We start from the raw sequence: 51,807 nt of genomic DNA, 5'->3' as shown, positions 1-51,807 counted from the left end.
CTTTCATCTTGCCAGAAATGGCCGCTCCTTTCTCATCTATTTTGCGCTTCTCGCAATAAAATTACTCTCCGGTGTTTCGTTTTGCAAGAACCTCAATTAGTAAAAAATACTTAGTTCCGTTTACTAGGTCTGCTGATATCAAATTATTTCAATAGTGGTGCAGTCAGGTGATCAGACAGATCACTGATATGCGCCACTTTCTTATTTAATTACTTATTTAATTACTTATTTAATTACTTATTTAATTACTTATTTAATTACTTATTCAATTACCTCATTGATTTTTACCGACCATCATGATCATTTTAAAATGCTGCTCATTACTTTTATTATCTAAATAAAAACTTAAATCACTCTTATGATCACGAACAGCAATGAGCTTCATCAACAATCTTCATAGCAGGTAAGACATCATTTTTTCGCTATATCTTGAAAAACATACTATTGCTCCTGCACACTAAGCTCGCTTTTACTGATTCTGTCCCAGTTTATTTGCAGACTGTCGCAAGCCTGTAGCGATCGCTCCAGCATTTCTCTAAAGTCACAACATGCCATATAAAACATTATCTTTGCTACCAAGCTAATCAGCCAATATCAGTTAGTAGAAATAAGATAACTTAGAGAGAAATTCATCATGAACCCGAACACACTTCAAACAAGTAAAGAGCTTGCTACTAGTTTTTTACGCTGGCTCAGCAAGGCTTTTGACAAAACTGCCGCTTGGGTAACGCAATTATCCTGGTGGAAGTTTTTCTTATTCGCCATCGTCACAATGATCGCGGGTGCGATCCTTCAAGATAATCTTTTTAGTTCTGAAGAGAGTGTTGTCGTCACGAAGAAAAAAGCAGCGAAAAAAGCGAGTAAATCCAAAGCAATTAGCGACGGCGATACCAATATTGAGATTGATGGAACTGGTATCCATATCCGCAAAAACAAAACCGATGGTGACGGCAAACAAATTGAGATCGATGAGAATGGCATTCGCGTTTTAAACGGCAATAGCAGCACACCAACAGAACCTGCTGCGCCGGTCGCACCAGCAGAAAGTGCCGCCTCTGCTGCCTCAGCCGTTGCGCCTGCTGCACCTGTAACACCAGTCATCAGTAAAAATGGGCAAGATGATATCCATATCAAGCTCCCTCCAGAGGTTGCACAGGAAATCAGCAATGATATTGAAGATGCCGTTGCCGACGCTGCTGATGAAGAGGTAAAGAGTTACCAGAAAAAATCATCCAAATGGTTTATCAACTTTGTGATGTTATTGATTTTCGGCCTGCTCGGTATGAAAGCGTTAATGGGTGGGAAAGTCCGAGCGGAAGAAAAGGCCAAACAAGCCAATGCCTCTGCTGAGCGTGAATCATTGCTGCGTCAGGTCAGCGAGGCACAGATGCAAATGATGCAAGCGCAAGTCGAACCGCACTTCTTATTTAACACGCTGGCATCGGTAGAATATTTGATTGAAACCGACCCGCCTCGCGCAGCAGCGATGCAACGCAGCTTGATCTCTTACCTGCGCGCCGTCTTGCCACAAATGCGCGAAAACGCCGCAACAACCAATTTGGGACGCGAGGCGGATATGGTCAGGTCTTATCTGGATCTATTAAAAATGCGAATGGAAGAACGATTAGAGGTTGACTTCATCATGCCAGAAGGATTGCGCAGTGCCTCTTTCCCGCCGATGATGTTGCAGTCGCTGGTTGAGAATGCGATTAAGCATGGATTAGAGGTAAAAGCCGAAGGTGGCACGATTCGCTTCCATGCAGAAGTAGCACACAACAAATTGCGGGTATCGGTATCAGATAACGGATTGGGCTTTGGTGCAATGCCGAGTAACGGCACTGGCTTAGGTTTGCAAAATATTCGTGAGCGTCTGAAACTTATTTACAAAGAAAAAGGGCAAATGATCATTACACCTAATCAACCTACAGGCGTTTGCGTTACTATAGAAATCCCTTATGAGTTAGCCAACTAAACGGAATTGACGAACTATGCCAACCGATATGCCAACCGCCATAATCGCCGATGATGAAAGACTGATGCGCGACCAGTTAAGGTCACGCCTGGAACAAGTCTGGCCAGAATTGCAGATTCTCGATGAAGCCAAAAATGGCGAAGAAGCTGTGCAGTTAGTCGAAACATTACAGCCTGACTTTGCCTTTCTCGATATTCGCATGCCTGCCAAAACAGGCTTAGAAGCTGCTAAAGAAATTGGCAACAAAGCGCATATCGTATTTATCACTGCCTATGATCAATATGCGATAGAGGCGTTTGATCATGGCGCAGTCGATTATGTGCTGAAGCCAGCAGATGTAGAGCGGCTGACACGCACCGTAGAGAGGTTAAAAGCGCGACTACATAGCCAAGCCGAGCCTAATGATATGAGTAATATGCTGGCACAATTAGCCAAGCAGATGGGAATCGGCAAACAGAGTTATTTGCAATGGATACAAGCATCTATTGGACAAGAATTACGTTTGATCCCGGTCGAAGAAATTTTGTTTTTTCAATCAGATGAAAAATACACCCGGGTACAAACAGTAAGCTACGAGGCATTGATCCGGAAGCCCGTGCGCGATCTGGCGGAAGAGCTGGACCCTGCCCTGTTTTGGCAAATTCATCGGGCAACGCTGGTCAATGCCAAAGCGATTTCTGGCGTAGTGCGCGACATGCGGGGACGGCATCTAGTGCAAGTCAAAGGACTAACAGAGAAGCTGGAAGTCAGTCGTAGCTTTGTGCATCTGTTTAAACAAATGTAAGCGAATAGCGGCGATCAGATCAGCACACAGTAAGCAGTTGAAAAAAGCCTGATAAACATGATGTTTATCAGGCTTTTTAATATACTGCCCCTATGTATATTAAATCGTCCAGAGGAAATATGGACGATAAGGCATATTTACCAAAAAACAGGGGGAGTATTTATAATATGTGCCGTCCGACCCACCATGCAATCGCGGCGACAAAGGCAGAGGCAGGTATAGTCAAAATCCAGGCCCAGACAATATTACTAGCAACACCCCAACGCACTGCAGACATCTTTTGGGCAGAACCCACGCCCACAATCGCGCCAGTAACAGTGTGTGTTGTGGAGACAGGAATGCCCATGGCGGTGGCAAAAAATAAGGTCGCAGCGCCTGCTGTCTCTGCACAAAAACCGCCTACAGGTTTTAACTTTGTAATTTTTTGTCCCATAGTTTTAACAATGCGCCATCCGCCAAACAAAGTCCCCATACCGATCGCGGTATAACAACAGATAATCACCCAGAGCGGTGGCGAAGTATCTGCTTGTGCAGAATAACCGGCAGAGATCAGCAACATCCAGATGATACCCATGGTTTTTTGAGCGTCGTTACCGCCATGTCCCAGGCTAAACATGGAAGCGGATAAAAGCTGCAAACGACGAAACCATTTATCAACCTTCATCGGCGTCGATTTAACGAACAACCATGACACCAATAACATCATTAAAGAACCAAGGAAAAACCCCAACAGAGGCGACACAACGATAAATACGATCGTCTTGATCAAGCCAGCAGAAATCAATGCGCCAGTGCCTGCTTTAGCTACCGCCGCACCAACCATACCACCAATTAATGCATGCGATGACGACGATGGAATACCAAAATACCAGGTCACAAAATTCCAAAAAATCGCCCCGACTAATGCGCCAAAAATCACATAGTGATCAACTACACTGGGATCGATCGTACCTTTACCGATCGTGGTTGCAACAGTCAATGGAAAAACTACAATGGCGAGCACATTAAAAAATGCCGCCATCGCGACAGCTTGCTGAGGCTTTAATACGCCGGTAGAAACAACGGTAGCAATAGCATTCGCTGCATCATGAAAGCCATTCATAAAATCAAATAACAGAGCTAGCACCACCAGAAATATGATGAGATACAGGCTCATATGGAAGGTTTGCATGGGAATCACTTCTCTTTTAAGCACTCTCAGAGCTGAGAGTTAATACTAAATAAAACGACAGGCAAGTTAAATGCTTAGATACTGCCGATACACATACTTGTAGCATCTGAACTAGCAGAGCAATGTCTTGCCAGTTTCATCGTTACGCGTTTTCGACAATAATGCCTTCAATAATATTGGCGACGTCTTCGCAACGATCTGTCACGGTTTCCAGAATCTCATAAATCGCTTTCAATTTAATCAGATTACGGACATCCGGTTCATCGCGAAATAATTTAGACATCGCGGCACGCATAACGTGATCTGCATCGGATTCTAAGCGATCAATCTCTTCACAGATCAACAAAATCTCGCGGGAGTTTTTCATGTTATTTAAGAGTCCGACCGCAGCCTTTACCTTTTCTGCGCAGGCCAGACATAACTCAGCCAAACGTTTAGCCTCTGGCGTAATCTCACGAACATCGTACAAAGAGATTGTTTGCCCAGCATCCTCCAGCAAATCCAAAATATCATCCATGCGGGTAATCAGCTGATGAATATCGTCACGATCCAAGGGTGTGATAAAGGTTTTGTGTAATAACTCAATCGTGTTGTAGGTAACTGTATCGGCCTGTTTTTCTATGCCTTCAATTGCATGTACACGGTGCTCAAGGTCATCAAAATTGGTCATCAAGGCGACCATTTCTTTGGCACCTTTAACGCATAATTCTGCATGCTGGTTAAAGAGCTCAAAAAATTTACCTTCAGTGGGCATCAATCGTCCAAACATATTGTTCTCGCTAGAAGTAAAAATACTGAAATCGCTCCAGATCAAAAAGAAGCATCTGATTAATCTGGATACTGCTAAATAGTCGTACGACTATTCGTTGTCACCGTAAATAGACAGTGAGCCTGTGTAATTATCGAACTTGGTGTATTCACCCAAAAAGGTTAAACGAACGCTACCAATAGGACCATTTCGCTGCTTACCAATAATGATTTCGGCGGTACCTTTATCTGGAGAGTCCGGGTTATAAACCTGATCACGGTAGATAAATAGAATGACGTCAGCATCTTGCTCAATCGCGCCAGACTCTCGCAAATCGGACATTACCGGACGTTTATTCGGCCTTTGCTCCAACGAACGATTGAGCTGAGAGAGTGCGATTACTGGGCACTGCAACTCTTTTGCTAAACCTTTTAAGCTGCGGGAAATTTCGGATATTTCTGTAGCACGGTTTTCACCTGCAGTGTTACCTGACATCAGTTGCAAGTAATCGATGATAATTAACCCCAATTTGCCACATTGACGTGATAAACGACGCGAGCGAGCGCGCAATTCAATTGAACTCAGCGCAGGCGTCTCATCAATATATAACTGCGCGTCGTTCATTTTTTGAATCGCATGGGTCAGGCGCGGCCAATCTTCATCCACCAATCTACCTGTACGCAATCGATGCTGATCCAAGCGACCAACCGAGCCAAGCATACGCATGGCTAATTGAGCCCCACCCATTTCCATCGAAAATACAGCTACTGGCAAACCACTTTCAATTGCGACGTTTTCACCGATATTGATCGAGAACGCCGTTTTACCCATTGATGGGCGACCTGCAACAATGATCAAATCGCCGGGTTGCAAACCGGAAGTCATTCGATCCAGATCCGTAAAGCCCGTTGGCACGCCGGTGATGTCACTAGTGTGATCGCGGTTATACAACTCATCAATTCGCTCAACCACTTGTGTCAGCAAAGGTTGAATAGCAGTGAAGCCTTGAGCGCCACGGGAGCCCTCCTCCGCGATCGCAAAGATTTTTGACTCTGCCTCATCCAGCATTTGCTTTACTTCTTTGCCTTGCGGATTAAAGGCATTACCAGCGATTTCGTCAGATACTGAAATCAATTTGCGCAAGACACCTCGGTCACGCACAATTTCGGCATAACGACGAATATTTGCGGCGGAGGGGGTATTTTGTGCCAGCGCATTTAAATACGTCAAACCACCAGCGTCGTCTGCTTTATTCAGGCCAGTCAGTGCCTCGTAAACGGTAATAACGTCGGCTGGCTTAGTCGCGTTAATCAGCTTAACAATTGCCTGAAAAATAATCCTATGGTCATATCGGTAAAAATCATCCTCGCGGATAAAGTCGGCGATTCTATCCCACGCAGCATTATCTAATAGTAAGCCACCCAAAACAGATTGCTCGGCTTCGATGGAATGTGGTGGGACTCGAATGGAATCTAATTGCGGATCGGAAGGTGCTTTCATGGCGCGCATTATACCTTTTTATTCAATATCGAAATCAACAGAACATGCCTTAATGAAATACATAAATCTGACCATTTATTACTAAGATAACAGGCACAGCCGCTATTAAAAAATAGTAAATACCATTTATGCTGCAAGCTTTAAAATACCAAATTAATTAAATCAATACCTGACTGCCAAGACTAATTGATCGCTCAATCTTAGCGACGTAAACGTTAAAAAGCCGGGCGAACCCGGCTTTTTTAAATACTATGCGACTAAAACTTAAGCGTGCTCGCCCAAGATAGCAACGGTCACATCAACAACTACGTCTGTGTGCAAAGCAACGGCAACAGAATGATCGCCAACGATCTTCAACGGACCTTGTGGCAAACGAATCTGCGCTTTTTCAACAGCAAAACCTTGCTTGGTCAATGCTTCAGCGATGTCGAAGTTGGTTACGGAACCAAACAAACGACCATCAACACCAGACTTTTGCGAGATTTGTACAGTCAAACCAGACAATTTTTCGCCTTGAGCTTGTGCTGCAGCCAAACGTGCTGCTGCTGCTTTTTCCAACTCTGCGCGTTTTGCTTCGAATTCAGCAATCGCTGAAGTTGTAGCACGGCGAGCCATACGTTGTGGGATCAAGAAGTTACGTGCGTAACCGTCTTTAACTTTAACTACATCGCCCAGATTGCCGAGATTAACGACTTTATCAATCAGAATAACTTGCATATTTTTCTCCTAGTACCTTGTCGTCAATTACGCTGTGTGCAAATCAGTGTACGGCAGCAACGCTAAGTAGCGTGCGCGTTTGATCGCTGTGTCGACTTGACGTTGGTACAAAGCTTTAGTACCTGTCAAACGTGCTGGCATGATTTTGCCGTTTTCTTGCACGAAATCTTTCAATGTATCGACGTCTTTGTAGTCAACTTGCGCTACATGTGCGGCTGTAAAGCGGCAGAATTTTTTACGCTTGAACAATGGATTTTGTTGTGGGCGCTTATTTTTCAGTTTGCTTTTGTCAAATTTTTTACCGAATGCCATTTGTGGCTCCTAATCTAGTAAATTTGTCTCGAATTCAGTAATGTGAAATACGAGACTTTTGCTGTTACGGTTCTTGCGCGACAAAAAACCTGTGAATTGCATTACAACACCTAACTCTATTTCCATAAATCGCTTTGAAATTTCTCCTGCGGCTAGCGCATTGATTTCAAAGTCGACTACACGTTGGGCATTTGCTTGCGTTTGCTTAGAGCTATGTATCAGTACCGCAGAGGCTATCGGAATTCCGGCTGGTGTAAAACGCAGCGCCGATTTTTCTACAATGCTGGCAACGACTTTAAGCTGATTCACTGATTTATGTAGCGTCCTCTAACGTGTCAATTATGCTGCTGGCGCTTCTACGCGTTGCGTTTTAGCAGCATCTTCTTTCTGAACAGATTTCATCATTGGAGATGGCGCTGTTTCAGCTTTCTTCATTTTGACTGTGAGGTGGCGCAGAACTGCATCATTGAATTTGAATGCGGTTTCCAACTCAATCAGAGTCTCAGCATCGCACTCAATGTTCATGCAAACATAATGTGCTTTTGCCAGTTTTTGAATCATGTATGCCAATTGACGACGGCCCCAATCTTCAATACGGTGTACTTGACCACTACGTGCAACAACTGTGGCTTTGTAACGCTCGATCATTGCAGGCACTTGCTCGCTTTGATCCGGATGTACGATAAATACGATTTCATAATGACGCATATATTCTCCTTGTGGACAATTTAATAGCCCGCCTCGGCGTCAAGACGAGTGCGGGAAGAGGAAAGCCCACAACTATACTGCACTTTGATAATTTACTCAATAGTTTCAATAGCTTATTACATTTACTGCTACCAATTTATGTGCAACACACCCATTGAGAGGACTTAAAAAAATTTTGAGATGAAAAAGATTTTAGGTTTATACTGTACAAAAATACAGGCTGCATATAAACCCAGTCTCACAACTACACGATTGGAATTCGATCATGCTAAAACTCACCGCTCGCCAAGAACAGATTTTAAATTTAATTAAGGACGCGATCCAAAATACTGGATTTCCGCCAACAAGAGCAGAAATTGCAAATGAATTAGGTTTTCGCTCCACCAATGCAGCGGAAGAGCATTTGCAAGCACTAGCGCGCAAAGGAGTTATTGAAATTGCTCCGGGTACCTCACGCGGCATACGATTGCTTGATTCCATACTAAGCAATGGAAGCACCAAGGCTAGGCCTAACTATATTGCTCAATTAGCGCTACCCCATCCATCACTAATGCAACTTAGTTTGCCGCTAGTTGGCAGAGTAGCGGCAGGATCTCCCATTCTTGCGCAAGAGCATGTGGACACAACCTATCAAGTTGATCCAGCCTTATTTTCAGCTATTCCAGACTACCTGCTCAAAGTGCGTGGTATGTCTATGCGTGACGCCGGTATTTTTGATGGTGATTTGCTTGCAGTAAAAAAATCTAACGAAGCAAAAAATGGACAAATCGTGATTGCCCGTATGGGGGATGATGTTACGGTTAAACGCTATAAAAAATCAGGGAATATGATCGAGCTATTAGCAGAAAATCCTGATTATCCCAATATCAAGATTAATGAACTTGACGAAGACTTTTCACTTGAAGGTTTAGCCGTTGGGCTGGTCAGAGCCTGGACTTAAGTTATGTATTACTAGGTATTGGCAGTATCAGTAAATAAAATAAAAAATTTCATCTGTCACGTCCCAACTCAATCAATATACTCCCCACAATCTTTTTGAAAAACATGATTTTACTCAATTATTGCATGGACAATTAAAATATACTCACCCATAGTATGAACGTACTCCGATTAAATGAATAAAATTTCATGTTTATCGAGCCTACTTTCATCGTCTCGACAAAAGTTAAATTGTCGGTCAATTTAATTTACTATTTTGGTAATAATTTATAAATTAGATAACCCAGAAAATCGATTATGAAAAAAATGGCCGCTAGATAACTAGTGACCATTTTACTTTCTTCAGTTTTAATCAGAGAAAACTATCTGATGAAAACCAAATTTCAGATCAGGCTCAATGCTTTACAACACCACCAACATCGACGCCACCTTCAACTTTAGTGGCCGTAGCAGCTACTAAAACTTCTTCATCAGTCAAAGCAACTGGCTGACGCTCTAAAGCAATTTCTAACACTTTATCTATCCAACGCACTGGAATGATCTCCAGCTTATTTTTGACGTTATCAGGAATCTCAGTTAAATCTTTAGCATTCTCTTCAGGAATTAAAACCGTCTTAATTCCGCCTCGATGCGCTGCCAATAATTTCTCTTTTAGACCACCGATAGGCAATACTTCACCACGCAAGGTAATCTCACCAGTCATCGCTACATCTGCACGTACCGGTATCCCGGTAAAAACAGATACCAGAGCTGTCGTCATAGCAATACCAGCGGAAGGACCATCTTTTGGCGTTGCCCCCTCTGGAACGTGAATATGAATATCACTTTTTTCAAACACATCTGGCTTAATACCCAAGCGCTTCGCACGACTGCGAACTACAGTGCGAGCAGCTTCAATCGACTCCTTCATCACATCACCTAAAGTACCGGTACGTATCACGCCACCCTTACCAGGCATTGCAACTGCTTCAATTGTCAATAAATCGCCGCCGACTTCAGTCCACGCAAGACCAACGACTTGTCCAACCTGGTTATCTTTGACCGCCACACCAAAATCGTAACGACGAACACCCAAAAACTTATCCAGATTTTTTGATGTAATCGTTGCTTTCTTCTCACTCTTTTTAAGTAAGAGCATCTTAACGACTTTGCGACAAATTTTTGATAACTCACGCTCTAAGGAACGTACCCCTGCTTCTCTAGTGTAATAACGAATAATGTCTCGAATAGCACTTTCAGCAACACTGATTTCACCATCCTTCAAACCATTATTTTTAATTTGTTTAGGAAGTAAGTAACGCTGGGCAATGCTAGCTTTTTCGTCTTCGGTATAACCCGACAAACGAATAACCTCCATACGATCCAACAAAGCTGGCGGAATGTTGTATGAATTAGAGGTCGCTACAAACATAACATCTGATAAATCGAAATCAACTTCGATGTAATGATCAGAAAAAGTATGGTTTTGTTCAGGATCTAGCACCTCAAGCAACGCAGAAGACGGGTCGCCACGGAAATCCGCCCCCATTTTATCTACTTCATCCAGTAAAAATAATGGATTACGTACTCCTACTTTCGATAAGCTTTGCAATATCTTACCGGGCATAGAACCAATATAAGTGCGTCGATGACCGCGAATCTCTGCCTCGTCACGAACACCGCCCAACGCCATACGTACAAACTTACGATTAGTAGCACGTGCAATAGATTGACCAAGAGAGGTCTTACCTACACCTGGAGGGCCGACCAAACACAATATTGGCGCTTTCAGTTTGTCAACGCGCTGTTGTACGGCAAGATATTCCAGAATACGCTCTTTGACCTTATCTAAACCAAAATGATCATCTTCCAATACTTTTTCAGCGTTAGTTAAGTCATTGTTTACCTTAGATTTTTTCTTCCAAGGTAAATTAACGATCGTGTCTATATAGTTGCGAACAACAGTTGCCTCAGCAGACATAGGAGACATCATTTTGAGCTTTTTCAACTCATTCATCGCTTTGTTATGCGCTTCTTTCGGCATCTTTGCTGCCAGAATTTTCTTTTCTAACTCATCGATGTCAGCACCTTCATCACCTTCACCGAGTTCTTTTTGAATCGCTTTTACTTGCTCATTCAAATAGTATTCACGCTGAGATTTTTCCATCTGACGCTTAACACGGCCACGGATACGCTTTTCTACTTGCAGAATGTCAAGCTCACCCTCCAATTGACCAAGCAAATGTTCTAAACGTTTGGCAACGCTAAAAATTTCCAGAATGACTTGCTTTTGCTCTAGCTTCAAAGGCAAATGTGCAGCAATTGTATCGGCCAACCGACCCGCATCATCAATTCCTGAAAGTGATGCCAAAATTTCAGGTGGGATTTTTTTATTCAGTTTTACATATTGATCAAATTGCTGAACGATTGCACGGCGCATTGCCTCTACTTCAGAGTCATCACCCTCTTCCGGCGCAACAGGAGTGAGCTCTGCTGTGAAGTGAGACTCTGTTTCAGTAATCTTGTGAATACGTGCACGCTGTGCACCCTCGACCAGCACCTTAACAGTGCCGTCTGGCAATTTCAACATTTGTAAAATATTGGCAATGCAGCCGATTTCGTAAATATCGTCAGCAGATGGCTCATCTTTTGCTGCAGCTTTTTGTGCCGCCAACATGATGCTCTTACCCTGCTCCATTGCTGCTTCCAAAGCTTTAATGGACTTTGGACGCCCCACAAATAAAGGAATAACCATGTGTGGAAACACAACCACATCGCGCAGTGGCAACAAAGGCAATTCGGTTTGTTCAGTAATTATAGAAGTTGTCATGGCGCACCTTATTCAAAATTTCTAGTATATAGATTGGCGCACTAGGCTAAATCTCAAGCCCGTCATCCGAAAAACAATAAAAAAAGCCACTCAGAGAGAAACTCCGGGTAGCTTTTCGATTGAAGCTCAATTTTATTGTGTAATTAATTGTACTGCTTATTCCAAATATCGTGGATCAATTATGACATTCACCCACAATTTTAAAGGATTAAGATTTTATACCTGACACCTTCGGTTGCTCGTCGTAAATCAGCAAAGGTTTTGCGCCATTGGTAATAGTATTTTCATCAATAACCACTTTAGAAACATTTTGCTCGCTAGGCAAATCATACATGACATCTAGCAACGCGTGCTCAAGAATAGATCTTAAGCCTCGTGCACCTGTTTTACGTGCGATTGCTTTTTTTGCAATTGCTTGCAAAGCTGCGGGCCTGATTTCAAGCTCAGCACCCTCCATTTCAAGCAATTTAGAATATTGCTTGATCAGCGCATTCTTCGGCTCGACCAAGATTTGAATTAATGCCGTCTCATCAAGCTCGTTGAGAGTTGCAATTACAGGCAAACGACCAACAAGCTCAGGGATCAAACCAAAACGAATCAAATCTTGCGGTTCTGCATCTTGCATAACTTGGCTAGCACTCTTCTCTGCCTGACTTTTCACGCTAGCAGAAAATCCTATGCCGCTGCGTTCAGAGCGGTCAGAAATAATCTTAGCCAAACCATCAAATGCACCGCCGCAAATAAACATAATATTTGTTGTGTCAATCTGAATGAAATCTTGATTAGGATGTTTTCGCCCTCCCTGCGGTGGTACGGATGCCATAGTACCTTCAATCAATTTCAATAATGCTTGCTGTACGCCTTCTCCAGAGACATCGCGGGTAATTGAGGGATTATCTGACTTACGAGATATTTTATCGATTTCATCAATATAGACGATCCCTTTTTGTGCTCGCTCAACTTCATAGTTACAGTTTTGAAGCAGCTTTTGAATAATATTTTCAACGTCTTCACCTACATAGCCAGCCTCAGTCAAAGTTGTCGCATCAGCAATTACAAACGGCACATTGAGCATACGTGCTAAGGTTTGTGCAAGTAAGGTCTTACCTGACCCAGTTGGGCCGACCAAAAGGATATTGCTCTTAGATAGCTCAATATCATCTTTTTTACCAAGATGCTTTAAGCGCTTGTAATGATTATAAACAGCAACAGCAAGAATACGTTTTGCTGTTACTTGACCAATTACGTATTGATCAAGCAAAGCTGTAATTTCTAAAGGTGTTGGCAGATCAGTTTTTGCACTGGAAATGGATTCCAGGTTGCTGACTTCGTCACGAATAATATCGTTACACAGATCAATGCATTCATCGCAAATGAAAACAGACGGACCTGCAATTAGTTTTTTAACCTCGTGTTGGCTTTTGCCACAAAAAGAACAATATAAAAGCTTTTCGCCAGTGGAGGATTTTTTATCAGGCATAGTACGTATATCTTTAACAGGAATTAAGCAAAAATTAAGCGAGAATAATTTTGATATTAACCGTAAATCCGATATATGTCATTGAAGAAGGACACGAAAATACGAAGATAACAAATCAATATAAAACCCGCTAGCAATTTAATTATAGAGCACAATAAAAAACGTCCGCACTTAATAAGCACGGACGTCTTCTAATTACTCAATATTTTTAGTATATCAGGCGCGATGCGTTAACACTTTATCGATTAAACCATATTCAGCAGCAGATTCGGCCGACATAAAGTTGTCACGATCAGTATCTTTCGCAATTTGCTCAACTGTCTGACCAGTTTTGTCAGCTAGGATTCCATTCAAACGTTCACGCAGGTACAAAATTTCACGCGCCTGTATTTCTATGTCAGAGGCTTGACCTTGAGCACCACCCAAAGGTTGGTGAATCATAATACGAGAATTTGGCAGTGAGAAACGTTTGCCTTTCGCACCAGCAGCCAATAAAAATGCACCCATTGACGCGGCCAAACCTGTACACAAAGTAGATACATCAGGCTTAATAAATTGCATGGTATCGTAAATCGCCATACCAGCTGATACAGAGCCACCCGGAGAATTAATGTAAAGCGAAATATCCTTATCAGGATTTTCACTTTCCAAAAACAATAACTGAGCTACGATTAAATTTGCAGCTTGATCATTTACTGGCCCAACTAAAAAAATCACACGCTCTTTTAACAAGCGAGAGTAAATGTCGTAAGCACGTTCGCCACGACCGCTTTGCTCTATGACCATAGGCACCATACCGAGCATGTTGGTATCTAATGCTGAACTACGAATAATGCCTGTCATTGGATTTTCCTTTAGTTATTACGCGTTGTTACCCATTAATTCGTCAAAAGGTAACACCTTGTCAGTGACTTTTGACTTACCTAAGACATAGTTAACGACGTTTTCTTCTAATACAAGGGCTTCAACTTCAGCTAAGCGATTACGGTCACTAAAATAATATTTAACGACCTGCTGAGGATCTTCATAGCTCTGAGCGAAATCTTCGACTTGCGCTTTAATTTGCTCAGCAGTTGCTTGCAAATTATTAGCCTTTACTAACTCAGCCAATATCAATCCTAAACGAACACGGCGTTCCGCTTGCACCGTAAACAATTCTGGTGGGAATGGAACATCTGCAACATTCATACCGCGCTGAGCCATGTCTTGACGAGTCATCTCTGCCAAGCGTTGACCGTCTTGCTCTACCAAGGATTTTGGCACATCAAATTCTACGGCTTTAACTAAAGCATCCATTACACTATCTTTAGTTTTAGCTTTAACGCGACCTTTAACTTCACGTTCAAGATTTTCTTTGATATCAGCGCGCATTTTGACTAAATCACCATCGTCTACACCTAGACTTTTTGCAAATTCAGCGTCAACCTCAGGAAGATGTGCCCACTCTAATTTTTTCAGAGTGACAGTAAACTCTGCAGTTTTACCAGCTACATCTTTACCGTGATAATCCGCCGGAAACGATAGCGGGAAAGTTTTGCTTTCACCAGATCTCAAGCCTAAAGTCGCAGCTTCAAACTCAGGCAACATACGACCCTCACCCAAAACAAAAGCAAAATCTTCAGCTTTGCCGCCAGCAAACTCTACGCCATCAATTTTGCCGACGAAGTCCAAGGTAGCACGATCACCATTTTTTGCTGATAAGTCGCCACCGTCTCCATGAGCACCTTGTTCACCTTTGACATGAAAGTGAACGCGTTGCTTGCGTAAAATGTCGATAGTTTTATCAATTTCCGCGTCAGATACTTCAGCTTTAACTTGCTCTACTTCTGCAGAAGACAAATCACCAACTACAACTTCTGGATATATTTCAAAAGTTGCGTCGAAAGCTAAACTACCTTCGGCTACGCCTTCACCAGATTTTGGTTCAATGCGTGGATAACCAGCAACGCGCAATTTATTCTCGTTAGCAGCGGCATTAAATGCCTGGCCAACTTTATCATTTAAGACTTCATTTTCGACTTGATAACCGTGCTGCGCGGCGACCATTTTCATCGGCACTTTTCCAGGGCGGAAGCCAGGGGCTTTCGCTGTGCGTGCGCGCAATTTCAAACGCTTTTCCACTTCAGATTGCACATCGGCGATCGGAAAAGAAATAGTAAGGCGGCGTTCCAATTTATCTAAAGTTTCGACTGCAGTTGCCATGAAAATCGTCCAAATAAAAAAAATTCTGTGGTGCGAGGAGGGGGACTCGAACCCCCACACCATTACTGGCGTCAGGACCTAAACCTGGTGCGTCTACCAATTTCGCCATCCTCGCGGGATGAGAACACTTGCCAAAATTAAAAACTGGCACAAAAGCAAAGGGCGACCCAAAATTCAAGTGTCGCCCAAAACTGTTGCATGTGGCATTTCAACTCCAGCCGCATATTCTACTGGATTTTAATCGGATGTGGCTCTTTTTTAGAGTTTGATTTGCAATTATCTAGTCAGGCTCACTATATAAATAGTAGCAAGCCCGACTCGCACCCACAAACGGAGCCTATCAAACAGGTCTTTTCACCCTAAACCAAGCAGCATATAAAGCAGGTAAAAACAGCAAAGTTAAAGCTGTCGCAATGATCAACCCACCCATGATCGCGACCGCCATTGGCCCCCAAAAAACTGATCGGGACAATGGAATCATTGCTAAAACTGCTGCGGCGGCTGTCAAAATAATTGGACGGAAACGCCTCACAGCCGACTCCACAATCGCGTCCCAAGCGGGAGCACCTGCTTGAATATCTTGCTCAATCTGATCAATCAAAATAATCGAATTGCGAATAATCATTCCAAACAAGGCAATCACTCCTAGCTGCGCAACAAAGCCGAACGGTCTATGCAACAGTAATAAAGCCATCGCTGCACCAGCAATACCAAGTGGCCCAGTCAAAAATACCAATAAAGAACGTGAGAAGCTATGCAATTGCAACATCAATAAAGTAAAAATAATGAATATCACTAAAGGTACATTTGCCGATATTGATTCTTGCGCTTTCCCACTATCTGCCGCTGCACCAGCCAATTCAATTTTGTAGCCAGGTAATAACTCAGAGCGAATTTTCTCTAACTTAGGCGAAATCTGGCTGGAAACCGTCGGACCCTGTATGCCATCGACAACGTCACACTGAACCGTAACTGCCCACTCCCGTCCCTCGCGCCAGACTACACCAGGCTCCCAAACCAGATTAATTCTTGCTACTTGAGATAAGGGAACAGACTTACCACTCGCCGTAGGAATATTTGCATCGCCTAACGCATTGATAGTAGATCGCTCATCAACAGGTTGCCGAACCACGATATCAATGAGCTTATTGCCATCCCTAAATTGTCCAACAGTTGAACCTGTCAAAATAGTATTCGCCGCCCGCATTACTGATTGTGAAGTAACACCTAAGGCACGCAATTTATCTTGATCCAAATCGATACGCACAACCTTCACTGACTCATTCCAATTATCATTGACGCCAATAGCATTAGGATTGGCGCGCATGACATCTTTAACCCGATCTGCCACCTCACGAACCTTGGCGACTTCTAAACCTGTCACGCGGAACTGCACAGGATAAGGAACAGGTGGACCACTAGGTAACACCTTAACGCGTCCACGTACTTCAGGAAAATCAACTTTAAACACGTTGACGATTTTTAAACGTAGCGCGTTTCTAGCCTCAAGATCTTTTGGCAGCACAACGATTTGCGCCACATTCGTCTGAGGGAAGATTTGATCTAACGGCAAATAAAAACGTGGACTGCCAGTACCAACATAGCTGGTCACGCTCTCAACACCTTCTTGTTTTTGAATGAACTGCTCAAACTTTTTAGCCTGCGCCTCGGTCGCCGCGAAGGAACTTCCTTCTGGCAACCACAACTCCACCATCAGTTCAGGGCGACTAGAATCAGGGAAAAATTGCTGCTCAATAAATTTAAAACCGAAAATACCTAAGCCAAAGACACCAAGCGTAATGAGGATGGTGGTTTTTCGCCATTCGACACACCAGGTAACCAGCTTACGGAAACGTGAATAAAATGGTGTGTCAAATAATTCATGATGACCGTCAGCATTAGAGGATGGCTTCACCTTGAGTAGCAAGTAACCAAGGTAAGGAGTAAATAATACCGCCGCCAACCAAGAGATAATCAAAGCTAACGTGTTTACTGAGAACATCGAAAATGTGTATTCCCCCGCGGCCGATTTAGCTAAACCAATCGGCAAAAATCCCGCCGCCGTAATCAGGGTTCCGGTCAACATCGGCATCGCAGTTGAAGTGTAAGCAAAAGTCGCGGCATCAAAACGAGAGAAGCCCTCCTCCATTTTGCGCACCATCATCTCAACAGCAATAATGGCGTCGTCGACTAACAGTCCGAGTGCAATAATCAGGGCGCCTAGAGAAATTTTATGCAGGTCAATATCAAATATCCGCATAAACAAAAACGTTACTGCCAGCACCAAAGGAATAGTCAAGCCGACGACTAAGCCAGGCCACACGTCCAACCGGAATGGTTTTGTATGCAAACCCAAAGCGAGAAAACTCACCGCCAAGACAATAACCACGGCCTCAATTAAAGTATGGACAAACTCGCCAACAGAAGACGCAACCATTTTAGGTTGATCAGAAACGCGCTCAATCTGAATACCAACAGGTAATTTACTCTTAACCTCGGCTGTCGCTTTTTCGAGATTTTTACCTAAGTCAATAATATTCCCGCCCCGCTCCATGGAAATACCAAGACCAATTACTTCTTTACCGTTGAAGCGCATTTTGTCCTGTGGAGGATTTTTGTACTCTCGCTTAACTGTCGCAAAATCACCTAAACGAAAAGTGGTTCCATTGGCGCGTAATTGCAGATTTTCCAGATCTTTTACTGTCATTAACGCACCAGAAATCCTGACCTGCAAATTATCTGCTGCGGTCGTTAGAATACCTGTGGCATTAATCGTGTTTTGGGAATTAATTTGACTAACAATCGTGTCAAAAGAAACTCCTAACTGAGAAAACTTTTTTTGAGAAAATTCAATATTGATTTTCTCATCCTGCACGCCAAACAACTCAACCTTGGCAACTGTCGGTATGCGCAAAAATTGCTGACGTACAAAGTCCGCATATTCTTTGACCTGCTCATAGGTAAATCCATCGCCAGACAGAGCAAAGATAGATCCGTAGGTATCACCAAATTCATCATTAAAAAATGGGCCGAGCACACCAGATGGCAAAGTGCTGCTGATATCTCCAATTTTTTTTCGGACTTGATACCAGGATTGTGCGGTTTCTTTTGGCGGGGTCGATTCGCGTAATTGCAAAATGATGAGGGTCTCACCAGGCTTAGAGTAGCTGCGTATTTTGTCTATATAAGGCGTCTCTTGTAGTTTCTTCTCAAGTTTATCGGTTACTTGTTCCGCCATCTGCAAAGCAGTTGCACCAGGCCAAACGGCCCTAACCACCATATTACGGAAAGTGAATGGAGGATCTTCATCTTGTCCCAACCGTCCATAGCTCAAAATGCCGCCTAATAACAGCACCACGATTAAGTAACGTGTTAATGGAATGTGCTCCAGAGCCCACCGCGACAAATTAAAACCTCGGGAGGAATCGCTCATTTAGCCACTCCTGCTGCATCGCTAGCTGCTTTAACAGAATCAGTAGTTGGACTGGCACTCGCAAGCTCGCCTCCAAGAATCGATACTTTTTGTCCGACTTTTAATAAATTCACACCAGCTGTCACGACAATTTGTCCTGCTAAAACACCCTTGGCAACCAATATATCTTGTCCGGCAGAACCCGCAATGGTGACTGGAACTAATTTAACCGCACCACCCTCAACGATCCATACCGAAGTCATATTTTTATCGTTAAATAATGCCGTCATCGGTAGACGTATCATTGCATTAGGCGTTTTAGCAGAGAAAGTGACGTAAGCAGTCATGCCTAATCTGACATCTTTAGAGTTAGCCGGAAGAGCGACTTTGGCTGTATAAGTGCGAGTCACCGCATCAGCAATTGGCGACAATTCACGTAGCTTCGCCTCTAACACTTCGCCTTGATTTGCCCACAAACGTACCCGGATATCAGAAATTTGGCGTATCGTATTTACTTTATCCTCAGGAATACCTACAACCACATCCATCTCACCGGATTGCGCGACGCGCACTACCGGTGTACCTGCTGCAACGACCTGCCCTACCTCCGCATCAATCCCGGTAACCACGCCATCTACGTCAGAAATTAAGGTCGTGTAACCAGATTGATTGACCTGATTTTTATATGATGCCTGCGCCTGCTCATAACTCGCTTGAGCCGCTTTATAAGTCGTTTCTTTGGACTCTAATACAGTAGCAGCGACAAAATTCTTTTGTCGCAATTCTTGATAACGCTTGAGTTCTGCTCTGGCCAAATCACGATTGCTCTCCGCCGCCATTAATCCAGCTTTTGCCTGCGTTTGCGCTAACGCCAGGTCTTGCGGATCAAGCTGCATCAATACCTGACCACGTTTTACCAAGTTACCCACATCAACTTTGCGGAGAACGATTTTACCTGCCACTCTAAAACCAAGGCGTGACTCTATCCGTGGGCGCACCTCGCCGGAAAATTCCGTAGCCGAGTCAGCGCTATCTGCACTAGCTTTAACGACGCGTACTGGACGAATATCTTCTACTTTTTCTGCTGGCTTTGAGCATGCAATCAACAACAGTACGGTACTCACACCGAGTACAAGAGTATGTTTTGCAATAGATAAACGTATGCCAGATGCTTTGTTCGCACCAGTGAACTCGGTGAAATAGTTTTTTTGTACGGTTGGCACGAGGGGTTTCCTTTACTATGCTGGCTGTAAATACCAAGAATATGCGTTTGCCGGATGGCAATCAAAATTTGTTACTTTTAAGTTTTGCTTAAATCTTGCTTAAATCTTATTTACGTCTTGCTCAAATCTTATTCCAGCTTTTTTTAAACGTTCTAACGGAATGGATGACAAAACACTTACTGACTGCTAACGGATAGACAAAATACTTTGGGTAGACTATTTGAATATCATTTAAAGTGACCCAATCAGTTACTGACTAAACGGTTAGTAATTATAGTTGCGCAACATTTTTTTGCCAATGACTTTAGAGTCATTTATTTTTTATTGCAATTTTAGCCAATGCTATGCCAGTAGATCATTACGAAAACTTCCCTGTAGCCTCAATTTTGCTGCCCGAACACTTACGTCCAGCAGTTGAATCTATTTATGCTTTTGCCAGAACGGCGGACGACATCGCAGATGAAGGTGATGCAACCGCAGAACAACGTTTGTTTGCGCTTAACCAATATGAAACGGAATTGACCAAAATAGAATTAAATGAAATAAGTGACATTGGCTTGTTTCAAAAGCTTAATTATTATATTGGGCAACATCGCCTGCCTTTACAAGCCTTTCGGGACTTGCTGTCCGCATTTAAACAAGATGTGGTGATTACCCGCTTTCAAAGCTTCACTGAGTTATTAGATTATTGCAGACGCTCTGCCAATCCTGTCGGAACGCTCATGTTGCATCTCTATAAGGCGACAACACCGGACAATCTAAAAGACTCCGCAGCAATCTGCTCTGCGCTGCAACTAATCAATTTTTGGCAAGATGTTGCTGTCGATTGGCATAAACAAAGAATCTATTTACCCTTAGACGACCTGACGCAATTTGGTATTACCGAACAACAAATAGCAAATGAGCAAGTAAATGAAAATTGGCAGAAAATGATGCGATTTCAAACCGACAGAGCACGTACGATGATGTTAAGCGGAAGCCCGCTATGTAAGCGTTTAAAAGGTAGGATAGGTTGGGAATTACGTCTTGTTGTACAAGGCGGATTACGTATCTTGGAAAAAATTGACGCTGTTCATGGCGATGTTTTTAGGCACCGTCCATCCATAGGAAAAAGTGATTGGTTGGTGATTGCCTGGCGCGCAATCTGGATGTAAGCGTCGGGGTAAAAAACAAACTCTGTACGCGTGAGTAGTACAAATAAATTACAGGCTGTTGCAAAATTATTATAGCTTTGGCGCGTACAGCACCTTACTATGCGGATACCATGTCGTACACCAATGATCAATACGATGCAATTTTCTTTTCGGGCATGATGATGCGAAATTCTTTTCCTCTTTTTTCCTCCCGCTTATTATGTTGCCTCAGCATGTTGCTTGGCAGTCTGAGTGCCAGTGGATGCACCGTAATCGCAATTGCAGACGCGGCGGTATCTACTACGGTCAAAGTAGGTAGTGCGGTGGTGGGTACTGCGGTTGATGTAACGGCGGCTGGGGTACACGCGGTGACAGGCAGCGGTAAAAAATAAGTAAGGCAAATCAGATCCTGTTTTTAATCTGCTGACGCATCACACTATCCGGCCAATACACCATCTGGCACATCACTTGGTACATCAACCCGCAACTCAACATCATTAAGAGCTAGCTCATGCCAACCGAACTGCAAATTGCAGAGCACCGTAAAGCGCAACATGCGGCTAAGTTCGCTTTGGCGCGTTTGGGGTCCTTAATTACGCCAGAAGATACCGAGCAGAGTCTTGCGGCAAAAGCACACGCCCTGTTATCTGAATCTGGTTACCCGGAAACCTGGTATTACCAATGCCCTGCCCTGGTGTTATTGGGGTCCAGAAGTTGCGTATCTATTGCTGGCAACAACTACAGCGCGAGTGAGGAAGCGGTTGGCATGTCCAACCTGATTACGATAGACCTCAGTCCGGTCAAAGATAATTGCTGGGGAGATTACGCTCGCTCATTTGTCATCGAAGATGGCAAACTCAGCGAAAAACCTAAGCAGCTTGAATTTAAAAATGGCTTACATTTTTTGCACCAGCTACACCAGCAAATGCCGCGCTTCGTAAAACCGAACACCACGTTTGAACAGTTGTTTGAATGGGCCAACGTGCGCATACGCGAGAGTGGTTTTGTGAACTTAGATTACCGCGGCAATGTAGGCCACAGCGTTGCCACTAATCGGGATGAACGACAATATATCCAGACCAGTAATACTTTGTGTTTGGGAGATGTGCCATTTTTTACCTTCGAGCCTTTTGTCAGGCTTAAAGGTGGGCGCTGGGGATTTAAACATGAGGATATGTTTTTCTTCAATCAGGACGGCGCACTCGAAAGCGTATAAAAGCTAACCTGCTTCATAAAAAAAGCCGATATCTTTACAGACATCGGCTTTTTACTTTTGCGAGAGTTCTTTATTAAGCTTAATTGTATAACTCAGCTATAGAACTTCGTTTACAGAGCTTAGCTAGCAACCGCCCGCTAAGGTCTATGCGCGCTTAAAGTCAGACTTTAAATACAATTAATCTGGATATTGCTTGCACCGGTCGGATTGCTCAATTGTGCAGTGCCAGTACCGCCAACCACGGTACAAGTTTGTCCGACTGGTTGTGTAGTCACCGTTACAGCATACGGCTGACCATCCAATACAGAGTTCGAGAAAGTAAAAGTACCGTTGGCACCTAAGGTCAGGAACAAAGGATCTGAACCGTTGGTAACAACAACCGTCTTGCCCGCTGCTAAACCAGTCAATACAACAGAAACCGGTACACTCGGCACGCAGTTCACCAGCACATTGGCAGCAGGTAGTGGATTAGTAATGCTAGCTGTGCCCGTCCCGTTTTGCACAGTACAAGTCTGCGCTGCAGGTTGCAAACCAACGGTTACTGCATAAGCAGTACCATCTGGAATATAAAATGGAAAAGTGCCCGCGATATTCGTGGTGTATGTCAACGCATCAAAATTAACGTTAGCATTGTTATACAAATACAATGAACCAGCAGTTAATCCAGAGACGGTCGCAGTTACAGGCACTTTAGGTGCGCATGTCACTGCGATATTATTCACCGCAGCATCGCTAGTCATCGTGCCTGTGCCATTGGCGACCGTGCAATTGACTTGGTTTGGCTGTTGCAAAACGCTGATGGTATAACTCGCATTACTCGCGACTTTAAACGAGAAAGGGCCGTCCACTGTCAGTTGTTGAACAAAGTTACCTTCATTCCTCAATTTTAAAGTACCACCTGACGTCCCCGCAGCGCTGTTACCCAGACCAGTGACAGTGCCGCCGACCGTTGTGTACACATAGCCACCACAGGCTGCCAAGGCGAGCAGCAAGCTACTAGCTAAAAGAATCATGCTCGTTTTTTTCATCATTTTCATTCGCTATTCCATTTGGTCAAAATCAATCAAACCCAATAATATTGCAATATATACACTGCTTAATTTGAGTAATTGCGTAATGGTATATGAGCTTGACGAAAAAAGCGTGAGCCAGATACAAAAAACCGTATCAGATTACAAAGCATTACATGTATTTCTAAGTCAAAACATTCGATTAATTTACTAAAAGCGCATCGCAACACCGATTAAAGCAACGCCCCACCCGCTAATTCTGCCTTGTCTATTTGTAGTCTCTGTCACTTCGGATAACATACGGGCTTATTGCTGCATTGCACGTAGCCAACAGCGGACTCATAAGTCCTCTACAGACAATCTCACTCACTTAGCATGTCTCCAGACGAATATTGCCAACAAAAAGCAGCACAAAGCGGCTCCAGTTTTTATTACAGTTTTTTATTTCTACCGAATGAAAGACGCTTAGCCATCACGGCGCTGTACGCGTTTTGTCGCGAGGTCGATGATGTCGTGGATGAGAGTACAGACGATGGCATTGCCCGCAGCAAACTCAGCTGGTGGCGTGGTGAAATCCAAGCCATGCTGAATAAACAGCCGACCCATCCCGTCACCAAAGCCTTATTGCCGCACATGGCAACCTATGCTTTGGATGGAGCACATTTGCTGGCGATCATTGATGGCATGGAGATGGACTTAAACCAGACACGCTATCTCGATTTTATCGGTCTGCAAAAATATTGCTGGCATGTGGCTGGCGTCGTCGGTATTTTGTCCGCCAGTATTTTTGGCATCAAAAATCCGCAAACCAAACAATTTGCTGAAAAATTAGGGCTGGCTTTCCAGATGACTAACATCATTCGCGATGTCGGTGAAGATGCGCGCAAGGGTCGGATTTATTTGCCAGTCAATGAGTTGCAACAATACAAAGTCACCGCCGCCGACATTCTGAATGCGCGCCACAGCCCTGAATTTGAAGCTCTCATGCAATTCCAGTACGAACGGGCGCAGCAACTCTATGACGACGCCTTTGCCCTGCTGCCTGCGGAAGATCGTAAAGCGCAGCGCACCGGTCTGATTATGGCCGCCATTTATCGCGCCTTGCTGGTAGAAATTAAAGACGACCACTTTAAAGTGTTGACACAGCGCATCTCGCTGACACCCATCCGCAAACTCTGGCTAGCCTGGAAAACTTACATCCGTGGCTAAGCTCGAGATCAATCGCAAACAAAATCTACGAATTGCTCGACACGTCGCCGTAATCGGTGCTGGCTGGGCAGGCTGCGCAGCAGCCACTGAGCTTGCCAGCCAAGGCGCGATAGTGAGCTTGTTTGAAGCGGCACGCACCTTGGGTGGCCGGGCGCGGCGGGTGGATTTGCATGGACATGCGCTGGATAACGGCCAGCATATTTTGCTAGGTGCTTACAGCGCCAGCCTGGCGATCATGCGCAAAGTCGGGATTAATCTGGACGCGGCGCTTTTGCGCTTGCCCTTGCAGATGGTTTATCCAAACTACACCGATGGCATGCAATTTATCGCGCCCAAACTGCCCGCGCCTTTGCATTTGCTGCTGGCGCTATTCCGCGCTAAAGGTCTGGATAAACAAGATAAACTCGCGCTGGCCAGATTCTCAACGACAGCGCGCTGGATGGGATGGCAGCTGAATCAAGATTGCAGCGTGACCGAGCTGCTGGAGCGCTTTGATCAGACTGACCGGCTATGCCAGCTAATGTGGAATCCCTTGTGTATTGCTGCCTTAAATACTCCGCCAGAACGCGCCTCGGCACAAGTATTTTTAAATGTTTTACGCGATAGTCTGGGAGCAAAACGAGCGGCATCCGACATGCTGCTGCCCAAACTAGACTTGTCCGCCCTCTTCCCTGAACAAGCCAGACAATGGATTGAAGCGGCGGGTGGCAATGTGCACTTAGGCACCACCGTGAAGCACATCACGCCCACCGCACAGCACGGCTGGCAATTAGATTTTACAAGTGCGGATACCAGCCATCAGCAAGAGTTTGATGCACTAATCGTAGCGACAAATCCTGAGCAAGCGACGCGTCTTTTAGGTAGTAACCTGAAAGCAGAAACTACCCGCCAGCTTTCTGGTTTTGGCTATGAGGCTATCACCACTTGTTATCTTCAATACGACACCACACTGCAACTGCCGCGTGCTTTTTTTGCCCTACTAGACCAGGCAGAGCTGCAGCACTGGGGACAGTTTGTCTTTGATCGCGGCCAGTTACATCCATCACAAGCCGGTTTATTAGCAGTAGTCGTCAGCGCGTCTGAACAGGCGATTGCCCTGGGCAATTCGGCCTTAGCGACCGCTATTGCTCAACAACTGGCACAGGTATTCCAACTACCGCAGCTCACAAACCCACTATGGCATCAAATTATTTCAGAAAAACGCGCCACGTTTTCTTGCACACCCGCATTAGACAGGCCGGATAATAATCTTGGCCTGAGCAACTGTTTTATCGCTGGCGATTACACCAAGGGCGATTATCCGGCGACGCTGGAGGCCGCGGTACGCAGCGGTGTTGCAGCGGCGAAGTTGTGTTTGCAAGCGAAGTCTTAAGCCGATATAAAGACAGCACCATAAAATATACTCCCAACAAGTATATTTAAGTTGTCCATAGAATCCTTGGACAATAAGGCATATTTCATAAAAAATTGGGGGAGTATATGGAAATTGATATTCTCACAGACATCCCAAGCATGGCGCACTCGTTATGAGAATGATCGATATTCCATGATCTTTTACCCTAGTCTTTTACATAACTATCGACATCCCGTATTTTATTCAATGCCTCTTCTATCCTGTCGACGGGTATTAAGGTCAAACCTTCAATCGGCTGCTTGGGCGCATTGGATTTGGGGATCATCGCAATCGAGAATCCGAGCTTGGCGGCCTCGCGTAGACGCTCTTGTCCGCGCGGTGCGGGGCGAATTTCTCCTGCTAAGCCAACTTCGCCAAACACGACTAAACCTCGCGGCAATGGCTTGTTACGCATCGAGGAATTGACTGCCAGCAAAACCGCCAGATCGGCAGCAGGTTCGGTAATTTTGACGCCGCCAACCGCATTGATAAAGACATCCTGATCAAACACGGCAACACCCGCGTGCCGGTGCAAGACGGCCAGCAACATTGCCAGCCGGTTTTGCTCCAGGCCGACTGACAAACGTTTGGCATTGGGCGCGTGAGAACTATCGACCAAGGCCTGTATCTCAACGAGCAAAGGACGGGTACCTTCTTGCGTCACCATCACGCAAGAACCGGCAACCTGCGTGTCGTGCTGCGACAAAAACAGAGCAGATGGGTTGGAAACACCTTTCAAGCCACGTTCGGTCATAGCAAAAACCCCCAGCTCATTGACCGCACCGAAGCGGTTTTTGATCGCGCGCACCAGACGAAAGCTGGAATGGGTATCGCCTTCAAAGTACAGTACGGTGTCCACAATATGCTCCAGCACACGTGGTCCCGCCAGTGCACCCTCTTTAGTAACATGGCCGACCAGAATCATCGTGATATCCATGGTCTTGGCAATCCGCGTCAGTTGCGCTGCGCATTCTCTGACCTGCGCTACCGATCCTGGTGCCGAGCTTAAAGCATCCGAATACATGGTTTGAATTGAGTCAATCACTACCACTTGCGGTTTGTGGTCTGCCAGCGTATTGAGGATTTTCTCTAGCTGAATCTCGGCCTGCAATTTTAAGTCGCTGGCATCGACCGCCAGACGTTTTGCACGCAGGGCGATCTGGGAGCCGGATTCCTCACCGCTGACATACAGCACTTTTTTGACCTTAGATAAATTGGCCAGCGCCTGTAACAGCAAGGTCGATTTACCAATCCCCGGATCGCCACCGATCAGCACTACTCCGCCAGCAACCAGACCACCGCCCAGCACCCGGTCAAACTCATCAATACCGGTACCAAAACGCGGAATTTCTTCTGCATCGATTTCAGACAGATTCAGCACAGGCGCAGTCTGCGCCAGACTTTGTGGTTTGGCAGAATAGCGATTGATGCTGGTTTCGATAATGGTTTCTACCAAGGTATTCCATTGCTGGCAGGACGGACATTGCCCCGCCCATTTATTGACGATGCCACCGCATTCGGTACAGGTGTAATTGGTTTTTGGTTTGGCCATGGTCTAACAAATAAATTCATCAAAAAACGTGGATGTCGACTTTAACAATAAGCTTCAAAAATAAACTTTAAAAAATACGCTTTAACTACAGCGACAATACAATCTAAATTTGGTGCGTCGCAACAATAAATCTGCTTGCCAATAAATTGCCAATCAATCGCAAACTAAACTTACCAAAGCTAGTTTGGCATATTGACAAAACTACTGATAGTTTAACCAGTATTGTAAAACTTGCCCCATGTAAATCACAAATATTCTTGGTTTTTCATGGTATAAAGCGAGTCGGCGACATTACGTAACAGGCATATAAAAAGAATGAAACGCGGTTTTTATACGATCATGGCGGCGCAGTTTTTTTCGTCGCTCGCAGATAACGCTTTATTAATTGCAGCCATCGCTTTGTTGGTGTCCATGGAGTCGCCCGAATGGATGCCTCCCTTCCTGAAACTATTCTTTGTCTTGTCGTATGTGCTGTTGGCACCTTTTGTCGGCGCTTTTGCAGATTCGCTCCCCAAAGGCAAAGTCATGTTCTTTACCAACCTGATCAAAGTATTTGGTTGCGGCTTAATGTATTGCCGAGTCCATCCTCTACTGGCTTATGCAGTCGTCGGGTTTGGCGCAGCAGCTTACTCCCCAGCTAAATACGGCATCTTGACCGAATTATTACCCCCAGAGAAATTAGTTGCCGCCAATGGCTGGATTGAAGGCTTAACTGTATCCTCTATCATCCTTGGCACGGTATTAGGTGGTGCGCTAGTCAATCCGCACAATGCTGCGATGTTACTGAACTTAGATTTCCCCTTCATCGATTTCAATATTTCTACAGCGACGCAAGCGGCGATTTGTGTGATTACCGCCTGCTATGCTCTGGCCGCTTTATTCAATTTACGGATACCTGATACCGGTGTCTGTTACGTACATCAAGAACGCAACCCAGCAAAATTGGTAGAAGATTTTGCTAATTGCTTCGTCAATTTATGGAAAGATAAATTGGGTCAAATTTCTTTAGCCATCACGACTTTATTTTGGGGTGCCGGTGCGACTCTGCAATTTATCGTTTTGAAATGGGCGCAAAGTGCGTTGAAAATGCCATTAGACAAAGCCGCAGCATTACAAGGCGTAGTCGCAGTCGGGATTGCATTGGGCGCAGTAGCAGCAGCGCGATTTGTTCCGTTGAAAAAATCATTGACGGTAATGCCATTAGGTATTGCGATGGGCTTGACGGTAATGAGCATGACCTTAGTCACCAATGTGTGGGTGGCTTATCCGTTGCTCATCGTAATTGGCGCACTGGCCGGTTACTTTGTGGTTCCGATGAATGCTTTATTGCAGCATCGCGGACATGTGTTGATGAGCGCAGGACATTCCATCGCGGTACAAAACTTTAATGAGAACCTCTCCGTACTGACTATGCTAGGACTATATGCCCTGCTGATTTCTCTCAACGTCAGTATTTATTTTGTGATCATCCTGTTTGGTCTGTTTATGGCCAGCACGATGTATTTAGTGATGCGCAAACATCAGTTGAACCAACTGGAATTTGATTCAGTTGCTTTGATTGGTGAGCATAAGCACCCTTGTCAGCCAACGCCTTAAAAAATCCCATTTTTCAAGATAGATATTGTCAAGCACAAGTAACGCTAATCACTTAAATGTGATCACTTATATCTTTCCTGCGCAAGATCTAACCACTGCTCCGGTACCACCATGCCGCGATGCGTTTCCTGCATCAGATCGCCGTTTTCACGCATGATTGCCAACATCACCGGCGTGTTTTGCAATTGAAAACGGCGCTGTATTTCATCCATTAACATTGCCTGATTCAGCACCTGCTCTGGCTTGGTTTGCGCTGGTGCCAGCCATGACATACGCTCCAAAATCACGCCATGCTCTATCGCCATAGCCGCCATATCTTGTAGCGTCCACCAATAACCACGGCAGTGCTCAGGCGCGATCTCTGGCGGCGCATTAGCAGAGGCAATCGGTTGACGATAGAATAACCAGCCCTTCATCAATGCCTGCGTGCTAATCACGGCTCGCTGCAATAAAGCTTGCGCAGCAGCGTGGTGAGATAACAGCAATTGTTGATTAAAAAGTTTGTCCGCTTTTTTGGCAAAGGTATCAAGCTGATTGGGGCCAATATAGTCGTCTAGTGCAAACTTGCTACGGGTCTGATCCAGATCACCGACGAACAAATACATCTTGGTGGCCAGCTCCCAATGAACGAATCCCCGGGCGTCATTTAATAAAAAATCAAACTCACCCAATGTCACTTGCTTAGCACCTTGTACTTGCAGATTTTGGGCAAAGAGTAAATTTTGTAGCCCAGACAAACTTTGATGATTCAGAAAAAATGCCAGTAAGTTTTCAGCATAATGTCCTAGCCTGCGATGCTTGTGTACCGCCAAAGCGTCATGCAAAACCTGGGGATATTGATCAAGCTGGTTAATCCAGCTTAATAATTGTTGTGGATTAGGCAGCGCAATGCGGGCAATCTGTCCATGCCAGCGGGATGCGCTGATTGAACCTGTTGGATCGGTTGAATCTGGTGTTGCGTATTCAGCGGTATCGCTCGCCAGCAAGTTGGGCGAGGTCAGCATCCATACCAGCGCGCGCACATGCGGGTCTTGCAGATGCTGCCATTGTTGATGAAACTGTTTCTGGTAGGTTTGCATCCAAGCTCAGTTTCAAAAAACTCAGTTCCAAAAAATTAATAGCATTAAGTCGATGCCAACATAGTCGACGATGCCGCCGCAGAGGTCTGTGCGATTGCCTGTAGCGCCAGACAAAGGTCTTCCCAGGTTTTACTTTTCTCAGTTGGCTTACGTAGTAAATACGCTGGATGATAAGTCACGACTAAAGGTAAATCCTGATAATGATGAATCGAGCCACGCAACTTTCCGACGGGAGTTTCAGGATTTAAATCCAGCAAGGAAATCGCTGCCGTCTTACCCAGCGCAATGATAATTTCTGGCTGTATCAATGCGATTTGGCGCTTTAAATACGGCAAGCAGGCAGCGACTTCTTCAGGTGCGGGCGCTCGGTCCTTGCCCTGGGCATCGGTCGGACGACACTTGACGATATTGGCGATATAAGTATCGGCGCCACGTTGCATACCCAAAGCGCGCAGGATGTTGTCTAGTAGCTGCCCAGCGGGTCCGACAAAAGGTAGCCCTTGTAAATTCTCGTTATAGCCTGGCCCTTCACCAACAAACAACCACTTCGCATGTTGATCACCGACACCGAACACCGTCTTGGCGCGACCTTCGCACAAATGACAGGCGCGGCAGTTAGAAACTCTGGCTTCTAATGCACCCCAATCAAGTTCGGCAGTAGGCGTTGATGGGTTGACTGAGATTGCTGTTAATGACCGGTGTGCTTGATCTGGGGATTGCTCAGACGATAGATCAGACTCGCGACCAGCGCGGGCAATGATTTCCGGCGATATGATGGCACCTGCCTGCGCAGCGTCAATGCCAGAATGGGCATCAGCATCGACGTTAGTTTCACGCAATTTCCAGACAGGTCCGATACCCAGCTCTGCCAGCATTGCATCGTGTTGCTTTGGATTGTTATGTTCTGGGGTGTTCATGATGGCTCAGTTGACGGCTCAGTTGACGACTTAGTTGATAGCTAATTAGATAAGATTGAATAAAGTTGAAACGAGTCTAATTTATGATAAAAATAGCAGCGGCGTTTGGGATATTGCGAAATCCTGCCCCCAAATTAAATATACTCCCCATTATTTTTACCAAAAATGCCTTATTGTCCAATGATTCTATGGACAACTTAAATATACTCACCATCAGTATCATAATTCACTACAATTTAAAATAACGAGATTTACAACTCTATTCGCATCACAATCGCATCTTCACGCAGATTGTCGTGGGCGGGATAGTAGGCTTTGCGACGACCGATTTCTTTAAAGCCATACCGCTGATACACCTCAATCGCGCGCTGATTACTGATCCGCACTTCTAGCAAAATCGCCAGACACTGCTTCTCCCGTGCCATTGCTACCATATTGTCCAACATCAAACGAGCATAACCCAAACCCTGATGCTCGACACTTACGGCAAGATTTAGCAAATGCATCTCATCGACGACAGGCATTAATAAAAAATAGCCGATCAGTTTTTCCGACGGATCACGCAAACCGGTCAAATGATAAGCGCTATACAAAGAATCTAAAAAATTGCCGCGCGACCAGGGATGTGAGTAGACCTGATTTTCTATCGCTAAGACATCATCGATATCCTCAAAACCAAGCCGGCTAAAAATCAAGTTGCCTTGCATTAGCTCGCCGCTTTCAATTGCATGCGCTCTGCGGTAGTCAGTGCGATTTTGTTACGCAAGTACAGCGGCTGCGCTTGCGATGCATCCAGACCGCGTCCCGCAAGGTAATCTGGTAAAGCGAGTTGCGCTATTTGCCTTGCATGCGGCATGCAAGCTATGTGCAGATGTGCCGAAAACGATTCAGCCATGCTGACATTTTCAGGCAGCACAACGCCTTGCCCAAGCGCAAATACCAGCGAGCTACTATCTAATAAGTCGCTATCAACGACAGCCCTGACCTCCTCCGCTTTTGATAAAGTCGGCGCTACTATCACCTGCCATACGCTGTTTAGATAGCGATATTGCGCCCAATACACTTCGCCCATGCGTGCATCAAGTACCGCAATATAATCAACGACATCATTTGATAAGACATGTTGCTGGCGCGCAGATTCTGCCATCGCCTGCAAACTCACGACGGGCAATATCGGCAAGTTGGTGCCAAAAGCCAAGCCTTGCACGATCCCACATGCAGTTCGCACACCAGTAAAAGCCCCGGGACCACAACCAAAAGCAATCGCGTCGCATTGTTTTAGCGACAAACCTGCCTCCAGCAATAAGGATTGTATGGCAGGCAAAATACCTTGGGAATGGGTCTGTACCCCCGTCAGTTCACGACTGATCAGGGTATCGCCGATTAGTAAAGCAGCAGAAGCAAGTTCTGTCGATGTTTCAATAGCAAGAAGTGTTGTCATGCCCGTATTTTACAGGGCGCGAAGGCAATCCCAAACTCTGATCTTTGAATCCGCATAAATCAAGCGCGCCAAGCCGGAATAACATCAGTTCGGTTAAAATGTCAGGCATGAACTTAGCAACGAACACTGAAGACTTGGCACTCATCAAAAGCCAATTAACGAGCAAACAATGGCTAGTGGCCTGCTTATGCGCAGCCTGGTGCGACACCTGCACAGCTTATCGGATCGCATTCGATCAATTAGCCGAACAATATCCCGATGTCTGTTTCGCCTGGATAGACATAGAAGATCAGGCGCACTTAGTGGACGAAATCGATATTGAAAACTTCCCTACCATCCTGATACAACATCAAGACACAGTGCATTTTTTTGGCACCATGCTGCCAGACACCATGCAATTGCATCGCTTGTTAAAGTCCATCATGGCGTCTCATACTGGTACTCAGCAAGAGGCTGGCAAGATCGCCATGAATACTACCCAGAACGACACAGCCGCTACAAAATCCACCGCACATCAAGGCATACCGATCGGCTGGAGCTTGCGCCAGCTGATTCTTAATGATGCTTGAAGCTGGACTTGTGCGGCATTGATGTCACATTAAGCATTCAACACAACGACGTAGCAAAAAAGGGGAACACCTTATGCTTAAAGGAAAACTTTGTAGCATTCGTTATTTTAATGAAAATGATTTACAACACTATCTTGAAATGGTTTGTAGAGTCGATAACCGCGGAGACCAATTTCCCCACCGCGTAAAGTCGCCGGTCAATATCCGCAAAGAATTCATGGAAAATGGTTTCTCTAAGGATGATTATGAAAGACTACTCATCGTCGGGAAGAACAATATTGTCGAAGGCGAAATTGTGCACTTTACTATACGCACACCGTATACCCGTGAAATTGGTTATTGGCTTTTTGATGAAAATTCTCGTGGTCAAGGCTACGTCAGCGAATCAGTTCAACTATTATCAGACTACCTTTTTCGTTCACGCCCGATTAATCGCTTAGAGATCATCGCTTCAATTGAAAATAAAGGTTCCAAGCGAGTAGCGGAAAAAGCCGGATTTCGATATGAAGGTACATTACGTCAGTATCTTTTTATGGGTGGAAAGTACCATGATAGTTGTGTGTGTTCTTTGCTGAGAGACGATTGGACATATTAATTTGAAGCTCCTATTTTAATCAGAGCAGATCATGGCGAAAAATAATTCTGCAATCCGAACCTACTTTAGAACAGCGTTCCGTTGGCAACGCGGTCGTCAAATGTCTGGATACGACAAAATGTTGCTTCTACAAAGTTTGTGGCCACTGCCTTTAGATATGTATATCTTACGATTTACTGAAGGAGCAGAGATAGCACCTCATGTCGATGCTGTCTCATCCGGAGAACACTACCGACTTAATATTGTCGTCAAGCGCGCTTTATCGGGAGGCGAATTTGTCTGCGCCTCGCCCATCTTTGAATCTGCCCGCATCAAGTACTTTAGACCCGATGCATGCGAGCACAGCGTTACTCGCGTAAATAAAGGGTCACGCTATGTACTAAGCATAGGTTGGGTGCGGCATCGTTAGCAGTATTGAAAACCGGTGGGACGCTCGATTAGTTTCACAGGCCGAACAACAATCACTTAGCATATTTCAATATACTCACTCCACATTTTCATAAAAATGAATTAGCGACCATAATTTGGCGTGATATCCATTTTGAGACGTCTGCAATGAGCAACAAAAAATGCTTAATAAGCCTGCAATGTGGGTCTGAACAGAATTTCGTTGATGTCTACGTCCTCGGGTTGACTAAGCGCGAATGCGACAAACGCCTTTGATATTGACGTCGATCGTCCAACCCCAGTCATCGATCATCAGATTTTCTAGTAACGGTTGCGGCATTAATCCGACATTGTTAATGATCACGTCGATGCGTCCATACATTTGCGCAACCTCCTCGACTATCTGTTTTACCTGATCACGCTGAGTGACGTGGGGTTCCAGTGCAAGTGCTTGCCCACCCTTGCGTGCGAGTTGATCTATCAGGGTATTAATGCGTTCAACCCGTCGCGCACCAAGTACAACTTTTGCGCCAAGCGCACTAAGATGAATAGCGCTCGCTTCACCCAGACCGCTGCTGACACCCATAATGACGACAACTTTACTATCGATGTTATTGCTCATGAATGACTCCTGTCTGGTGATAAATTCGTCATTCAAATAGAGGAACGACGAGCTTGAAAACTGCCTTAAATCCTTCAGCATCGATTTATACAATCACGTAAAAAAAATAAGAAAATCTTTCCTTTTCTGAGCACAAAATAAATTTTTCTCTGTGCTCTATGTCGTCTAAATGTTACTGCAGCAGATATCACCAGTCACAATCTGCTAAGTAATTCCATACGTATATAAAAAATCTCTTTTGCTATATGAATATGGGATTTGTGAAAAATCCTTATTGCTTCGCATAATCGTGTGGCGATATGTGCCGGAGTTTATGGACTCTGCGGGTGTTGCAGATTCAACTGCGGATTTGCATTTCACGTCTTACATAGAATAAGACGGTGCTCATACGTGGTTTACATAGGAGACAAAAAAATGAATGACTATCTGAGCTTCATCGGTCGTTGCATGGCGATCGTCAGTGTTGCGTTGGTATATGCGGTTGCATCACCCGCGCAGGCCGCGCCGAAGACCATACAGAACGACGTATTTTGGAAGGATACAAGCAAGAATCCCATCTATTCTCAAGGCGGTGGCATTCTTAAAGTAGGAAACACATATTACTGGTATGGGGTCAAGTACAACGGCGCGGTGACTTATGCTGCCAACCCTGTCGCCAAGAACTCTGACATCAGCTTCAATGCGATTACCGCTTATTCTTCGACCGATCTGGCGACCTGGAAATTCGAAGGCAATATGATGAGTGCCGGTGCGGCGGGCAGCGTGCTCGATCCGTCCAACTGGATCGGCCGTATGGGCGTCGTTTATAACAGTAATACCAAAAAATATGTGTTGATTACCCAGTACTACAGCACGGCAACCGGCAATGCAGTGTTGTTTGCAACCAGCGACTCACCTGCCGGGCCCTTCATCTATCATCATGTGCAGACACAGATCACCAATGTTGGTTCAACCGGTACAGGTGATCAGACCGTGTTTACTGACGATACTGGTTTGTCCTATCTGATTTTCAGTAACGCGGGTGGACGCGCTAATGCTTATGTAGCCGCTTTGCGTGCTTCCGATTCGCTCAATATCGAGCCAGCTTCTCTAATTTCGACCAGTACCTCGGGAGGGCGCGAAGGCAATGCCATGTTCAAATACAACGGTACCTATTATTTCTGCTCGTCAGATTTACATGGATGGAACGCTTCGCATACTTATTATCTCAAGGCTAATTCAATACTGGGACCATACACGGCAGAGGCTGTGATGGGTGGAACAGATGCCGACTTCTCGCATGTGACTCAAACCGGTTTCTTTATTCCAGTTAATGGTAGCTCCGGTACGACAATCCTGTTTGCAGGTGATCGCTGGAGCGACTTCGCCGGTAACGGGCTGGGCTACAATCAATGGATGCCAATATCGTTTAGCGGGACGACACCGACGCTCAACTCCGTCAGTCAGTTTAATCTGGATGCGGCAACTGGCGCCTGGACAGTGGGTGCGGGCAATAACTATATTCTCAACCCCAGCTTTGAGGCCGACAGGGTCGCGCAGAACGATCTGGCTGGCTGGTCGACCTGGACTAATCTGACAGGCGGCGCAAATCCGAACGCCAATGTACTCGGTGGACATACTGGACGCTGGTCGATGAAGCTAAGCTACACGACAGCTTATAGCTCCAGCCGCTATCAGAGTCTGACTGGCCTGCCGAATGGAACCTATACTCTGAAAGCCTGGGTCATGAGCAGCGGTGGACAAAGTATCGCTCAGATCTATGTCAAAAATTTTGGCGGATCAGAGCTGAACGTGGGATTCAACACAGCGATTTCCAACTGGCAGCAAGTGACAATACCGAACATCGTCGTTAGCAACGGAAAGATCGACTTGGGACTCTATACGGTTGCCAGCGCGAATAATTGGGTGATCGCTGATGACTTCAGTCTGATAAAAAACTGAGCGCTGTACGATAAGGATTTGAACTTACTCGCTTAATGCGCAATGATCATTCTGGATAAAGCATCCCGGATGATCATTTAGCATTAGTGAGCAAATATATCGCGTTCATATGACGTTGCTGACGTTGCTGACGGAGCGATGCATAATGCATATCGCTGCAATCCTGATGATGTAAATTGAATTGACAATGACATGATGAATTTATTTTGTTTGAGCAAAAATCTTGTAGTAACGATCGTATTCCTGGCGATTTTATCGCCGGCTCATGCGACTACCAGAGTATCCGGTAGCGATAAAAATTTACAATACACGGGGCGGATTGATTTCAGCAATGTCTATGCACCAAGCCTGTCTTGGCCAGGCTCCAGCGTTGTTGGAAACTTTACCGGCCAATATTTATCAGTCACTTTGGTCGATCAATTTGGAGGAAATTACTTCAATGTCTTCATCGATCACGACTTAAACCACCCGATGATATTAAAAGCAGAAACAGGTGAAAAAACCTATCTAATTGCTGACAATCTGGCGCCAGGAAAACACAGCTTTTTGCTGACAAAACGCACTGAGGGTGAGGATGGCGCGACTGCAATCAAAGAATTTATATTAGCGGATGGTGCAGAATTGTTACCGCCACCGGTCAGACCAAAACGGAAGATTGAATTTTTTGGCGACTCGATCACCAGTGGAATGGGCAATGAATCCCCCGATGGCGCCCCAGATAATCTGGCGAAAGATAAAAATAATTTTATGGCATATAGCGCAATCACAGCGCGCACTCTCAATGCAGAAATGCATATCACGTCGCAAAGCGGTATAGGCGTGATGGTGAGTTGGTTTCCATTTGTCATGCCGCAGTTCTACGATCAGTTAAACGCGTATGGCCGCAACGATACTAAATGGGATTTTTCAAGCTGGACGCCTGATGTGGTTGTGATCAATTTATTCCAGAATGATCGTTGGTTAATTGAGATAGAGCATCGCTTAAACCCTGAACCTTCGGATGAGCAGCGCACCCAGGCCTATGTCGACTTTGTAAAAACTATTCGTAGCAAATATCGTGACGCGTATATTGTGTGCGCCTTAGGCAGCATGGATGCGACCAAGGAAGGATCGAAGTGGCCAGGCTATATTACTGCGGCAGTGACGCGAATTAAGAACGAAAATAACAAGGAAAAAATAGACACTATTTTCTTTCCATACACCGGTTATGACGCGCATCCACGAGTAAAGCAACATCAAACTAATGCCGCTTTGCTAAGCACTTTGATCAAACAAAAAATGAAATGGTGAGCTCGGCTTTTAAGTGTTTAATTAAGTGTTTAAACGTGTTGGGTATTTAAATTGCTTGCATGCCTTAAATGGATAAATCGCGGAACTGATTTGGACAGGGCCAGGCAACACGGTATTCAAGCATTGAGTGAACAAATGGGTCACAAAATCCTTAGGACAAAAGAAAAAAGGGACTAGATTTGCATCTAGTCCCTTGAATCTGGTGCGGCTGGCAGGAATTGAACCCACGACCCCTTGGTTCGTAGCCAAGTACTCTATCCAGCTGAGCTACAGCCGCGAAGATCGACACTATAGCATAGCAATTGAGAAATACAAAGCTAAGCGGTGGCAAAAATCCTCTACATTGCAGTAATAATGGCTAGCATCACCAAAATTAAGTATCAAAAACTAATTTAAAGCAGGACTTACTACATTTCCAAATGAATAAAATACTATGCTAATTATTCAATGATTTATTGCGCTGTTTTGTTTAGCCTGCTTCCATCTTGATCGCCTTTACGCAAAAACATAATCCTCTCTGCGCTACTTGGATGACTGGATAAGTAAGGATTACTTGCACTATGATTTTTTTCTAAATCGGCAAATAAATCTGCTAGCGCATTGGAGCTGATACCATTTTTTTCCAACATCGCCAAGGCATAAGCATCCGCTTCGCGCTCGGCATCGCGGGAATATTTTAAATCTAATAGCAAAGGCGGCAAGCTGGCAACAGCGGTAGAAACATCGCCAAACAAGGCGACGGCAACGGCGGCAACGGCTGAGCTTTGTATCACCCGGCGGCTTAAGTGACGTTCGTGCAAATGCCCCAGTTCATGCGCTAGTACGCCCATGATTGCATCATCGTTATGAGATAAATTAACTAGCTCATCGGTCAAAATAATTTCGCCCGATGGCAAGGCCAGTGCGTTGGGACCAATTTTACTTTTGCGAAATAATAGTCGATAAGCTGGACTATCGTCTTCAACTGGACGCAGGCGAGCAAAGCGTGTACTCAGTTCATTTTGTCTTTCCACAGAAAGCTTCGTAGGACTAAAAAAATGCTCATCTAAAAATGTCAGCGCACCATCGCCTAAAGCCCGCTCTACTTTTTCTGGCAGAGCAAAAGCGACTATTTTTGCAGCTGCAGGCAAGGCATAAACATACAGCAAGCTAATCAACACCACCGTACTGACAACAGCAATCAAGGTCGCACGCCAGCTTTGTTGCATGCGTACGATCAGGCTGTCACTATGCCCGGTGGCTGACAATAAATTAGCTAAGGCTGCCAACATTTCTGGATCGCTTACTTCGAGGTAAGCACCATCAGGGAAGGTAACTTTACGCACCTTATTGGAGGTGCGCTCTGAGACACGCAATTGATCAAGGGAGCACTCTAGTTGTACATCGCCAGTCAACTGCGCAATCTGCCCGACCACATCTAAATAGACGTGGTGGGCACGCGATGTTTTGCCATCAAAATAATTTGCTGCAACAGGCATCATAAAGATAAATCAAAGTCCAATAAATCCGCCATACCTTCACCGGTAGCAGAAACCTGCGCTGCTTCGTCGGCTACAAATTGGTCTAAACCATCACCAATTTCAATCGAGATAGATTCCAGACGGTAACGCATCATACGTATTTGAGCGAAGGGAATAAACAAACCCAAGGTACAAACAATAGCGAGCAAATTCGTGAGATAAATGAAAGTGACACGTCCCCACTTCATATGACTATACATTTGTCGATTGCCAAGCTTAGTGTGATTCCAGATCAGATTCTGTATCAAGCTTAAAAACAAGGGAACAATCGCGAACAACCAAAAATAAAGTGAAAATACCAACCCAATCAGACCAACTATTAGATGTGGCGCAAACTGCCCTGCCTGTTTAGCTGCAATTACCGCCGCGATTGGTGCCGAAAATGCTAGACATATCACGATAATACCCGCAATAAAAATAGAAAATCCGATTAAATAATTCAGATAAAAGCGCGATATTTTTGCATCGAAAGAAAAATGCGTTGTACCAAAACGGCTCTCATTATGCTGGAACTGCTTAATCCGTTGATGCACCAAAGGTACCAGGGTGTACAAGCTGATCAAGGCAAAAAATGGCCACATTAAATAATTGATATAAGCCTGTTTGGCGGTACCACGAAAACCAAAACGCACACCGCGGAAACTGGAGTTGTACAGTTTAAATTGCAGACTTTTCCAGAGCAACCAAGGCATCACTGCACTTAGCGCAATCAACATCAAAAAGCCGAAACCGGTAGAAAACTTAAAAGCAAAGTGATACAGCGTTACAAAAACAAACGCCACAATACGACCTTTTAAAATCGCAATCGGATTACCGTGATATTCAAAACTAGCCCCTGCAAGCTGGGTACTCGAATAAAAATAATGATTTCTTCTTACCTTAGCCCAGGCTGAATAAATGCCCAAGGTGACGATGGTCAGTAAAAGATTGACGATCCAGATACGAAAATATTCGCCGCCTGTTCCGGTAAAACTTAAAGAGACTTTTGAGGAATCCGTATTGGTTTGCATCATGCCACCTCGTTTGCCAGGTTAATCATTGCGACGTTGTTATCATAATTATTGATGGCAGTCGTCTCAAAACAGACGCCCAGAAACCTGTCACAAGAGTGATCGAATAGATTCTGCATGGATTAAAACCTTAAGTGGAGGTGAAATGAAGTTCGCTTTTGTTTGGATGGGGCGACTACTTAGACATCAAGCTTTTTTATGGTCTTTTGTCAGGCGCATCGTTTGTATTGCCTAACAATAAGCTTGCTATTTAATTATGCCATAGGCGCACACAGTAAAAGAGACTCAGAGCAACAAAAACCTTGCAAACTCGTCAATATTGTAGTTATGTTGCATATTTAGCACATCTTCGCCAAGTCAGTCGCTTTCTCCGCGGTGGTCGTTTTATTGTTCTATTTGATGGCTGACATCGACTGAATAGCGTATTCACTCACTTTGAAATAAGTAAAAATGAGGGGGTATATGCCAAATACATCCTTTACGTCCAATGATTTATTGGACATAAAAATATACTGCAATGAGTATATTTTTATGTAATTTAATGCACACGGATAATTCGATAATTAAGTCGGGTAATGAAATGGGTAAATGCCGCGCTCTGATTGAGCACCCGATTACACTAACTCAGTCCTTAAACAAGCTAAGCCTGGAATGATGATGGTTTAAGCATGGCAGCTTAAGTATGGCGGCTTAAGTATGGTGAATCTTGCAGCATGCCGGACAGGTTCCATACAGCGCTAACCGGTGTCTAAGCAATTGAAATCCGTGTGTCTGGGCAACCTGTAATTGGCGCGATTCAATTACATCGTCGGCGAACTCAATCACCGTGCCGCAGTCGAGGCAAATCAGGTGGTCGTGATGACCGCCCTCGCTAATTTCATAAATCGCTTTACCTGATTCAAATACATTGCGCGCCAGAATTCCCGCTGCCTCTAATTGCGATAACACTCTGTAAACGGTTGCTAAGGCGATCATCGCGTTTTGCTCCAGCAAGCGTCGGTACACGTCCTCCGCGCTGAGGTGGCGCTGCTTGCTAGTGCGTATCACCTCTAATATTTTTTGCCTCGGAATGGTACTTTTTAAGCCAAGATTTTTTAAATCCTGATCGCAAGTTCGCTCAACCACCTGTGTCTCTTTATGTTGTAGTGTGGATCGCATCATTCGCCGCCTGTGCCGTCATTCTGGACTTCTGAGATTAGCTGTTCATCTTGGTAGCCAACTGATCGGCTGTGTTTAACTGCTTGATTGGATTGATTAGGCTGACTTTTTAGCTGGATATCCTTAAGGCAGCGTGCCATGCTACTAACGCTGGGTTTCTCAACAAACACGCAGGGTTTGCCTGTTCTTTTGCAATGATCTTTAACTCGCCAGTACGCACCATGGCTGACGCAACCAGTTTGGCAAATAACTAAATCGGCGGCCGCAAGACTAGCGCCGAGTAAAGAGGCATTATCTTCATCACCACCGTCATGATGTAAAAAATGTCCACCAGTACGCTCTATCATTTGTCGGTACATCGGGACGATGTTCGGACGTCCGCCAACACATAATATCGACCGGTTTTGTAGGCCAAGATTTTGTAAATTAGCGGCAGTATTACTCGCTTCATACTGTGCTGAGCGATCAGATAATAAGGTTGCCATATCTGCCTCTGCTTTTTGCTGCAGTTGCTGCAGTTGATGGAGTTGCTGAGCTTGCTCCAATTGGGATTGCTGCCGCTGCATGCTGGCGAGCTGCTTCTCTAAATCATGAATGCGTGCGATTTGCATATCGATATGACGTGCTTGCTCTTGTCTTGCACGTAAATCAGGGAAGCCCGCTTCCAGCTCCTTGACCTGATCTTGCAAACTGGCGATCACCGTATTTTTGCCAATCAAGCTGGCATGCAACTGCACTTGATCGGTTTGCAATTGCTCAATGGCGGCACTTTTGGCGGCGATGATTCGGGTATTGCGCTCTTGATGGGCGGCCAACTCTTTGCTAGCGTGTTCATAATCAGCCTGCATTTCAATAAAACGTCGGCTGCTAACACGATCAGCTGTGCCAACCTGATGTTGCAGCATATGGATTTCTCTTAACACCCGTTCTTCTAAAGAATTATCGCAGCGCGCATGAGTCAGCGTTGCCCACAATACGCCAGCAACATCTGCGCTGTGCTGTCCCTGCGACCACCAGGCAGACAGCGCCTCGCTTGTCTTAATCTGTGATGACTGACGCAAAGCAATCGCGTAACGGCGCTCTAACTCTGCCTGCAAACGCTCCGTCATCGCCGTGCGAAATTTGCAGTCAGCTATCGCACCACAATGTAATTCGTAATCATCAGCAACCGTCTGCCCACCTAATGCCTTATCCACCAGACGACGCAAGACCGTGATGGACAAACAAACCCCGATAACAGGACATAACGCATGATATGGCAACTCCCATAAGCGACGGCGACGCGATCCCTTCGCAGCCAAACGTTGAGAAATCGTATCGATATCAATTGGACTGGAATCAGCGTTTGAAGTTGAGTTGGAATTGAGGTTGGAATTGAGGTTGAAATTCGGGCTGGAGTTCGGGCTAGAATTCAGATTTACTGGCTTATTCGCTTTTTTACCTAGTTCGCACATGAGCTACCCTCCGTTAATGTCTGATGTTATTGCCACCGTCAGTGGCAAGTACCCGAGATTCAGACGATTCAGAATCGTGCAAAGCTGGATCAACATCTAAACGTTTTTGGGCAAAACTCAGCATCTCGGTCAGTTCACGAAAAGCATCTAATTCAAATCTGACCGTCACCGCTCGCAAATTCAAATGCACATGTCCGCACTCGGGACAAGTCGTCACATGACCTACATCGCTGGCAGCGACCAAGGTCTGGCGACATTCTACATAGTTGGTTTTGTGTGACATGAAATAACTCCTCACGGGTAAATGAGAAGTTATTGCATCAATAAATGATAATGATTCGCATTTATATTTTGAGTGGAGCTATGTTTGATTGATTGATCGTCTAAAGATGACATTTATAAAATATCAACTAATCAAAAATGATAACGAGGAAGCAAATTAGAGTTCTAAGAAGAATATCTCCCAAAAACCGCATGAACCCAATCCACCAAAGAAAAAAGGGACTAGATTTGCATCTAGTCCCTTGAATCTGGTGCGGCTGGCAGGAATCGAACCCACGACCCCTTGGTTCGTAGCCAAGTACTCTATCCAGCTGAGCTACAGCCGCGAAAAACGAAAGTATAGCATAGCCAAATTCGCTTGATAAGCCCCCACGCTATTTTTCAAGCGTTTTTGAGGCTCTCAGCAAACTAAAGTAGTTTAAATTTCAACCTGAGAACCGACTTCAATTACGCGATTAGTTGGTACTTGATAATAATCTGCTGCATCACGTGAATTTTTAGACATGATGACGAATAGCCATTCGCGCCACAAGGCCATACCGCTATTCGGTCTTGAAATAATCGTCTGGCGCGCGATGAAGTAAGAAGTTTCCATCCGCTCAAATGTCAGCCCAAATGGTTCACATAAATCCAGCGCTTTGGGGATATCCGGTTCATTTTTAAAACCGTAAAACACATCAATCTGGTAGCAATCATGACCCAGATCAGTCACTTTGACTCTGTCTGAGGCCGGCACCCAAGGAATATCCTCGTTATGCAAAGTTAAAAATATAACCCGTTCGTGCAGAATTTTATTGTGCGACAAGTTGTGCAACAGCGCATGAGGCACGCCGTCGGACTCGCCGCGCAAAAAGATGGCGGTCCCAGCGACCCGCACAGGCGGTGATACGAATAAGGAAGATAGAAACGCCTCCAGCGGAATCGCATGCTTTTTCAGATTGTCAAATACCAGCTCACGACCACGCTTCCAGGTCACCATTACGGTAAACATGATGATGCCCAATACGACAGGGAACCAGCCACCGTGGAAGAATTTCAAGCCATTGGCCGAGAAAAATGCGAGATCAATCGTCGTAAAAAATCCGGTAGCGACAAAGCAAAGAATCGGATTGTATTTCCAGCCGTAACGGATCACGAAGAAAGTTAAGATCGACGTCACCAACATCGTGCCAGTAACAGCAATGCCGTATGCAGACGCCAGATTAGAAGAATTACCAAAACCGACTACCGCTGCCACCACCACCAATAACTGCAACCAGTTGACCGCAGGGATATAAATTTGACCGATCTCTTGCGATGACGTGTGGACGATTTTCATTCTTGGCATAAAACCTAAAGAAATCGCCTGCTTAGTCATGGAGAAAGTACCAGAAATAGTTGCCTGTGATGCGATCACAGTAGCAACAGCAGACAAAGCGACTAAAGGATAAACACTCCAGGCACCCAATTGCTGATAAAACGGATTGCTAACAGCGTCCGGCGTGACGATCAATAATGCGCCCTGCCCTAAATAATTTAGACCCAACGCAGGAAACACCACCATAAACCACGCCATTCTGATTGGCTTGCGGCCAAAGTGTCCCATATCTGCATACAAAGCCTCAGCACCGGTAAATGCCAGCACTACTGCGCCTAGTGCTAAAAATGCTAGCCACCCGTTAGACACTAAAAAACGTACTGCATGCAACGGGCTTAACGCACCCAGAATCATTGGCATTTTGATGATATTAATTACGCCCATCACAGCCAAGGCGACAAACCAAATCACCATAATCGGACCGAACCATTTACCAATACCCGCAGATCCTTTGCTTTGCACCGCATACAGAGCGATCAACACCACCAAAGTAATCGGGACCACATAAGGAGAAAATGCGGGGGTAGCAACCTCTAGCCCCTCAATCGCTGATAGCACAGAGATCGCGGGAGTAATTACACCATCGCCATAAAACAGCGCAGCGCCGAACAAACCAATCACAAAGAGTAAAAAATGCCATCTGGAGGCTTTGCCAACCGATTCCAGCGCCAATGCGGTCAGCGCCATAATCCCACCTTCGCCCCGGTTATCCGCCCGCAAAATCAGGGTGACGTACTTAATCGCAACGATGATGAACAATCCCCACAAGATCAGCGATACCACGCCAAAAATGTTGGCTTCGTTCAGAGGTAGACCGTGTTCTTTTGAAAACACCTCTTTCATCGTGTAAAGAGGGCTGGTGCCAATATCGCCGTAGACAATGCCGACTGCTGCCAGCGTTAGCCCCGCCATTGTGCTTTTTTCGTGTTGATTATTTGATAAATTAGCCAATTGTGTACCTTGTTATTCTTGGTGCGTTGCACAATAGGTGATTCCGTAGCGAAATTCAAGCACCAATTTCAGGAATCAAAACATTATGGGGTTAAGCAACAACAGACCACACTCTGCAAAGTTTCTTTTGAACTGTCAATAAAAACAATACCTATATTCACCACCTCGAAAACCTTGACAACAGAATGAAACAGGCGGTCGAATCCAGAATTCGCATAACTAAAGTTGAAATGATTCGTTTTACTGCGGCGGACACAATGGAATAATTTTGGCATTGACATCTGTAAAGAATGCTATGCCCCACTCATCTCACTCTGCCTTAACATCGGCACCATTAAAGCCAAGCATATTAACTTCGGCACCATTAGCGTCAGCAACATTGCGTGCTGGCGTGCCAAACCATCTTCATGCAAGTTCGCTCTTTGAAGTCTCTGCCGTCACAGCAGAAATCGCAAAAACACTAGCAGCAACTGCCGTCGAGCGCGACCGGGCTGGTGGACATGCAGCTGCAGAAAGAGAATTACTACGCGATAGTGGCTTACTCACTTTATCAATTCCGGCAGAATACGGCGGCTTAGGTGCGCCCTGGCCGCAGATTTTTCAAACCATTCGTGACTTAGCCAAAGTCGATAGCGCGCTGGCGCATGTGTTTGCGTTCCATCATCTGCAACTGGCGGGCGTGCAGCTGTATGGCGATAAAACGCAGCAACGTACTTTTTTCACCAACACGGTCAACAACCGCTGGTTTTGGGGCAATGCCTTAAATCCATTGGATAAACGTGTTGTTGCTCACACGCTTGCTGACACGGCGACTGAAGCAATCACTGAAACTAGCGACGGCGAATACAAAATTAACGGCATTAAAAGTTTTTCCTCTGGTTCGGTCGGATCGGATTTACTCACCATATCGGCATGGCATGAAGCCAGCCAAAGTCCTCTGATTGCAGCGATACCGAGCAATCGTAGCGGCATCCAGATCAATCCCGACTGGGATGCGTTTGGTCAGCGCCAGACTGATAGCGGCAATGTAGTCTTTACCAATGTGATTTTGCACAAGGGAGAGATTTTGCTAGCGCCCGGCACAGCGGCGACAGCACAAGCCAGTGTGCGCTCACAGGTCGCACAATTAATCATGACCAATCTGTATTTGGGCATAGGCTTAGGCGCTTTTGATGAAGCCAGACGATACAGCCGTGATGAAGCACGCCCCTGGTTTGCCTCCGGCGTGCAAAGCACGGTTGATGATCCCTATATTCAGCATCGTTTTGGCAGCCTCTGGTTATTACTGCGCCCTGCAATTGCATTGGCGGATCAGGCAGCGGAGCACCTGCAACGTGTCTGGAATAAAGGAGAAGCAATCACGGTGCAGGATCGTGGTGAGCTGGCGATCAGCGTGGCAGAAGCCAAATGCCTGTCGCATCAAGCCGGACTGGAAGTATCTAGCCAAATGTTTGACATCACTGGTGCACGCTCGACGAGTGCACGTTATGGCTGCGACCGCTTCTGGCGCAACGTCCGTGTACACACATTGCACGACCCTATCGATTACAAACTGCGTGATCTGGGTCGCTATGTTCTCAGCGGCAGTTTGCCAGAGCCTACACCTTACTCGTGATCAGGACGCCCCTCATGTCTCAATTGTCTACACTATTTGATGCGACCAAATTCGCCAAGCTTGCAACAACGGCAAACGGCACGCACGTCAGCAAGCAATCGCTTGAAAAAGACTTCGTGATTCAGCTTGATCAGGTATCAAAATCATTTGCGCTGCCTGCAGGTAAACAGTTTGATGCAGTCAAAGACGTGTCGTTACAAATACATTCTGGCGATATCTTTGGTCTGATTGGAAAAAGTGGCGCAGGCAAATCAACTTTGCTGCGTCTGATCAATTTACTGGAGCGACCAGATAGCGGAACCGTTACAGTCAACCATGTTGATCTGACCGCACTGGATAAATCGGCATTACGGAAAGCGCGTCAGTCCATCGGTATGATCTTCCAGCAATTTAATTTATTGCAGAATGCCAGTGTATTTCAGAACATTGCCCTGCCCTTAAAAATCCATGGCGGACTAAACCGTGCGCAAATCGCAGAGCGTGTACAAGAATGTTTGTCTCTGGTTGATCTGGCAGACAAAGCCAATAGCTATCCATCACAATTATCAGGCGGCCAAAAACAACGTGTAGCGATTGCCCGCGCACTGGCCAGCCGCCCAACAGTCTTGTTATGTGATGAACCCAGCTCTGCCTTAGACGCCGAAACTACGCGTGCATTGTTGGCGACGCTGCGCGATATCAATGCACGCCTCGGCGTCACGATTGTAATCGTCACGCATGAATTGTCGGTTGTCCATGAGTTATGCGAGCACGTCGCGGTGATAGAAAACGGTTCCATCGCGGAGCAATTTGCACTCGCCGATAACATCACACCGCGCAAAACAGCGTTGGGGAAAGAGCTAGTGCATTACGCCAAATTTGCACGAAGTATTCTGGAACAAGAACGTGCTGAAAAGCAGGCGCTATCCCAATTCAATCGCCCTGAACAAATAGAGCAGCAACAAAGGCAAGGATTGCAAGTTCAGCAGCCACGTGAGTTAGCACATGTCTGAGAATATTCTGAATATCTTGCCTGAGCTTTGGATCTCTATCGCGCAAACGTTTTTGATGCTAGGCATTGGCCTGAGCGCGGCGGTACTAATTGGTGGTCCCTTGGGTATTTTGTTATACCTGGTCGGACCGGGGCAATCGCTGGCTAACCGTCCGGTGTTTACGGTACTGGATTGGCTGGTGAGTACGGTGCGGTCTTTTCCCTTCATTATTTTGCTGGTCGCGTTGGTGCCGTTTACCCGTTCGATTGTAGGCTCCTCAATTGGCCCGACTGCGGCGGCAGTGCCATTGTCGATTGCTGCCATTCCTTACTTTGCCCGGTTGGTAGAACAAAGCTTGCGTGAGATTCCGCGCGGTGTGATCGAGGCAGCCCACGCCATTGGCGCATCAGAATTACAAATTATATGGCGCGTTTTGCTGGTGGAATCCAGGTCTGGTCTGGTACTGGGATTTACCGTATTAGCGATCAGCTTTTTGTCTTATTCCGCCGTCGCAGGTGTGGTGGGTGGCGGCGGTATCGGCGATCTGGCGATACGTTATGGCTACTACCGTTTTCAAACCGACGTGATGGTTTTTACCATCGCTATTTTGGTGGTACTGGTACAAATAATTCAGTTTGTCGGCAACACAGTTGCGCGACATATTGATCATCGCTGAGCGCTCTAATTGTCTAGCGCATGCTGATTTCTATGATTCTCTAAGCATATCAAAAATATATACTGGATAGGAGTAATTTTAATTTCCCATATAATCATTGGACAATAGAGCATATTTTATAAAAATGATGGGGAGTATATTGAAAATGAACCAATACCAGCGATTAAATCATCTGAGTTTTGGTGCTCCAGTGGTGTTCGTCATCGTCGCTCCTCATCGTCGTTCATCACGCTGTTGATCGAAAGCACGCAGTATCCTGTTTCTGAATTATTTATTCCCAATATGTTTGCTTCCTAAGAACCTAAAATTTTTATCAAGAGGAATTTCCATGTCACTCTCTTCATCCAATCGCCGTCGCTCTAGTTTGGGCTTATTCGCTAGTGTTGCCATTAGCTCTACGATCACGGTAACGACCATATTTAGTCCACTCGCATTGGCACAAGAAAAAAAAGAAATCGTGATCGGTGCAACTGCGGGGCCCTACTCGGATCAAGTCAAATTAGGTATCAAACCGATCCTAGAGAAAAAAGGATATCAGGTAAAGATTGTCGAATTTAATGACTACATCCAACCTAACTTCGCACTGGCACAGGGCTCACTCGATGCGAATGTTTTTCAGCATATCGTTTATCTGACCAAGTTTTCTACTGAAAATAAATTGGCGCTGACTGAAGTCATCAAAGTACCCACTGCACCGATTGCGATCTACAGTAAAAAACATAAAACGCTGGATGAAGTCAAAGATGGCGCAACCGTGGCGCTGCCAAATGACCCGACTAATCAAGCGCGAGCACTGGTCGTGCTGGAACAATTAAACTGGCTGAAATTGCGCGTAGGCTATGACCCAATACGCGTCTCAGAAAGAGATGTCGCGTCCTATACCAAAAAGATCAAACTAGTCCCGTTAGAGGCAGCGCAACTGCCGCGCTCACTGGATGACACGGACTACTCTTTCATCAACGGTAACTTTGCGATTGCGTCGGGGCTCAAAATCAGTGAGGCTCTCGCATTAGAAAAAACTTCCGCGACTTACCAAAATCTAGTCGCAGTGCGTACTGCCGATAAAGGAAGTAAATGGGTTCAGGATTTAGCGGACGCCTACCGTTCACGTGAATTTCTTGAGATCACTAACAAGCACTTTGCTGGCTTTGTTAAAACAGACTATCAGCAAGCATTGAATCAAAGCCGCTTAAATCAGCAGGCTGTCACTGTGAGTGCGAAATAATCAGTCATGGCAAAGCAGATCCGGTTTAACGCATTTCAAATCAATAGTGTCGGGCACCAGTCGCCAGGTCTCTGGACACATCCACGTGACCAGTCCCATCGTTACACAGATCCAGAGCATTGGATCTGTCTGGCGCAACTGCTAGAGCGTGGCTTATTTGACGGACTATTTTTAGCCGATGTACTTGGTGTCTATGACGTCTATCAATCGAATGCCAACGCAGCATTGCGTGGCGGTGTGCAAGTTCCGCTGAATGATCCCTTAGCACTGGTGCCGCTGATGGCGCATGCCACTCGGCACCTGGGTTTTGGAGTGACCTGCGCACTGACCTATGAACATCCCTACTCATTTGCTCGCCGCATCTCGACGCTGGATCATTTGAGCAAAGGACGGATTGCGTGGAATATTGTCACCGGCTATCTTGACAGCGCAGCACGAAATCTGGGATTAGAACATCAGATTGGTCACGATGCACGCTACGACATCGCAGAAGAATATATGGAAGTCGTATACAAACTTTGGGAACAAAGTTGGGAAGACGATGCTGTCGTACGCGATAAAGTCAACGGCATATTTACCGATCCAAGCAAAGTTCACGCGATTCATCATCATGGAGAAAACTATCGGGTGCCAGGTTTCCACTTGTGTGAACCTTCGCCCCAGCGCACTCCCTTGTTATTCCAGGCTGGTACATCGGGACGCGGTAAAAATTTTGCAGGCAAACATGCCGAATGCGTTTTCGTCAGCGGACCCAGCAAAGCGGTAGTCAAACATTATGTACAAGACTTGCGCGCTGCCACACTAGCAGCCAGACGCAATGCCGATGACATTTTGATATACGCCCAGGCCTTGATCATCACAGCCGCAAGCGAAGAAGAAGCCCAAGCCAAATATGCCGACTACCGCAGTCATATCGACATTACCGCAGCACTCGCGTTGCTGTCGGGCTGGACTGGTGTGGACTTTAGTAAATATGACCCGGATGCCACAATTGAATATATGGAAAACGATGCCGGCCGATCGGCATTAGCATCATTCAGCCAGGCTGACCCTACACGTCGCTGGACAGTGAGAGAAGCGGCAGAGTTTATCGGCCTTGGCGGACGTGGTCCGGTGTTGATCGGTAGCCCACAGCAAATCGCCGATCAACTGATCGATTGGGTAGAAGAAACCGGGATAGACGGTTTCAATCTGGCGTTTGCTGTGTCACATGACAGTATGGCCGACGTGGTTGATTTCATCGTACCCGAGCTCCAAAAACGCGGACGCTATCGTAACCAATATATCGGCGGCACACTGCGCGACCAGTTATTTGGTGCAGGGAATCGACTGTCTGAAAATCATATTGGACGGCAGATCAGAATCCAGTCTCAGGAATCCGCATAAATTACTTTTAAGATCGGGTCGAATGTATCCTAAAAAACTTGTGTTGAGAAATCCACAAGATAGATTAATCAGTTTTGGACAACAGCCTGATTATGGTCGCAAGATACAACGGAGATGGATAAATCCGGTTTTGTTCATAGCAGGTATGAGTCAACTTGATGACATGGTCGTTATCACTCTGTAAGCCCTCCATAAACCCCAGATAGCGAGCAGATTTCGTGATTTTTATCGATTTTCGTTCAAAGGTGTGATTCAGGAGAGCTGGCTTAATTTTC

General features: G+C 45.4%; 45 protein-coding genes, 3 tRNA genes and 1 pseudogene. 19 read left to right on the top strand and 30 right to left on the bottom strand.

Translation table 11 applies throughout. From position 1 onward, the window contains the following. The first annotated feature begins 634 nt into the window (after nucleotides 1-634). Together AAKU64_RS15745 and AAKU64_RS15740 are read left to right on the top strand one after the other, a co-directional pair. Nucleotides 635-1,972, top strand: coding sequence for a sensor histidine kinase (locus AAKU64_RS15745; RefSeq protein WP_354333068.1), 1,338 nt, complete (start codon nucleotides 635-637; stop codon nucleotides 1,970-1,972). 28 nt (nucleotides 1,973-2,000) lie between these two features. Further along, nucleotides 2,001-2,756 carry a LytR/AlgR family response regulator transcription factor gene (locus AAKU64_RS15740; protein WP_354333066.1) on the top strand — a complete coding sequence of 252 codons (756 nt, stop codon included), beginning with the start codon at nucleotides 2,001-2,003 and terminating at the stop codon, nucleotides 2,754-2,756. Nucleotides 2,757-2,916: 160 nt separating this feature from the next. Here the strand turns inward: AAKU64_RS15740 and AAKU64_RS15735 are convergent, their stop codons facing one another. The 7 genes from AAKU64_RS15735 to rpsF all read right to left on the bottom strand — a co-directional run bounded on the left by AAKU64_RS15735 (nucleotide 2,917) and on the right by rpsF (nucleotide 7,912). After that, nucleotides 2,917-3,927 carry an inorganic phosphate transporter gene (locus tag AAKU64_RS15735; protein ID WP_322118564.1) on the bottom strand — a complete coding sequence of 337 codons (1,011 nt, stop codon included), beginning with the start codon at nucleotides 3,925-3,927 and terminating at the stop codon, nucleotides 2,917-2,919. 142 nt (nucleotides 3,928-4,069) lie between these two features. After that, a complete protein-coding gene (locus AAKU64_RS15730) occupies nucleotides 4,070-4,696 on the bottom strand; it encodes a DUF47 domain-containing protein (protein ID WP_322118563.1) in 627 nt (208 codons plus the stop codon). Nucleotides 4,697-4,786: 90 nt separating this feature from the next. Beyond that, nucleotides 4,787-6,175 (bottom strand): replicative DNA helicase, encoded by a 1,389-nt coding sequence (locus AAKU64_RS15725; RefSeq protein WP_322118562.1) that lies wholly within the window; start codon nucleotides 6,173-6,175, stop codon nucleotides 4,787-4,789. A 264-nt stretch (nucleotides 6,176-6,439) separates the two neighbouring features. Continuing rightward, complete coding sequence (gene rplI, locus AAKU64_RS15720) at nucleotides 6,440-6,892, bottom strand: 50S ribosomal protein L9 (RefSeq protein ID WP_322118561.1); 453 nt, start codon at nucleotides 6,890-6,892, stop codon at nucleotides 6,440-6,442. Between the two features lie 27 nt (nucleotides 6,893-6,919). Then, complete coding sequence (gene rpsR, locus AAKU64_RS15715) at nucleotides 6,920-7,204, bottom strand: 30S ribosomal protein S18 (RefSeq protein WP_322118560.1); 285 nt, start codon at nucleotides 7,202-7,204, stop codon at nucleotides 6,920-6,922. A gap of 9 nt (nucleotides 7,205-7,213) precedes the next feature. Beyond that, nucleotides 7,214-7,513 (bottom strand): primosomal replication protein N, encoded by a 300-nt coding sequence (gene priB, locus AAKU64_RS15710; RefSeq protein WP_323492379.1) that lies wholly within the window; start codon nucleotides 7,511-7,513, stop codon nucleotides 7,214-7,216. A gap of 30 nt (nucleotides 7,514-7,543) precedes the next feature. Continuing rightward, a complete protein-coding gene (rpsF, locus tag AAKU64_RS15705) occupies nucleotides 7,544-7,912 on the bottom strand; it encodes a 30S ribosomal protein S6 (RefSeq protein WP_322118558.1) in 369 nt (122 codons plus the stop codon). Nucleotides 7,913-8,177: 265 nt separating this feature from the next. Between rpsF and lexA the strand changes: the two genes are divergently transcribed. Next, nucleotides 8,178-8,852, top strand: coding sequence for a transcriptional repressor LexA (lexA, locus tag AAKU64_RS15700; RefSeq protein ID WP_354333062.1), 675 nt, complete (start codon nucleotides 8,178-8,180; stop codon nucleotides 8,850-8,852). A gap of 393 nt (nucleotides 8,853-9,245) precedes the next feature. On the opposite strand, the gene lon is transcribed toward lexA, so the two are convergent. The 7 genes from lon to AAKU64_RS15665 all read right to left on the bottom strand — a co-directional run bounded on the left by lon (nucleotide 9,246) and on the right by AAKU64_RS15665 (nucleotide 19,977). Further along, nucleotides 9,246-11,660 (bottom strand): endopeptidase La, encoded by a 2,415-nt coding sequence (lon, locus tag AAKU64_RS15695; RefSeq protein ID WP_354333060.1) that lies wholly within the window; start codon nucleotides 11,658-11,660, stop codon nucleotides 9,246-9,248. Between the two features lie 208 nt (nucleotides 11,661-11,868). Beyond that, entirely contained in the window at nucleotides 11,869-13,140 is a 1,272-nt protein-coding gene (clpX, locus tag AAKU64_RS15690; RefSeq protein WP_354333058.1) for an ATP-dependent Clp protease ATP-binding subunit ClpX, read from the bottom strand. A 216-nt stretch (nucleotides 13,141-13,356) separates the two neighbouring features. Then, a complete protein-coding gene (clpP, locus tag AAKU64_RS15685) occupies nucleotides 13,357-13,983 on the bottom strand; it encodes an ATP-dependent Clp endopeptidase proteolytic subunit ClpP (protein WP_354333056.1) in 627 nt (208 codons plus the stop codon). 18 nt (nucleotides 13,984-14,001) lie between these two features. After that, nucleotides 14,002-15,342 (bottom strand): trigger factor, encoded by a 1,341-nt coding sequence (tig, locus tag AAKU64_RS15680; protein ID WP_354362400.1) that lies wholly within the window; start codon nucleotides 15,340-15,342, stop codon nucleotides 14,002-14,004. 28 nt (nucleotides 15,343-15,370) lie between these two features. Continuing rightward, nucleotides 15,371-15,457: transfer RNA gene (locus tag AAKU64_RS15675), tRNA-Leu, on the bottom strand. A 225-nt stretch (nucleotides 15,458-15,682) separates the two neighbouring features. Beyond that, complete coding sequence (locus AAKU64_RS15670; RefSeq protein ID WP_354333053.1) at nucleotides 15,683-18,775, bottom strand: efflux RND transporter permease subunit; 3,093 nt, start codon at nucleotides 18,773-18,775, stop codon at nucleotides 15,683-15,685. Next, the gene (locus tag AAKU64_RS15665; RefSeq protein ID WP_354333051.1) at nucleotides 18,772-19,977 is read right to left on the bottom strand and encodes an efflux RND transporter periplasmic adaptor subunit; all 1,206 of its coding nucleotides are present in this window, start codon (nucleotides 19,975-19,977) and stop codon (nucleotides 18,772-18,774) included. Before AAKU64_RS15665 ends, AAKU64_RS15670 begins: the two co-directional genes overlap by 4 nt. A gap of 344 nt (nucleotides 19,978-20,321) precedes the next feature. Between AAKU64_RS15665 and hpnC the strand changes: the two genes are divergently transcribed. The 3 genes from hpnC (at nucleotide 20,322) to AAKU64_RS15650 (ending at nucleotide 22,326) form a co-directional block, all read left to right on the top strand. Beyond that, complete coding sequence (hpnC, locus tag AAKU64_RS15660; RefSeq protein ID WP_354333049.1) at nucleotides 20,322-21,131, top strand: squalene synthase HpnC; 810 nt, start codon at nucleotides 20,322-20,324, stop codon at nucleotides 21,129-21,131. 110 nt (nucleotides 21,132-21,241) lie between these two features. Continuing rightward, nucleotides 21,242-21,502: a hypothetical protein gene (locus AAKU64_RS15655; RefSeq protein ID WP_354333048.1), complete on the top strand. Its 261-nt coding sequence runs from the start codon at nucleotides 21,242-21,244 to the stop codon at nucleotides 21,500-21,502. A 119-nt stretch (nucleotides 21,503-21,621) separates the two neighbouring features. Next, on the top strand, nucleotides 21,622-22,326 hold the full coding sequence (locus AAKU64_RS15650) for a M24 family metallopeptidase (protein WP_354333046.1): 705 nt from the start codon (nucleotides 21,622-21,624) through the stop codon (nucleotides 22,324-22,326). Between the two features lie 167 nt (nucleotides 22,327-22,493). Here the strand turns inward: AAKU64_RS15650 and AAKU64_RS15645 are convergent, their stop codons facing one another. Next, the gene (locus AAKU64_RS15645; RefSeq protein WP_354333044.1) at nucleotides 22,494-23,363 is read right to left on the bottom strand and encodes a hypothetical protein; all 870 of its coding nucleotides are present in this window, start codon (nucleotides 23,361-23,363) and stop codon (nucleotides 22,494-22,496) included. Nucleotides 23,364-23,711: 348 nt separating this feature from the next. Here AAKU64_RS15645 and hpnD point away from each other — a divergent pair, with 348 nt between their 5' ends. Together hpnD and hpnE are read left to right on the top strand one after the other, a co-directional pair. Continuing rightward, a complete protein-coding gene (gene hpnD, locus AAKU64_RS15640) occupies nucleotides 23,712-24,545 on the top strand; it encodes a presqualene diphosphate synthase HpnD (protein WP_354333042.1) in 834 nt (277 codons plus the stop codon). After that, entirely contained in the window at nucleotides 24,538-25,917 is a 1,380-nt protein-coding gene (gene hpnE, locus AAKU64_RS15635) for a hydroxysqualene dehydroxylase HpnE (protein ID WP_354362399.1), read from the top strand. The genes hpnD and hpnE overlap by 8 nt, the downstream gene beginning before the upstream one ends. A gap of 187 nt (nucleotides 25,918-26,104) precedes the next feature. Here hpnE and radA read toward each other — a convergent pair whose 3' ends face one another. Next, nucleotides 26,105-27,490 carry a DNA repair protein RadA gene (gene radA / locus AAKU64_RS15630; RefSeq protein WP_354333038.1) on the bottom strand — a complete coding sequence of 462 codons (1,386 nt, stop codon included), beginning with the start codon at nucleotides 27,488-27,490 and terminating at the stop codon, nucleotides 26,105-26,107. Between the two features lie 315 nt (nucleotides 27,491-27,805). On the opposite strand from radA, the gene lplT reads away from it, so the two are divergent. Beyond that, on the top strand, nucleotides 27,806-29,086 hold the full coding sequence (gene lplT, locus AAKU64_RS15625) for a lysophospholipid transporter LplT (protein WP_322118543.1): 1,281 nt from the start codon (nucleotides 27,806-27,808) through the stop codon (nucleotides 29,084-29,086). Between the two features lie 62 nt (nucleotides 29,087-29,148). Here the strand turns inward: lplT and AAKU64_RS15620 are convergent, their stop codons facing one another. From AAKU64_RS15620 to tsaB, 4 genes are all read right to left on the bottom strand, one after another. Beyond that, complete coding sequence (locus tag AAKU64_RS15620; protein ID WP_354333036.1) at nucleotides 29,149-30,165, bottom strand: DUF1853 family protein; 1,017 nt, start codon at nucleotides 30,163-30,165, stop codon at nucleotides 29,149-29,151. 44 nt (nucleotides 30,166-30,209) lie between these two features. Then, complete coding sequence (locus AAKU64_RS15615) at nucleotides 30,210-31,082, bottom strand: uracil-DNA glycosylase (RefSeq protein WP_354333034.1); 873 nt, start codon at nucleotides 31,080-31,082, stop codon at nucleotides 30,210-30,212. A gap of 251 nt (nucleotides 31,083-31,333) precedes the next feature. Further along, complete coding sequence (rimI, locus tag AAKU64_RS15610) at nucleotides 31,334-31,789, bottom strand: ribosomal protein S18-alanine N-acetyltransferase (RefSeq protein ID WP_354362398.1); 456 nt, start codon at nucleotides 31,787-31,789, stop codon at nucleotides 31,334-31,336. Then, a complete protein-coding gene (tsaB, locus tag AAKU64_RS15605) occupies nucleotides 31,789-32,523 on the bottom strand; it encodes a tRNA (adenosine(37)-N6)-threonylcarbamoyltransferase complex dimerization subunit type 1 TsaB (protein ID WP_354333030.1) in 735 nt (244 codons plus the stop codon). Before tsaB ends, rimI begins: the two co-directional genes overlap by 1 nt. A 107-nt stretch (nucleotides 32,524-32,630) precedes the next feature. Between tsaB and AAKU64_RS15600 the strand changes: the two genes are divergently transcribed. From AAKU64_RS15600 to AAKU64_RS15590, 3 genes are all read left to right on the top strand, one after another. After that, nucleotides 32,631-33,092 carry a thioredoxin family protein gene (locus AAKU64_RS15600; RefSeq protein WP_354333028.1) on the top strand — a complete coding sequence of 154 codons (462 nt, stop codon included), beginning with the start codon at nucleotides 32,631-32,633 and terminating at the stop codon, nucleotides 33,090-33,092. Between the two features lie 73 nt (nucleotides 33,093-33,165). Then, nucleotides 33,166-33,687 carry a GNAT family N-acetyltransferase gene (locus tag AAKU64_RS15595; RefSeq protein ID WP_354333026.1) on the top strand — a complete coding sequence of 174 codons (522 nt, stop codon included), beginning with the start codon at nucleotides 33,166-33,168 and terminating at the stop codon, nucleotides 33,685-33,687. Between the two features lie 31 nt (nucleotides 33,688-33,718). Further along, complete coding sequence (locus AAKU64_RS15590; RefSeq protein ID WP_354333024.1) at nucleotides 33,719-34,096, top strand: 2OG-Fe(II) oxygenase family protein; 378 nt, start codon at nucleotides 33,719-33,721, stop codon at nucleotides 34,094-34,096. A 225-nt stretch (nucleotides 34,097-34,321) separates the two neighbouring features. On the opposite strand, the gene AAKU64_RS15585 is transcribed toward AAKU64_RS15590, so the two are convergent. Beyond that, on the bottom strand, nucleotides 34,322-34,696 hold the full coding sequence (locus tag AAKU64_RS15585; RefSeq protein WP_354333022.1) for an SDR family oxidoreductase: 375 nt from the start codon (nucleotides 34,694-34,696) through the stop codon (nucleotides 34,322-34,324). 414 nt (nucleotides 34,697-35,110) lie between these two features. On the opposite strand from AAKU64_RS15585, the gene AAKU64_RS15580 reads away from it, so the two are divergent. Beyond that, entirely contained in the window at nucleotides 35,111-36,637 is a 1,527-nt protein-coding gene (locus AAKU64_RS15580) for a family 43 glycosylhydrolase (RefSeq protein ID WP_354333020.1), read from the top strand. 192 nt (nucleotides 36,638-36,829) lie between these two features. Next, nucleotides 36,830-37,927, top strand: coding sequence for an SGNH/GDSL hydrolase family protein (locus tag AAKU64_RS15575; RefSeq protein ID WP_354362397.1), 1,098 nt, complete (start codon nucleotides 36,830-36,832; stop codon nucleotides 37,925-37,927). Between the two features lie 200 nt (nucleotides 37,928-38,127). Here the strand turns inward: AAKU64_RS15575 and AAKU64_RS15570 are convergent. The 8 genes from AAKU64_RS15570 to AAKU64_RS15535 all read right to left on the bottom strand — a co-directional run bounded on the left by AAKU64_RS15570 (nucleotide 38,128) and on the right by AAKU64_RS15535 (nucleotide 45,620). Continuing rightward, nucleotides 38,128-38,204: transfer RNA gene (locus tag AAKU64_RS15570), tRNA-Arg, on the bottom strand. A gap of 175 nt (nucleotides 38,205-38,379) precedes the next feature. Beyond that, nucleotides 38,380-39,408, bottom strand: a complete 1,029-nt coding sequence (locus AAKU64_RS15565) for a M48 family metallopeptidase (protein ID WP_354333016.1) — start codon at nucleotides 39,406-39,408, stop codon at nucleotides 38,380-38,382. Beyond that, entirely contained in the window at nucleotides 39,405-40,460 is a 1,056-nt protein-coding gene (locus AAKU64_RS15560; protein WP_354333014.1) for a YjgN family protein, read from the bottom strand. Before AAKU64_RS15560 ends, AAKU64_RS15565 begins: the two co-directional genes overlap by 4 nt. 687 nt (nucleotides 40,461-41,147) lie before the next feature. After that, nucleotides 41,148-41,615: a ferric iron uptake transcriptional regulator gene (gene fur / locus AAKU64_RS15555; protein ID WP_354333076.1), complete on the bottom strand. Its 468-nt coding sequence runs from the start codon at nucleotides 41,613-41,615 to the stop codon at nucleotides 41,148-41,150. Beyond that, nucleotides 41,615-43,069: a DUF2325 domain-containing protein gene (locus tag AAKU64_RS15550; protein WP_354333012.1), complete on the bottom strand. Its 1,455-nt coding sequence runs from the start codon at nucleotides 43,067-43,069 to the stop codon at nucleotides 41,615-41,617. Before AAKU64_RS15550 ends, fur begins: the two co-directional genes overlap by 1 nt. 13 nt (nucleotides 43,070-43,082) lie before the next feature. Continuing rightward, the gene (locus AAKU64_RS15545; RefSeq protein ID WP_322118531.1) at nucleotides 43,083-43,352 is read right to left on the bottom strand and encodes a hypothetical protein; all 270 of its coding nucleotides are present in this window, start codon (nucleotides 43,350-43,352) and stop codon (nucleotides 43,083-43,085) included. Between the two features lie 248 nt (nucleotides 43,353-43,600). After that, a tRNA-Arg gene (locus AAKU64_RS15540) sits at nucleotides 43,601-43,677 on the bottom strand. A 92-nt stretch (nucleotides 43,678-43,769) separates the two neighbouring features. After that, nucleotides 43,770-45,620 carry a potassium transporter Kup gene (locus tag AAKU64_RS15535; RefSeq protein ID WP_322121562.1) on the bottom strand — a complete coding sequence of 617 codons (1,851 nt, stop codon included), beginning with the start codon at nucleotides 45,618-45,620 and terminating at the stop codon, nucleotides 43,770-43,772. 334 nt (nucleotides 45,621-45,954) lie between these two features. Here AAKU64_RS15535 and AAKU64_RS15530 point away from each other — a divergent pair, with 334 nt between their 5' ends. The 5 genes from AAKU64_RS15530 (at nucleotide 45,955) to AAKU64_RS15510 (ending at nucleotide 51,532) form a co-directional block, all read left to right on the top strand. Continuing rightward, nucleotides 45,955-47,274, top strand: coding sequence for an acyl-CoA dehydrogenase family protein (locus tag AAKU64_RS15530; RefSeq protein ID WP_354362396.1), 1,320 nt, complete (start codon nucleotides 45,955-45,957; stop codon nucleotides 47,272-47,274). A gap of 14 nt (nucleotides 47,275-47,288) precedes the next feature. Further along, nucleotides 47,289-48,266, top strand: coding sequence for a methionine ABC transporter ATP-binding protein (locus AAKU64_RS15525; protein ID WP_354362395.1), 978 nt, complete (start codon nucleotides 47,289-47,291; stop codon nucleotides 48,264-48,266). Then, entirely contained in the window at nucleotides 48,259-48,921 is a 663-nt protein-coding gene (locus tag AAKU64_RS15520; protein WP_354333008.1) for a methionine ABC transporter permease, read from the top strand. Before AAKU64_RS15525 ends, AAKU64_RS15520 begins: the two co-directional genes overlap by 8 nt. A 328-nt stretch (nucleotides 48,922-49,249) precedes the next feature. Then, nucleotides 49,250-50,146: a MetQ/NlpA family ABC transporter substrate-binding protein gene (locus AAKU64_RS15515; protein WP_354333007.1), complete on the top strand. Its 897-nt coding sequence runs from the start codon at nucleotides 49,250-49,252 to the stop codon at nucleotides 50,144-50,146. A 6-nt stretch (nucleotides 50,147-50,152) separates the two neighbouring features. Further along, the gene (locus tag AAKU64_RS15510; RefSeq protein ID WP_354362394.1) at nucleotides 50,153-51,532 is read left to right on the top strand and encodes an LLM class flavin-dependent oxidoreductase; all 1,380 of its coding nucleotides are present in this window, start codon (nucleotides 50,153-50,155) and stop codon (nucleotides 51,530-51,532) included. 64 nt (nucleotides 51,533-51,596) lie between these two features. Here AAKU64_RS15510 and AAKU64_RS15505 read toward each other — a convergent pair. Then, nucleotides 51,597-51,807, bottom strand: a pseudogene (locus AAKU64_RS15505) (hypothetical protein); the annotation flags it as partial.

This window comes from Undibacterium sp. GrIS 1.8 (assembly GCF_040544445.1).
Classification (GTDB): domain Bacteria; phylum Pseudomonadota; class Gammaproteobacteria; order Burkholderiales; family Burkholderiaceae_D; genus Undibacterium.
This window is presented reverse-complemented; position numbering and strand designations above follow the sequence as displayed.

Bases quoted from the DNA above. Each gene is read 5' to 3' on its own strand.
- AAKU64_RS15745 (WP_354333068.1), top strand. From the start codon at position 635: ATGAACCCGAACACACTTCAAACAAGTAAAGAGCTTGCTACTAGTTTT.
- AAKU64_RS15740 (WP_354333066.1), top strand. From the start codon at position 2,001: ATGCCAACCGCCATAATCGCCGATGATGAAAGACTGATGCGCGACCAG.
- AAKU64_RS15735 (WP_322118564.1), bottom strand. From the start codon at position 3,927: ATGCAAACCTTCCATATGAGCCTGTATCTCATCATATTTCTGGTGGTG.
- AAKU64_RS15730 (WP_322118563.1), bottom strand. From the start codon at position 4,696: ATGTTTGGACGATTGATGCCCACTGAAGGTAAATTTTTTGAGCTCTTT.
- AAKU64_RS15725 (WP_322118562.1), bottom strand. From the start codon at position 6,175: ATGAAAGCACCTTCCGATCCGCAATTAGATTCCATTCGAGTCCCACCA.
- rplI (WP_322118561.1), bottom strand. From the start codon at position 6,892: ATGCAAGTTATTCTGATTGATAAAGTCGTTAATCTCGGCAATCTGGGC.
- rpsR (WP_322118560.1), bottom strand. From the start codon at position 7,204: ATGGCATTCGGTAAAAAATTTGACAAAAGCAAACTGAAAAATAAGCGC.
- rpsF (WP_322118558.1), bottom strand. From the start codon at position 7,912: ATGCGTCATTATGAAATCGTATTTATCGTACATCCGGATCAAAGCGAG.
- lexA (WP_354333062.1), top strand. From the start codon at position 8,178: ATGCTAAAACTCACCGCTCGCCAAGAACAGATTTTAAATTTAATTAAG.
- lon (WP_354333060.1), bottom strand. From the start codon at position 11,660: ATGACAACTTCTATAATTACTGAACAAACCGAATTGCCTTTGTTGCCA.
- clpX (WP_354333058.1), bottom strand. From the start codon at position 13,140: ATGCCTGATAAAAAATCCTCCACTGGCGAAAAGCTTTTATATTGTTCT.
- clpP (WP_354333056.1), bottom strand. From the start codon at position 13,983: ATGACAGGCATTATTCGTAGTTCAGCATTAGATACCAACATGCTCGGT.
- tig (WP_354362400.1), bottom strand. From the start codon at position 15,342: ATGGCAACTGCAGTCGAAACTTTAGATAAATTGGAACGCCGCCTTACT.
- AAKU64_RS15670 (WP_354333053.1), bottom strand. From the start codon at position 18,775: ATGAGCGATTCCTCCCGAGGTTTTAATTTGTCGCGGTGGGCTCTGGAG.
- hpnC (WP_354333049.1), top strand. From the start codon at position 20,322: ATGCCAGTAGATCATTACGAAAACTTCCCTGTAGCCTCAATTTTGCTG.
- AAKU64_RS15655 (WP_354333048.1), top strand. From the start codon at position 21,242: ATGTCGTACACCAATGATCAATACGATGCAATTTTCTTTTCGGGCATG.
- AAKU64_RS15650 (WP_354333046.1), top strand. From the start codon at position 21,622: ATGCCAACCGAACTGCAAATTGCAGAGCACCGTAAAGCGCAACATGCG.
- AAKU64_RS15645 (WP_354333044.1), bottom strand. From the start codon at position 23,363: ATGAAAATGATGAAAAAAACGAGCATGATTCTTTTAGCTAGTAGCTTG.
- hpnD (WP_354333042.1), top strand. From the start codon at position 23,712: ATGTCTCCAGACGAATATTGCCAACAAAAAGCAGCACAAAGCGGCTCC.
- radA (WP_354333038.1), bottom strand. From the start codon at position 27,490: ATGGCCAAACCAAAAACCAATTACACCTGTACCGAATGCGGTGGCATC.
- lplT (WP_322118543.1), top strand. From the start codon at position 27,806: ATGAAACGCGGTTTTTATACGATCATGGCGGCGCAGTTTTTTTCGTCG.
- AAKU64_RS15620 (WP_354333036.1), bottom strand. From the start codon at position 30,165: ATGCAAACCTACCAGAAACAGTTTCATCAACAATGGCAGCATCTGCAA.
- AAKU64_RS15615 (WP_354333034.1), bottom strand. From the start codon at position 31,082: ATGAACACCCCAGAACATAACAATCCAAAGCAACACGATGCAATGCTG.
- rimI (WP_354362398.1), bottom strand. From the start codon at position 31,789: ATGCAAGGCAACTTGATTTTTAGCCGGCTTGGTTTTGAGGATATCGAT.
- tsaB (WP_354333030.1), bottom strand. From the start codon at position 32,523: ATGACAACACTTCTTGCTATTGAAACATCGACAGAACTTGCTTCTGCT.
- AAKU64_RS15600 (WP_354333028.1), top strand. From the start codon at position 32,631: ATGAACTTAGCAACGAACACTGAAGACTTGGCACTCATCAAAAGCCAA.
- AAKU64_RS15595 (WP_354333026.1), top strand. From the start codon at position 33,166: ATGCTTAAAGGAAAACTTTGTAGCATTCGTTATTTTAATGAAAATGAT.
- AAKU64_RS15590 (WP_354333024.1), top strand. From the start codon at position 33,719: ATGGCGAAAAATAATTCTGCAATCCGAACCTACTTTAGAACAGCGTTC.
- AAKU64_RS15585 (WP_354333022.1), bottom strand. From the start codon at position 34,696: ATGAGCAATAACATCGATAGTAAAGTTGTCGTCATTATGGGTGTCAGC.
- AAKU64_RS15580 (WP_354333020.1), top strand. From the start codon at position 35,111: ATGAATGACTATCTGAGCTTCATCGGTCGTTGCATGGCGATCGTCAGT.
- AAKU64_RS15575 (WP_354362397.1), top strand. From the start codon at position 36,830: ATGATGAATTTATTTTGTTTGAGCAAAAATCTTGTAGTAACGATCGTA.
- AAKU64_RS15565 (WP_354333016.1), bottom strand. From the start codon at position 39,408: ATGATGCCTGTTGCAGCAAATTATTTTGATGGCAAAACATCGCGTGCC.
- AAKU64_RS15560 (WP_354333014.1), bottom strand. From the start codon at position 40,460: ATGATGCAAACCAATACGGATTCCTCAAAAGTCTCTTTAAGTTTTACC.
- fur (WP_354333076.1), bottom strand. From the start codon at position 41,615: ATGCGATCCACACTACAACATAAAGAGACACAGGTGGTTGAGCGAACT.
- AAKU64_RS15550 (WP_354333012.1), bottom strand. From the start codon at position 43,069: ATGTGCGAACTAGGTAAAAAAGCGAATAAGCCAGTAAATCTGAATTCT.
- AAKU64_RS15545 (WP_322118531.1), bottom strand. From the start codon at position 43,352: ATGTCACACAAAACCAACTATGTAGAATGTCGCCAGACCTTGGTCGCT.
- AAKU64_RS15535 (WP_322121562.1), bottom strand. From the start codon at position 45,620: ATGGCGGGGCTAACGCTGGCAGCAGTCGGCATTGTCTACGGCGATATT.
- AAKU64_RS15530 (WP_354362396.1), top strand. From the start codon at position 45,955: ATGCCCCACTCATCTCACTCTGCCTTAACATCGGCACCATTAAAGCCA.
- AAKU64_RS15525 (WP_354362395.1), top strand. From the start codon at position 47,289: ATGTCTCAATTGTCTACACTATTTGATGCGACCAAATTCGCCAAGCTT.
- AAKU64_RS15520 (WP_354333008.1), top strand. From the start codon at position 48,259: ATGTCTGAGAATATTCTGAATATCTTGCCTGAGCTTTGGATCTCTATC.
- AAKU64_RS15515 (WP_354333007.1), top strand. From the start codon at position 49,250: ATGTCACTCTCTTCATCCAATCGCCGTCGCTCTAGTTTGGGCTTATTC.
- AAKU64_RS15510 (WP_354362394.1), top strand. From the start codon at position 50,153: ATGGCAAAGCAGATCCGGTTTAACGCATTTCAAATCAATAGTGTCGGG.